The organism is Mycobacterium zoologicum (assembly GCF_020181635.2).
In the GTDB taxonomy this organism is placed as follows: domain Bacteria; phylum Actinomycetota; class Actinomycetes; order Mycobacteriales; family Mycobacteriaceae; genus Mycobacterium; species Mycobacterium zoologicum.
Genome location: NZ_JAYJJS010000001.1, coordinates 57,672 through 114,330 on the forward strand (window position 1 = coordinate 57,672; position 56,659 = coordinate 114,330).

Annotated in this window: 56 protein-coding genes and 3 pseudogenes (2 of these 59 only partly in view); 26 read left to right on the plus strand and 33 right to left on the minus strand. The window is 68.7% G+C overall.

Annotated features, from left to right (window positions below):
• Together K6T84_RS00245 and K6T84_RS00250 are read left to right on the plus strand one after the other, a co-directional pair.
• On the plus strand, positions 1-1,604 hold the final stretch of the coding sequence (locus K6T84_RS00245) for a multifunctional oxoglutarate decarboxylase/oxoglutarate dehydrogenase thiamine pyrophosphate-binding subunit/dihydrolipoyllysine-residue succinyltransferase subunit (protein WP_408066029.1). Its footprint begins 2,053 nt before the window's first position; 1,604 of the gene's 3,657 nt are visible here — the last part of the coding sequence; its start codon lies off the left edge, out of view; its stop codon occupies positions 1,602-1,604.
• A gap of 156 nt (positions 1,605-1,760) precedes the next feature.
• Positions 1,761-2,591, plus strand: coding sequence for an SDR family NAD(P)-dependent oxidoreductase (locus tag K6T84_RS00250; RefSeq protein WP_225401674.1), 831 nt, complete (start codon positions 1,761-1,763; stop codon positions 2,589-2,591).
• A gap of 11 nt (positions 2,592-2,602) precedes the next feature.
• Here K6T84_RS00250 and K6T84_RS00255 read toward each other — a convergent pair whose 3' ends face one another.
• Both K6T84_RS00255 and K6T84_RS00260 read right to left on the minus strand, forming a co-directional pair.
• Positions 2,603-3,457, minus strand: coding sequence for a glycine betaine ABC transporter substrate-binding protein (locus K6T84_RS00255; protein ID WP_224864976.1), 855 nt, complete (start codon positions 3,455-3,457; stop codon positions 2,603-2,605).
• Positions 3,458-3,465: 8 nt separating this feature from the next.
• Complete coding sequence (locus tag K6T84_RS00260) at positions 3,466-4,650, minus strand: NAD(P)-dependent malic enzyme (RefSeq protein ID WP_224864975.1); 1,185 nt, start codon at positions 4,648-4,650, stop codon at positions 3,466-3,468.
• 64 nt (positions 4,651-4,714) lie between these two features.
• Between K6T84_RS00260 and K6T84_RS00265 the strand changes: the two genes are divergently transcribed.
• Both K6T84_RS00265 and K6T84_RS00270 read left to right on the plus strand, forming a co-directional pair.
• Complete coding sequence (locus K6T84_RS00265; RefSeq protein WP_224864974.1) at positions 4,715-5,071, plus strand: DUF732 domain-containing protein; 357 nt, start codon at positions 4,715-4,717, stop codon at positions 5,069-5,071.
• Between the two features lie 77 nt (positions 5,072-5,148).
• Positions 5,149-8,460 (plus strand): helix-turn-helix transcriptional regulator, encoded by a 3,312-nt coding sequence (locus K6T84_RS00270; RefSeq protein WP_408066030.1) that lies wholly within the window; start codon positions 5,149-5,151, stop codon positions 8,458-8,460.
• Between the two features lie 5 nt (positions 8,461-8,465).
• On the opposite strand, the gene K6T84_RS00275 is transcribed toward K6T84_RS00270, so the two are convergent.
• Positions 8,466-9,455, minus strand: coding sequence for a malate dehydrogenase (locus K6T84_RS00275; RefSeq protein WP_224864972.1), 990 nt, complete (start codon positions 9,453-9,455; stop codon positions 8,466-8,468).
• Between the two features lie 152 nt (positions 9,456-9,607).
• Here K6T84_RS00275 and corA point away from each other — a divergent pair, with 152 nt between their 5' ends.
• The gene (gene corA, locus K6T84_RS00280; protein WP_408066031.1) at positions 9,608-10,642 is read left to right on the plus strand and encodes a magnesium/cobalt transporter CorA; all 1,035 of its coding nucleotides are present in this window, start codon (positions 9,608-9,610) and stop codon (positions 10,640-10,642) included.
• 93 nt (positions 10,643-10,735) lie between these two features.
• Here corA and K6T84_RS00285 read toward each other — a convergent pair whose 3' ends face one another.
• The 7 genes from K6T84_RS00285 to K6T84_RS00315 all read right to left on the minus strand — a co-directional run bounded on the left by K6T84_RS00285 (position 10,736) and on the right by K6T84_RS00315 (position 16,708).
• Complete coding sequence (locus K6T84_RS00285) at positions 10,736-11,149, minus strand: hypothetical protein (RefSeq protein WP_225401672.1); 414 nt, start codon at positions 11,147-11,149, stop codon at positions 10,736-10,738.
• Positions 11,150-11,264: 115 nt separating this feature from the next.
• Positions 11,265-11,873: a suppressor of fused domain protein gene (locus tag K6T84_RS00290; RefSeq protein WP_225401671.1), complete on the minus strand. Its 609-nt coding sequence runs from the start codon at positions 11,871-11,873 to the stop codon at positions 11,265-11,267.
• The gene (locus K6T84_RS00295) at positions 11,870-13,012 is read right to left on the minus strand and encodes an ABC transporter ATP-binding protein (protein ID WP_225401670.1); all 1,143 of its coding nucleotides are present in this window, start codon (positions 13,010-13,012) and stop codon (positions 11,870-11,872) included. Before K6T84_RS00295 ends, K6T84_RS00290 begins: the two co-directional genes overlap by 4 nt.
• 4 nt (positions 13,013-13,016) lie before the next feature.
• Positions 13,017-13,856, minus strand: coding sequence for a carbohydrate ABC transporter permease (locus tag K6T84_RS00300; RefSeq protein WP_225401669.1), 840 nt, complete (start codon positions 13,854-13,856; stop codon positions 13,017-13,019).
• On the minus strand, positions 13,853-14,737 hold the full coding sequence (locus K6T84_RS00305; protein WP_224864967.1) for a carbohydrate ABC transporter permease: 885 nt from the start codon (positions 14,735-14,737) through the stop codon (positions 13,853-13,855). The genes K6T84_RS00300 and K6T84_RS00305 overlap by 4 nt, the downstream gene beginning before the upstream one ends.
• On the minus strand, positions 14,734-16,155 hold the full coding sequence (locus K6T84_RS00310; RefSeq protein WP_225401668.1) for an extracellular solute-binding protein: 1,422 nt from the start codon (positions 16,153-16,155) through the stop codon (positions 14,734-14,736). The genes K6T84_RS00305 and K6T84_RS00310 overlap by 4 nt, the downstream gene beginning before the upstream one ends.
• Before the next feature lie 25 nt (positions 16,156-16,180).
• Positions 16,181-16,708 carry a YflT domain-containing protein gene (locus K6T84_RS00315; protein WP_224864965.1) on the minus strand — a complete coding sequence of 176 codons (528 nt, stop codon included), beginning with the start codon at positions 16,706-16,708 and terminating at the stop codon, positions 16,181-16,183.
• A 176-nt stretch (positions 16,709-16,884) separates the two neighbouring features.
• Here K6T84_RS00315 and K6T84_RS00320 point away from each other — a divergent pair, with 176 nt between their 5' ends.
• Positions 16,885-17,418 (plus strand): DUF4190 domain-containing protein, encoded by a 534-nt coding sequence (locus K6T84_RS00320; RefSeq protein WP_304621328.1) that lies wholly within the window; start codon positions 16,885-16,887, stop codon positions 17,416-17,418.
• A gap of 13 nt (positions 17,419-17,431) precedes the next feature.
• Here the strand turns inward: K6T84_RS00320 and K6T84_RS00325 are convergent, their stop codons facing one another.
• Positions 17,432-18,397, minus strand: a complete 966-nt coding sequence (locus tag K6T84_RS00325; RefSeq protein ID WP_225398951.1) for an HpcH/HpaI aldolase/citrate lyase family protein — start codon at positions 18,395-18,397, stop codon at positions 17,432-17,434.
• A 24-nt stretch (positions 18,398-18,421) separates the two neighbouring features.
• Between K6T84_RS00325 and K6T84_RS00330 the strand changes: the two are divergent.
• The 4 genes and pseudogenes from K6T84_RS00330 to K6T84_RS00345 form a co-directional block, all read left to right on the plus strand.
• Positions 18,422-19,718, plus strand: a pseudogene (locus K6T84_RS00330) (magnesium transporter MgtE N-terminal domain-containing protein); the annotation flags it as partial.
• Positions 19,717-20,247, plus strand: a complete 531-nt coding sequence (locus K6T84_RS00335) for a DUF1003 domain-containing protein (RefSeq protein WP_225398949.1) — start codon at positions 19,717-19,719, stop codon at positions 20,245-20,247. The pseudogene K6T84_RS00330 and the gene K6T84_RS00335, both read left to right, overlap by 2 nt.
• A 107-nt stretch (positions 20,248-20,354) precedes the next feature.
• On the plus strand, positions 20,355-21,707 hold the full coding sequence (locus K6T84_RS00340) for a lytic transglycosylase domain-containing protein (protein WP_408066032.1): 1,353 nt from the start codon (positions 20,355-20,357) through the stop codon (positions 21,705-21,707).
• Between the two features lie 49 nt (positions 21,708-21,756).
• Positions 21,757-22,908 carry an Mrp/NBP35 family ATP-binding protein gene (locus K6T84_RS00345; protein WP_225398948.1) on the plus strand — a complete coding sequence of 384 codons (1,152 nt, stop codon included), beginning with the start codon at positions 21,757-21,759 and terminating at the stop codon, positions 22,906-22,908.
• On the opposite strand, the gene tatB is transcribed toward K6T84_RS00345, so the two are convergent.
• The 4 genes from tatB to sigE form a co-directional block, all read right to left on the minus strand.
• Entirely contained in the window at positions 22,905-23,291 is a 387-nt protein-coding gene (tatB, locus tag K6T84_RS00350) for a Sec-independent protein translocase protein TatB (protein WP_225398947.1), read from the minus strand. The two genes, K6T84_RS00345 and tatB, sit on opposite strands and share 4 nt — an antisense overlap.
• Positions 23,292-24,791: a serine protease HtrA gene (htrA, locus tag K6T84_RS00355; protein ID WP_225398946.1), complete on the minus strand. Its 1,500-nt coding sequence runs from the start codon at positions 24,789-24,791 to the stop codon at positions 23,292-23,294.
• Positions 24,792-24,854: 63 nt separating this feature from the next.
• Complete coding sequence (gene rseA / locus K6T84_RS00360; protein WP_225398945.1) at positions 24,855-25,268, minus strand: anti-sigma E factor RseA; 414 nt, start codon at positions 25,266-25,268, stop codon at positions 24,855-24,857.
• 111 nt (positions 25,269-25,379) lie between these two features.
• Positions 25,380-26,162: an RNA polymerase sigma factor SigE gene (gene sigE, locus K6T84_RS00365; protein WP_225398944.1), complete on the minus strand. Its 783-nt coding sequence runs from the start codon at positions 26,160-26,162 to the stop codon at positions 25,380-25,382.
• A gap of 190 nt (positions 26,163-26,352) precedes the next feature.
• Between sigE and K6T84_RS00370 the strand changes: the two genes are divergently transcribed.
• The 6 genes from K6T84_RS00370 (at position 26,353) to K6T84_RS00395 (ending at position 31,414) form a co-directional block, all read left to right on the plus strand.
• Positions 26,353-27,015 carry an O-methyltransferase gene (locus tag K6T84_RS00370; RefSeq protein WP_225398943.1) on the plus strand — a complete coding sequence of 221 codons (663 nt, stop codon included), beginning with the start codon at positions 26,353-26,355 and terminating at the stop codon, positions 27,013-27,015.
• A 144-nt stretch (positions 27,016-27,159) separates the two neighbouring features.
• Entirely contained in the window at positions 27,160-27,792 is a 633-nt protein-coding gene (locus tag K6T84_RS00375; protein WP_225401667.1) for a TetR/AcrR family transcriptional regulator, read from the plus strand.
• Entirely contained in the window at positions 27,785-28,687 is a 903-nt protein-coding gene (locus tag K6T84_RS00380) for an ABC transporter ATP-binding protein (protein WP_225401666.1), read from the plus strand. The genes K6T84_RS00375 and K6T84_RS00380 overlap by 8 nt, the downstream gene beginning before the upstream one ends.
• Positions 28,684-30,318, plus strand: a complete 1,635-nt coding sequence (locus tag K6T84_RS00385) for an ABC transporter permease (RefSeq protein ID WP_225401665.1) — start codon at positions 28,684-28,686, stop codon at positions 30,316-30,318. Before K6T84_RS00380 ends, K6T84_RS00385 begins: the two co-directional genes overlap by 4 nt.
• Positions 30,319-30,328: 10 nt before the next feature.
• Complete coding sequence (locus K6T84_RS00390) at positions 30,329-31,003, plus strand: methyltransferase family protein (RefSeq protein WP_225401664.1); 675 nt, start codon at positions 30,329-30,331, stop codon at positions 31,001-31,003.
• A gap of 120 nt (positions 31,004-31,123) precedes the next feature.
• Entirely contained in the window at positions 31,124-31,414 is a 291-nt protein-coding gene (locus K6T84_RS00395; protein ID WP_225401663.1) for a methyltransferase family protein, read from the plus strand.
• A 19-nt stretch (positions 31,415-31,433) separates the two neighbouring features.
• On the opposite strand, the gene glgC is transcribed toward K6T84_RS00395, so the two are convergent.
• The gene (gene glgC, locus K6T84_RS00400) at positions 31,434-32,648 is read right to left on the minus strand and encodes a glucose-1-phosphate adenylyltransferase (protein WP_224864950.1); all 1,215 of its coding nucleotides are present in this window, start codon (positions 32,646-32,648) and stop codon (positions 31,434-31,436) included.
• Positions 32,649-32,906: 258 nt separating this feature from the next.
• Between glgC and K6T84_RS00405 the strand changes: the two are divergent.
• A pseudogene (locus K6T84_RS00405) lies at positions 32,907-33,256 on the plus strand (glycosyltransferase); the annotation flags it as partial.
• 13 nt (positions 33,257-33,269) lie between these two features.
• Here the strand turns inward: K6T84_RS00405 and K6T84_RS00410 are convergent.
• The 7 genes from K6T84_RS00410 to log all read right to left on the minus strand — a co-directional run bounded on the left by K6T84_RS00410 (position 33,270) and on the right by log (position 38,790).
• Positions 33,270-33,437 (minus strand): DUF3117 domain-containing protein, encoded by a 168-nt coding sequence (locus K6T84_RS00410; protein ID WP_003885506.1) that lies wholly within the window; start codon positions 33,435-33,437, stop codon positions 33,270-33,272.
• Between the two features lie 121 nt (positions 33,438-33,558).
• On the minus strand, positions 33,559-34,134 hold the full coding sequence (locus tag K6T84_RS00415) for a DNA-3-methyladenine glycosylase I (protein WP_224864949.1): 576 nt from the start codon (positions 34,132-34,134) through the stop codon (positions 33,559-33,561).
• Entirely contained in the window at positions 34,131-34,442 is a 312-nt protein-coding gene (locus K6T84_RS00420; RefSeq protein ID WP_224864948.1) for a DivIVA domain-containing protein, read from the minus strand. The genes K6T84_RS00415 and K6T84_RS00420 overlap by 4 nt, the downstream gene beginning before the upstream one ends.
• A 51-nt stretch (positions 34,443-34,493) precedes the next feature.
• Entirely contained in the window at positions 34,494-35,429 is a 936-nt protein-coding gene (locus K6T84_RS00425; protein ID WP_224864947.1) for a glucosyl-3-phosphoglycerate synthase, read from the minus strand.
• The gene (folP, locus tag K6T84_RS00430; RefSeq protein WP_408066033.1) at positions 35,426-36,301 is read right to left on the minus strand and encodes a dihydropteroate synthase; all 876 of its coding nucleotides are present in this window, start codon (positions 36,299-36,301) and stop codon (positions 35,426-35,428) included. The genes K6T84_RS00425 and folP overlap by 4 nt, the downstream gene beginning before the upstream one ends.
• 126 nt (positions 36,302-36,427) lie before the next feature.
• Positions 36,428-38,215 (minus strand): long-chain-acyl-CoA synthetase FadD6, encoded by a 1,788-nt coding sequence (gene fadD6 / locus K6T84_RS00435; RefSeq protein WP_224864946.1) that lies wholly within the window; start codon positions 38,213-38,215, stop codon positions 36,428-36,430.
• A gap of 11 nt (positions 38,216-38,226) precedes the next feature.
• Positions 38,227-38,790, minus strand: a complete 564-nt coding sequence (gene log / locus K6T84_RS00440) for a cytokinin riboside 5'-monophosphate phosphoribohydrolase (RefSeq protein WP_225401662.1) — start codon at positions 38,788-38,790, stop codon at positions 38,227-38,229.
• A gap of 47 nt (positions 38,791-38,837) precedes the next feature.
• On the opposite strand from log, the gene K6T84_RS00445 reads away from it, so the two are divergent.
• Positions 38,838-40,859 (plus strand): AAA family ATPase, encoded by a 2,022-nt coding sequence (locus K6T84_RS00445; RefSeq protein WP_225401661.1) that lies wholly within the window; start codon positions 38,838-38,840, stop codon positions 40,857-40,859.
• Here the strand turns inward: K6T84_RS00445 and dapE are convergent.
• Positions 40,856-41,929, minus strand: coding sequence for a succinyl-diaminopimelate desuccinylase (gene dapE, locus K6T84_RS00450; RefSeq protein WP_224864943.1), 1,074 nt, complete (start codon positions 41,927-41,929; stop codon positions 40,856-40,858). The genes K6T84_RS00445 and dapE overlap by 4 nt on opposite strands.
• Before the next feature lie 18 nt (positions 41,930-41,947).
• Here dapE and dapD point away from each other — a divergent pair, with 18 nt between their 5' ends.
• Positions 41,948-42,901, plus strand: a complete 954-nt coding sequence (dapD, locus tag K6T84_RS00455) for a 2,3,4,5-tetrahydropyridine-2,6-dicarboxylate N-succinyltransferase (protein ID WP_224864942.1) — start codon at positions 41,948-41,950, stop codon at positions 42,899-42,901.
• An 81-nt stretch (positions 42,902-42,982) separates the two neighbouring features.
• On the opposite strand, the gene K6T84_RS00460 is transcribed toward dapD, so the two are convergent.
• Positions 42,983-45,883 (minus strand): MMPL/RND family transporter, encoded by a 2,901-nt coding sequence (locus tag K6T84_RS00460; protein ID WP_225401660.1) that lies wholly within the window; start codon positions 45,881-45,883, stop codon positions 42,983-42,985.
• Complete coding sequence (locus tag K6T84_RS00465; protein ID WP_224864940.1) at positions 45,880-46,305, minus strand: MmpS family transport accessory protein; 426 nt, start codon at positions 46,303-46,305, stop codon at positions 45,880-45,882. The genes K6T84_RS00460 and K6T84_RS00465 overlap by 4 nt, the downstream gene beginning before the upstream one ends.
• 136 nt (positions 46,306-46,441) lie before the next feature.
• On the opposite strand from K6T84_RS00465, the gene K6T84_RS00470 reads away from it, so the two are divergent.
• The gene (locus tag K6T84_RS00470; RefSeq protein ID WP_225401984.1) at positions 46,442-47,137 is read left to right on the plus strand and encodes a TetR/AcrR family transcriptional regulator; all 696 of its coding nucleotides are present in this window, start codon (positions 46,442-46,444) and stop codon (positions 47,135-47,137) included.
• On the opposite strand, the gene K6T84_RS00475 is transcribed toward K6T84_RS00470, so the two are convergent.
• Positions 47,118-47,405, minus strand: coding sequence for a hypothetical protein (locus K6T84_RS00475; protein WP_224864939.1), 288 nt, complete (start codon positions 47,403-47,405; stop codon positions 47,118-47,120). The genes K6T84_RS00470 and K6T84_RS00475 overlap by 20 nt on opposite strands.
• A 44-nt stretch (positions 47,406-47,449) precedes the next feature.
• The gene (locus K6T84_RS00480; RefSeq protein WP_225401659.1) at positions 47,450-48,856 is read right to left on the minus strand and encodes an acyl-CoA synthetase; all 1,407 of its coding nucleotides are present in this window, start codon (positions 48,854-48,856) and stop codon (positions 47,450-47,452) included.
• Positions 48,857-48,992: 136 nt separating this feature from the next.
• Here K6T84_RS00480 and K6T84_RS00485 point away from each other — a divergent pair, with 136 nt between their 5' ends.
• On the plus strand, positions 48,993-49,673 hold the full coding sequence (locus K6T84_RS00485) for a helix-turn-helix transcriptional regulator (protein WP_224864937.1): 681 nt from the start codon (positions 48,993-48,995) through the stop codon (positions 49,671-49,673).
• A 10-nt stretch (positions 49,674-49,683) separates the two neighbouring features.
• Here the strand turns inward: K6T84_RS00485 and K6T84_RS00490 are convergent, their stop codons facing one another.
• The 3 genes and pseudogenes from K6T84_RS00490 to K6T84_RS00500 form a co-directional block, all read right to left on the minus strand.
• Complete coding sequence (locus tag K6T84_RS00490; RefSeq protein ID WP_224864936.1) at positions 49,684-50,139, minus strand: VOC family protein; 456 nt, start codon at positions 50,137-50,139, stop codon at positions 49,684-49,686.
• Entirely contained in the window at positions 50,120-51,829 is a 1,710-nt protein-coding gene (gene ctaD, locus K6T84_RS00495; RefSeq protein ID WP_225401658.1) for an aa3-type cytochrome oxidase subunit I, read from the minus strand. The genes K6T84_RS00490 and ctaD overlap by 20 nt, the downstream gene beginning before the upstream one ends.
• Positions 51,830-51,931: 102 nt before the next feature.
• A pseudogene (locus tag K6T84_RS00500) lies at positions 51,932-52,117 on the minus strand (hypothetical protein); the annotation flags it as partial.
• Between the two features lie 59 nt (positions 52,118-52,176).
• Between K6T84_RS00500 and K6T84_RS00505 the strand changes: the two are divergent.
• On the plus strand, positions 52,177-52,308 hold the full coding sequence (locus K6T84_RS00505; protein WP_255612439.1) for a hypothetical protein: 132 nt from the start codon (positions 52,177-52,179) through the stop codon (positions 52,306-52,308).
• Here K6T84_RS00505 and K6T84_RS00510 read toward each other — a convergent pair.
• Positions 52,305-53,210, minus strand: coding sequence for a pseudouridine-5'-phosphate glycosidase (locus tag K6T84_RS00510; protein WP_224864934.1), 906 nt, complete (start codon positions 53,208-53,210; stop codon positions 52,305-52,307). The genes K6T84_RS00505 and K6T84_RS00510 overlap by 4 nt on opposite strands.
• A 138-nt stretch (positions 53,211-53,348) precedes the next feature.
• On the opposite strand from K6T84_RS00510, the gene K6T84_RS00515 reads away from it, so the two are divergent.
• Complete coding sequence (locus K6T84_RS00515) at positions 53,349-54,191, plus strand: GmrSD restriction endonuclease domain-containing protein (RefSeq protein ID WP_408066038.1); 843 nt, start codon at positions 53,349-53,351, stop codon at positions 54,189-54,191.
• 6 nt (positions 54,192-54,197) lie between these two features.
• Here the strand turns inward: K6T84_RS00515 and K6T84_RS00520 are convergent, their stop codons facing one another.
• On the minus strand, positions 54,198-54,848 hold the full coding sequence (locus K6T84_RS00520; protein ID WP_225401657.1) for a TetR/AcrR family transcriptional regulator: 651 nt from the start codon (positions 54,846-54,848) through the stop codon (positions 54,198-54,200).
• Between the two features lie 90 nt (positions 54,849-54,938).
• Here K6T84_RS00520 and K6T84_RS00525 point away from each other — a divergent pair, with 90 nt between their 5' ends.
• The 3 genes in view from K6T84_RS00525 to K6T84_RS00535 are tightly spaced (each overlapping or abutting the next) and all read left to right on the plus strand, a layout consistent with a single transcriptional unit that may run on beyond the window.
• Positions 54,939-55,793, plus strand: coding sequence for an SDR family oxidoreductase (locus K6T84_RS00525; RefSeq protein ID WP_225401656.1), 855 nt, complete (start codon positions 54,939-54,941; stop codon positions 55,791-55,793).
• Positions 55,780-55,920 (plus strand): hypothetical protein, encoded by a 141-nt coding sequence (locus K6T84_RS00530; RefSeq protein ID WP_225401655.1) that lies wholly within the window; start codon positions 55,780-55,782, stop codon positions 55,918-55,920. The genes K6T84_RS00525 and K6T84_RS00530 overlap by 14 nt, the downstream gene beginning before the upstream one ends.
• A protein-coding gene (locus K6T84_RS00535; RefSeq protein WP_225401654.1) for an alpha/beta hydrolase crosses the window boundary here: on the plus strand, positions 55,917-56,659 show its 5' portion. Its footprint extends 223 nt past the window's final position; the window shows 743 of its 966 coding nt (coding positions 1-743); the start codon lies at positions 55,917-55,919; its stop codon lies beyond the right edge, outside the window. The genes K6T84_RS00530 and K6T84_RS00535 overlap by 4 nt, the downstream gene beginning before the upstream one ends.

Sequence of the window (56,659 nt, forward strand, 5' to 3'; positions counted from 1 at the left end):
ACTGCACCGACGTCGCCAAGATGATCGGTGCGCCGATCTTCCACGTCAACGGCGACGACCCGGAGGCGTGCGACTGGGTAGGTCGGCTGGCGGTGGACTTCCGGCAGAAGTTCCACAAGGACGTCGTCATCGACATGTTGTGCTACCGCCGCCGTGGGCACAACGAGGGCGACGACCCGTCGATGACCAATCCGTACATGTACGACGTGATCGGCGGCAAGCGTGGCGTGCGCAAGAGTTACACCGAAGACCTGATCGGCCGCGGCGACATCTCGATGAAGGAGGCCGAGGACGCGCTGCGCGACTACCACGGCCAACTCGAGCGGGTGTTCAACGAGATCCGCGAACTGGAGAAGCACGCCGCGCTGCCCAGCGAGTCGGTGGAATCCGAGCAGCAGGTGCCGCGCGGGCTCAACACCGCGGTGGACAAGGCGATGCTGGCCCGCATCGGGGATGCGTTCATGGCGATACCCGAGGGCTTCAGCGTGCATCCCCGGGTGCTGCCGGTGCTGGAGCGGCGCCGCGAGATGGCCTACGAGGGCAAGGTCGACTGGGCATTCGGTGAACTGCTGGCGCTGGGCTCGCTGGTGGCCGACGGCAAGCTGATCCGGCTGTCCGGGCAGGACACCCGCCGCGGCACGTTCTCGCAGCGCCATTCGGTGATCATCGACCAGGCCAACGGCGCCGAGTTCAGCCCGTTGCAGCTGCTGGCCACCAACCCCGACGGCACCCCGTCCGGCGGCAAATTCCTGGTCTACGACTCGCCGCTGTCCGAATACGCCGCAGTCGGTTTCGAATACGGCTACACCGTCGGCAACCCGGATGCGATGGTGCTGTGGGAGGCCCAGTTCGGCGACTTCGTCAACGGTGCCCAGTCGATCATCGACGAGTTCATCTCCTCCGGCGAGGCCAAGTGGGGCCAACTGTCCAACGTGGTGCTGCTGCTGCCGCACGGCCATGAGGGCCAGGGCCCCGACCACACCTCCGGGCGTATCGAGCGGTTCCTGCAACTGTGGGCGGAGGGTTCGATGACGATCGCGATGCCGTCGACCCCGTCGAACTACTTCCACCTGCTGCGCCGCCATGCCCTCGACGGGATCCAGCGGCCGCTGATCGTCTTCACGCCGAAGTCGATGCTGCGCAACAAGGCGGTGGTGAGCGATGTGAAGGACTTCACCGACGTGAAGTTCCGCTCGGTGCTCGAAGAGGCCACCTACGAGGACGGCACCGGCGACCGGGGCAAGGTCACCCGGGTCCTGTTGACCAGCGGCAAGCTCTACTACGAACTGGTCGCCCGCAAGATCAAGGACAACCGCGAAGATGTGGCGATCGTGCGGATCGAGCAGCTGGCGCCGCTGCCCAAGCGCCGCCTCAGCGAGACCCTGGACCGCTATCCGAACGCGCGGGAGTTCTTCTGGGTGCAGGAGGAGCCGGCCAACCAGGGTGCCTGGCCGCGGTTCGGCCTGGAGCTGCCGGAGTTGTTGCCGGACAAGCTGACCGGCGTCAAGCGGATCTCGCGCCGCGCCATGTCGGCGCCGTCGTCGGGGTCGTCGAAGGTGCATGCCGTCGAGCAGCAGGAGATCCTCGACCTCGCGTTCGGGTAGGCGCTCCCCTTCCCTGCCCCTTCCCGCGAGCGTGCGGAAACGTCCGCCAAAGTCCCAGGTGGGCCCGGACCTTTCTGCACGCTCGGCGGGTGGGGCCAGGCCAGTACCGGCGGTAACGGATAAACTCTGGGAGTCAACCGACCGCTGGGAGAGCACATGCAGGGATTCGCCGGGAAAGTCTGCGTCGTCACCGGCGCCGGCTCAGGGATCGGTCAGGCACTGGCCATCGAGTTGGCCCGCGCCGGCGCACAGCTGGCGATCAGCGACGTCGACACCGAAGGGCTCGCCCAGACCGAGCAGCGGTTGAAAGCACTCGGCGTGCAGCTCAAGGCCGACCGGCTCAACGTCACCGAGCGGGAGGCGTTCCTGGCCTACGCCGACGAGGTCAAGGAGCACTTCGGCAAGGTCAACCAGATCTACAACAACGCCGGGATCGCGTTCAGCGGCGACGTCGAAGTCACCCCGTTCAAGGACATCGAGCGGGTGATGGACGTGGACTTCTGGGGCGTGGTCAACGGCACGAAGGCCTTTCTGCCGCACCTGATCGCCTCCGGTGACGGGCACGTCATCAACATCTCCAGCCTGTTCGGTCTGCTGTCGATGCCCGGCCAGGCCGCCTACAACGCCGCCAAGTTCGCCGTCCGCGGTTTCACCGAGGCGCTGAACCAGGAGATGGCGATCAACAAGCACCCGGTCAAGGTCACCACGGTGCATCCGGGCGGCATCAAGACCGCGATCGCCCGAAACGCCACCGTTGCCGAGGGCATAGATCAGGCGGCGGCGGCCGACTTCTTCGACCGGAAACTGGCCTCGACCACCGCCGAGGAGGCCGCCCGGGTGATCCTCGAAGGGGTCAGCAAGAACCGGGCCCGGGTGCTGATCGGTAACGACGCCCGGGCACTGGATCTGCTGGTGCGTATCACCGGCTCGCGATACCAGAAGCTGTTCTCGTCCGTCCTCCCCAGGTTCCGCCCAAAGGGAGTCTGACGGGCAGTGACTCAGCGCCCCAGCGGGTGTTCGTCCAGGAAAGCGTCGGCCACGGCCTGCGGGTCGGCACCGCCGGTCACCCGCCGGGACATCTCGATCAGCGCCTCGGAGTCCAGTACGCCGGCCACCTGGTTGACCGCCAGCAGCTGGGCTTCGCTGAGCTCGTTGCGCCGGTACAACGGCACCACGTTCTCGGCGCGCACCAGCGCGGGCCGGCCGTCGCTGAGCACCACGGCGTCGCCGGGCACACCCACGTCAGCGGTGCTGGTCCACGCAGCGCTGACCTGACCGGCATTCAGCGCGGCGAACAACGCTGCAGCATCGGGGAATTCACGCACCTTGGGCAACGTGCACGACCCGACGACCGGCGGCGTCCGGGCATCCTTGACCGCGCCGACCGTCAGCCCAGAGCAATGCCGAACCAGCTTCGACAGGTCGGCGCCGCCCCAGGAGGTCGCGGTGGCGGTGCTCACGGCCAGCGCGGGCTTGTCGGTGGCCGTGATCGAGTAGTCGCCAAGCGCGAGCCCCTCCGGCAGCGCACCGGCCAGCGCAAAGTAGACCTGCCGATCCGAACGGGCCGGTGAGCTGGGGGCGAACACAGCCAGCAGCCGGCCGGTGAGACCGGGAACCAGGGTCAGCTCCCCGGAATCCAGCGCGGACACCGGATCTTGGACCGTGTCGATATGCACCGCGGCGCCGGTGCTGCGCAGCGCGTCGGCGTAGAGGTGGGCCAGTACCTGCGACTGCGGGTCCGGCGTGGCTCCCACGTTCAGCGGAGCGGGGCCCGGGTGAGTCGCACACCCGGCGGCGACAAGTACCGCCGCCCACCCCAGGCGCGGGCGCTGGTGCCCCGGCCGCTTCGACATCAGCGAGCTCAGGACACCGAGGCAGCCGTTGCGACCGCGGCCGCAACGGCGGGCTCGACGCGCGGGTCCAGCGGGCTGGGCACGATGCGGTCCGGCGCAAGGTCGTCGGCGACGACAGAGTAAATCGCTTCGGCAGCAGCCAGTTTCATCGCCTCGGTAATCCGGCGCGCGCCGGCGTCCAAGGCTCCGCGGAACACACCCGGGAAGGCCAGCACGTTGTTGATCTGGTTAGGGAAGTCGCTGCGGCCGGTCGCCACCACCGCCGCATACTTCGCGGCCAGATCGGGGTGGATCTCCGGATCGGGGTTGGACAGCGCGAACACCACCCCGCCGGGGGCCATCGACGCGATCAGCTCCTCGGGAACCACGCCGCCCGAGGCGCCCAGGAACACATCCGCGCCGTCCAGCGCCGCGGCCAGGCCACCGGTGAGGCCGGTCGGATTGGTGCGCTGCGCCAGCTCGGCTTTCACCTCATTCATGTCGGTGCGATCCTGATGCAGGATGCCCTGCGAGTCCAGCACGACCATCTGTGAGACGCCCATCGAGTGCAGGATGTTGGCACAGGCCACGCCTGCCGCACCGGCGCCCGAGACCACCACCCGCAGCGACGTGATGTCCCGGCCGAGTACCTTGGCCGCCCCCATCAGGGCCGCCAGTGCCACGATCGCGGTGCCGTGCTGGTCGTCGTGCATCACCGGGCAGTCCAGCGCCTCGATCACCCGGCGCTCGATCTCGAAACAGCGCGGGGCGGAGATGTCTTCGAGGTTGACCGCCCCGAACGACGGGCGCAGCCGCACCAGGGTCTCCACGATCTCGTCGGGATCCTTGGTGTCGAGCACGATCGGAATCGAGTCCAGCCCGGCGAAGGTCTTGAACAGCGCCGCCTTGCCCTCCATCACCGGCAGCGACGCCGACGGGCCGAGGTCACCCAGGCCCAGTACCGAAGTGCCGTCGCTGACCACGGCCACCAGCCGGTGCGCCCAGGTGTAGCGGGCCGCCAGCGTGTGGTCGGCGGCGATGGCGCGGCTGACCTGCGCCACACCTGGGGTGTAGGCGATCGACAGCGCGCGCTGGCTGTCCAGTGGGGCTTTGAGGTCGACCGAGATCTTTCCGCCCACGTGGGCTTCGAAGATTTCTTCGTCTCCGATGACGATCTGGGCACTATTCGCGGATTGCGGCACATTTTCGGACATCGCTCGCAAGGGTACTGTGCGGGTACTCGGGGTTGCGATTGCCGTAACGGAAGGGAGTCGGTCTGTGGTGATCCGGCTGGTCCGAATCCTTGCCGTCGTCGTCGCGGCCCTGGCCGTCGGAAGCGCGGTGGCGGTCGCCGACCCGGACCAGGATCAGCGGTTCCTGGCGCTGCTCGATCAGGAGCACGCTCCCGCCGTCGAGAACGTGCCGAGCATCATCGCCGCTGCTCACCGGGTCTGTGTCAGGTTCGACGACGGCACGTCGTTCGACGTACTGCGTGACGACATGGCGGAACGGTCGATGGCGGCGAATCCGGTTGAGCGGAGCACGCCCGACCGCGTCACTTTGGCGATGACCAGGGCCATTACCGCGGCGGTCGAGGTTTATTGCCCGGCCCACCGCGATTTGATCCCAGGCTGAGCCGCGGCCGGTCCGCACCGAGATCTACGCCCTTTCGCTGATGTTTTGCCGTATCCGCGCACCGCATGCTGGCTAGCATGAGCGAACGCACGGACACGCCGGCGGTGAACTGGGGTGAGTTGGGCGTGAGCGAGCTCCCGACTGGAACGGTGACGTTGCTGCTGGCCGACGTCGAGGGCTCCACGCAGCTCTGGGAGACCCAGCCCGAACAGATGACTGCCGCGATCGCGCAACTGGACCGTACCCTCGCCGAAGTCCTCTCAGCCCGGGGCGGGGTGCGGCCCGTCGAGCAGGGTGAGGGCGACAGCTTCGTGGCAGCGTTCGCCCGGGCCAGCGACGCCGTCGCCTGCGCCCTGGAGCTGCAGCGCGCACCGCTGGCACCGATTCGGCTGCGCATCGGCCTGCACAGCGGCGAGGTGCAGCTGCGCGGCCACACCAGTGAGGCGGGCAACTACATCGGGCCGACGATCAACCGCACCGCGCGCATCCGCGACCTGGCGCACGGTGGCCAAACCGTGCTCTCGGCGATCACCGAAGCCTTGGTCATCGACCGGCTTCCGGCCGACACCTGGCTCATCGATCTGGGCAGCTACCCACTGCGTGGGCTGCCGCGTCCCGAGAAGGTACTGCAGCTGTGCCATCCGGATCTGCGCAACGACTTCCCCCCGCTGCGGGCGTCCACCACCGTCGCGTCCACCCATCTCCCCCCTCAGCTGACCAGCTTCATCGGCCGTGGCGAGCAGATCGGTGACGTGCGGGCCTTGTTGGCGGACAACCGGTTGGTCACGTTGACCGGTTCCGGTGGCGCGGGCAAGACACGGCTGGCGGTGCAGGTCGCCGGCCTGCTGGCGGACCGATTCGCCGACGGCATCTGGTACGTCGATCTGGCGCCGATCACCGACCCGGAGCTGGTGCCGATGATCGCGGCCCGGGCATTGGGCCTGCCGGACCAGCCGGACCGCTCCGCGATGGACACCCTCATCCGCTGGATCGGCGAGCGGCAGATGCTGGTGGTGCTGGATAACTGCGAACACCTCCTCGACGCATCCGCAGCGCTGCTGCTCGGCCTGCTCGGCACCTGCCCACGGGTGACGTTCCTGGCCACCAGCCGGGAGCCGATCGCGGTGGACGGCGAAGTCGTCTGGCGGGTGCCGTCTCTGTCGCTGGCAGACGAGTCCGTCACGCTGTTCGCCGACCGTGCCCGCCACGCCCGTCCGGATTTCCATGTCACCGACGACAACGCCGGCGCGATCACCGAGATCTGCCGGCGACTGGACGGAATGCCGCTGGCGATAGAACTCGCCGCGGCGCGGGTGCGCGCGTTGTCGCTCGACGAGATCCTCGAGGGGTTGCATGACCGGTTCCGGCTGCTGACCGGCGGTTCGCGTCGCGCGGTACGTCGCCAGCAGACGTTGCACGCCTCGGTCGACTGGTCGCATGCCTTGCTCACCGATACCGAGCGGGTGTTGTTCCGGCGACTGGCCGCCTTCATGGATGGCTTCGATCTCGACGCCGCCCAGTTCGTCGCCGGATGCGGGGACATTGCGAGCCATCAGGTGCTCGATCAACTCACCCTGTTGGTCGACAAGTCGCTCGTGATCGCCGAAAACACCACCGGCCGAACGCGATACCGGATGCTGGAGATGGTGCGTCAATACGCACTGGAAAAGCTGGGCGAGTCCGGTGAAGCCGACGCCATCCGCGCCCGTCACCGCGACCACTACACCGCGATGGCGGCCGTGGTCGACTGCCCGCCCCATGACGGTCATGAAATGGTGCTGGCCAGAGCAGATGCCGAGATCGATAATCTCCGTGCCGCTTACGCATGGAGCCAGGAGAACGACGAGGCAGAGCAGGCATTGACCCTGGCCTCATCCCTTCTTCCGCTCTGGCTGGGACACGGCCGCATCGCCGAAGGGGTGGCTTGGTTCGACAACGTGCTGCGCGACAGCGCTGCGCGGGGCATCGAGCTCGCTCGACCGATACGGGCGCGGGCACTGGCCGATCACGCACTTCTCAACGCGTGGGGCCTGGCGTTGAACAGCCTGGACGAAGCGCAGGAAGCGGTCGCGATCGCACGGGAGCTCGACGATCAGGCGCTGTTGGCCCGGGCGCTGACAGCCTGTGTCAGCATTGCCGCCTACAAGGCGGAGGTGGCGGCACCGTACTTCGCCGAAGCGATCGAGCTCGCCCGCAAACTCGACGATCGGTGGCGGCTGAGCCAGATCCTCGGTTGGCAGACCTACGCAGCCGCGGTGACCGGTGACCTGAACGGCGCCCTCACGATCGGCCAACAGGGCCGCGAGCTGGCCGATTCCCTCGGCGACCAGTTCAACTCGCGCTACTGCCGAAACTGGCAGGGAATGGCGCGTTACATGCAGGGTGATCTGGCCGGGGAGATCACGCGTTGCCAGGAGATGATCGCCGAGGCGGACGGCGCCGGCGACCTGCTCAACCGGTTCCTGGGCTTGCAGAACCTGGCTCTGACGTTGGCTTTTCGGGGCGAGATCGACCCAGCCGAAGATGCACTGGAGGCGCTGATCGAAACCGGCTCTGAACTCAGCGGCGTGCACGAGGGCGTCGCCCATATGGCGGTGGGGCTGGTGGCGTTGGCCAGTGGCGACGCGGCGGCGGCGGCGAGCGCGCAAGAGCGGATGTGGCATCACATCGGCGTCTACAGCCAGATCGCCGCCATATTCCGCTGGTGCCGAGCCGAAACGGCGTTGGCACTCGGCGATCTGGCTGCCGCGGCGCGGTGGGCCGACGACGGTGTCGCTGCAACGACGGGGTGGTACCGGATCATGGGCCTGGTGCCGCGTGCTCGGGTTGCGATGGCGCTGGGCGAGCCTCAGCGGGCCGAGCGCGACCTGCATGAGGCACTTGTGATCGCCGCCGATACCGGAGCCCAGGTAGGGCTGCCGGAAGCCTTCGAATGCCTTGCGGCCGTGGCATTCAACGGCGAGAGCTATCACGAGGCGGCCCGACTCTTCGGCGCGGCAAAGGGCATCCGGCAGCGCACCGGCGCCGCCCGCTTCACGATCCACGACGCCGATTTCGACACCCGGGTGGCCGGCCTGCGGGAAGCGATGGGCGACAGTGACTTCGACATCGCCTGGGCCGACGGCGCCGCGCTGTCCACCGCGGAGGCGATCGCCTACGCCCAGCGTGGCCGTGGCGAGCGCAGACGGCCGCCTAACGGTTGGGGCTCACTGACCCCTACCGAGCTCGACGTCGCGCGACTGGTCAGCGCAGGACTGCCGAACAAAGACATCGCCGCTCGGCTCTTCGTCTCACCCCGCACCGTGCAGACGCATCTGACCCACGTCTACACCAAGCTCGGACTCACCTCCCGGGTGCAGCTCGCCCAGGAAGTCGCCCGCCGGGCCTAACGCCGTTAGATCAGGCCCAGCCCGGTGACGGCTTCGCGCTCCTCGGCCAGTTCTGCGGTCGAGGCGTCGATGCGCTTGCGGGAGAAGTCGTTGATCTCCAGGCCCTGCACGATGCTCCAGTCGCCGTTCTTGGTGGTGACCGGGAACGAGGAGATGAGGCCTTCGGGCACCCCGTAGGAGCCGTCGGAGACCACGGCCATCGAGACCCAGTCATCGGCCGGAGTGCCCTGCAGCCAGTCGCGGGCGGCGTTGACGGTCGCCGACGCGGCCGAGGCGGCCGAGGAGGCGCCGCGGGCGTCGATAATGGCCGCACCGCGCTTGGCGACGGTCGGGATGAAGTCTTTCTCGATCCAGGCCTCGTCGCCCACGACCTCGGCGGCGTTCTTCCCGTTGATCTGGGCGTGGAAGATGTCCGGGTACTGGCTGGCCGAGTGGTTACCCCAGATCGTCACCTTCGTGATGTCGGTGACCCTGGCACCGGTCTTCTTCGCCAGCTGCGAGATGGCCCGGTTGTGGTCCAGGCGGGTCAGGGCGGAGAACCGCTCCTTGGGGATGTCGGGGGCATTGCTCATCGCGATCAGCGCGTTGGTGTTGGCCGGGTTACCGGTCACACCGACGCGGACGTCGGAGGCGGCAACGGAGTTGAGTGCCTTGCCCTGTGCGGTGAAGATCGCGCCGTTGGCCTCGAGCAGATCACTGCGCTCCATGCCCGGACCGCGCGGGCGGGCGCCGACCAGCAGCGCCAGGTTCACGCCGTCGAAGATCTTGTCGGCGTCCGAGCCGATCTGCACGCCGGACAGCAGCGGGAACGCACAATCGTCCAGCTCCATCACGACGCCCTCGAGCGCCTTGAGGGCGGGCTCGATCTCCAGCAGACGCAGTTCGATCGGCCGGTCGGGGCCCAACAGCGAGCCGCTGGCAAGGCGGAACAGCAGGCTGTAGCCGATCTGGCCGGCGGCGCCGGTGACGGCCACCTTGAGTGGGGTTGTGCTCACGTCAAGTGCTCCTCGAACGGGTTCGATGTGGGAGAAGTCTCGGTCGGATCGAAACTAGCGCACCGCACCGCCACACCGAAACTCCGGACGGTCATGCGGGGGCCGGACGCGTAGCATTTGACCGGCATCTGCGCCGAGAGTGGAGGCTCGCCATGACAGCCCCGAGCGACCCGGCTCCGCGAGTTCTCGTCGATTGCGGCGTGTACTCCGATGGCGCGCGGGTTCCCGGCGAGTTCACCCCCGCCGGGGCCCTGGCCAAGGTGCGCCAGATCGAGGGGGCCGGCACGCAGGCTTTCGTCTGGATCGGCCTGCACGAGCCCGACGACCGCCAGATGCAGGCCGTGGCCGAAACGTTTGACCTGCACGAACTGTCAGTCGAGGACGCCGTGCACGCCCACCAGCGGCCCAAGCTCGAACGCTACGACGAGATCCTGGTCCTGGTGCTCAAGACCGTCAACTACGTCCCGCACGAATCGGTGGTGCTGGCCAGGCAGATCGTCGAAACCGGCGAGATCATGGTCCTCGTCGGCAAGAACTTCGTCGTCACCGTCCGGCACGGCGACCACAGCGGGCTGGCGCAGGTCCGCAAACAGATGGACACCGACCCCGACCACATGCGGCTGGGCCCCTACGCCGTGATGCACGCCATCGCCGACTACGTGGTTGACCGCTATGTCGAGGTGACCAATCTCATGGAGACCGACATCGACGCCATCGAGGAGGTGGCGTTCGCCCCCGGCACCCGCACCGACGTCGAACCGATCTACCAGATCAAGCGCGAAGTCGTCGAACTGCGGCGTGCCGTTGCACCACTTTCCGTGCCGTTTCAGCGGATGCAGACCGACTACAAGGATCTGATCTCCAAGGAGGTGCGACGCTACGTGCGCGACGTCGCCGATCACCACAGCCGCGCCGCCGACCAGATCGCCAGTTACGATGAGATGCTCAGCTCGCTGGTGCAGGCGGCACTGGCGCGAGTCGGTATGCAGCAGAACACCGACATGCGCAAGATGTCGGCCTGGGCGGGCATCATCGCCGTCCCCACCATGATCGCCGGGATCTACGGTATGAACTTCGACCACATGCCGGCGTTGCACTGGGCGTTCGGCTATCCGGCGGTGACGGCCGTCATGACGGGTATCTGCGTGGTGCTCTACCGCGCGTTCCGCCGCAACGGCTGGCTCTGAGCCCCGCCCCTTCGGGCGAGGGTGCGTGTCTGTACGCCGACACGCCGCAGATCTCGTACAACTGCGCACGGTGGCGATGCGGGGCGGCGCGCTTCAGCGTTGACGCCGGGAGCTGAGCTCCCTTGTGCCGTCAAGGAATACCGCGACGACGGCATCGGTGGCGTGTTCGGGTGTGACGGTGCCGGCCGCGGTCAGCGACAGCGCCCGCACGATGAGTGCGCTGAACATTTCGAAGAGCACTTCCGGGGGGAGATCACCGCGCAGGATGCCGTCTTTCATCCCGCGGGCGATCAAGCGGCGCAACGGTTGCCTCAGGACACGGTTCTTGGTCTCCGGGTCGACGTGGACGTCGTCCAGGCTGATCAACGCGGCGAATTCGGCGCCGGTGCGGACGAACATCGCGGTGACGTGCGCGATCGCGCGATCGATGGGCAGCGCGTCGAGTCGGGCGGCTGTCAGGGCGCGCCCCATCTCGGTGATGGCGTGCTCGGCCACACCGCGCAGCACGCCTCAACACCTTGTCAGCACGGCGCTGAGTCGGGTCCCGTCCGGCGCGAGCGTGCGCAGTGGTACGGGCCAAACCGGTGTGTCGGCGTACAGACACGCACGCTCGCGGCAGAAACTACGAGGGCTCGGAGGCCCGGCGGGCGGGGTCGAAGACGTCCACCCCGTCGGACCGCCAGGCCTCCCGCATGGCGTCGGCGCCCTTGAGCCGCACCCACGCGGCCTCGGTCGCGGTGATCGGGGTGGCCGAGAGGAACCGTACCGGCTCACGCGGCGGCTCCAACGCCGCCTCGGCGATATCACTGTCGCCCAACAGCATCGCGGTGAACGGAACCGCACCGGACTCGCCGGTCCACAGCGGCCCACCCAGGTCCATCAGCGCGTCGGGCACCAGCACCACACCCTCTACCACCGGCGCGGCCGCCACCGTGGCCAGGCTGCGGGCCAGTCCGGACGCCGAGCCGGAAACCCGCAGGCGCAACACAATTTCCGCGCGGGGTCCGTGCAACGGATCGGCGAGGATCTCGCCCGGGTCACCCATCGGATGCCGCGAACAGCCCACCGACACGTAGTGCACCAACCGGTCGGGCCCGGGCCCGAACCGCAGCACCTCGATGGGCTCGACACCCAGGAAGGTCAACCGGGCGACAGCGGGTTCGGCAGCGATGCCTCGGGCGGCGAAGTGCTCCCCCAGATGCTCGCGCACCCGGTCCAATTCGTCGCTCACTGCGCGGGCGGCGCGATGCTGAGGTTCACCCCGGACGCGGCGTCGAACACCACCACGTCGGCGGGGTCCAGCGCCAGCTCGATCGGCTGCCCGCCGGTCGCCTTCGACGCGGCCGGAACCCGGGCCACCAGCTCGTTCTCCGCCGATGTGTCGGCCGCTTCCTCCGGCGTGAAGTACAGGTACTTGTCGGCGCCCAGCGACTCGACCAGATCGACCCGTGCAGTGAACCTCACCGCCCGGTCACGCCCGTCGGCGTCGAGCAGGCCCGCGTCACCGAGATGCTCGGGCCGCAACCCGATCACCACGTCGCTGTGCGTCCCCGGGTGTTTGCCGATCGTGTCGCGGACCTGATCGGTCAGCGGCACCTCGCCGAACGACAGCCGGGCGCCGGTCGCGGTCAGCGTGCCGGGGAAGAAGTTCATCGCCGGTGAGCCGACGAATCCGGCGACGAACAGGTTGGCGGGCCGCTCGTAGAGCTCATCGGGCGTGCCGATCTGCTGAGCGATGCCGCCCTGCATCACCACCACCCGGTCGCCGAGCGTCATCGCCTCCGTCTGGTCATGGGTGACGTAGACGGTGGTGGTGCGAAGCCGCCTTTGCAGCCGGGCGATCTCGCTGCGCATCTGCACCCGCAGTTTGGCATCCAGGTTGGACAGCGGCTCATCCATCAGAAAAGCCTTGGGATGCCGCACGATCGCCCGCCCCATCGCGACCCGCTGGCGCTGCCCGCCGGAGAGCTGCGACGGCTTGCGATCCAGCAGGGCGGTCAGGTCCAGGATTTCGGCTACCTCCGCGACCTTCTCGGCGATCTGCGGCTTCTTCATCTTGGCCAGGGTCAGCGGGAACGCGATGTTGCCCCGCACCGTCATGTGCGGGTACAGGGCGTAGGACTGGAACACCATTGCGATGTCGCGGTCCTTGGGAGCGCGTTCGTTGACGCGCTGGCCACCGATCCGCAACTCCCCCGACGAGATCTCCTCCAGCCCGGCGATCATGTTCAGCGTGGTGGATTTACCGCAGCCGGACGGGCCCACCAGGATGATGAACTCGCCGTCGGCGATGGTCAACGACAGATCCTTCACCGCCACAGCACCATCGGGGTAACTCTTGGTGATGTGGAGGAGTTCGATCTCTGCCATCGGCCTATCCCTTCACCGCACCGGAGGTCAGCCCGGCCACGATTCGTCGTTGGAAGATTAGAACAAAGATGATGATGGGCACCGTGATCACCATCGCTCCGGCGGCGATGGATCCGGTGGGCTCCTCGAACTGCGAGCTGCCGGTGAAGTTCGCGATCGCCACCGGCGCGGTGATCGAGGCCTCGGTCGCGGTCAGCGACAGCGCCAGCAGCAGGTCGTTCCAGGCGAAGATGAACACCAGGATCGCCGCGGTAACGATTCCGGGTGCGGCCAGTGGCGCGATCACCTTGCGGAACGCCTGGCCCGGAGTGGCGCCGTCCATCTTGGCCGCCTTCTCCAGGTCCCAGGGGATCTCGGAGAAGAACGCCGACAGCGTGTAGATGGCCAGCGGCAGCGCAAAGGTGATGTAGGGGATGATCAGGCCTGGCCAGGTGTCGAACAGACCCGTTGCCCGCTCGATGTTGAAAAGCGGTGTCACCAAAGAGATCTGCGGGAACATCGCGATCAGCAGGGCGGCACCCACCAGCAGCTGCTTGCCTGCGAACTCCAGCCGTGCCACCGCGTAGGCGGCCATCGCTCCGATCACCACCGCGATCACCGTTGTGATCAGCCCGATACCCACCGAGTTGACCAGTGCGGACGCGAACGCCGACCCGGTGCGGCGACCGCTGAAGATCCCGCGGTAGTTGTCCAGGGTCACCGACGACGGAATCAGCTTGCCGTCCTTGACCGTTGACGTCGACTTCAGTGACAGCGACAGAATCCACAACACCGGCACCAGCGCATAGGCCACCACGGCCACGTTGATGATCAGCCACGCCGCGCGGCGGCGAACGTCTGTCATTTCTGGCCCGATCCCGGTGCCGCGGCACCGAACAACTTGACGAACACCACCGCGATCAGTGCCACGCAGACGAAGATCAGCACCGAGATCGCCGAACCCAGACCCACATCGAAGCCCTTGAACAGGTTGTCGTAGCCCAGGATCGACACCGATCCGGTGCCGTTGGAGCCGCCAGTGAGCACATAGATGTTGTCGAAGATCCGGAACGCGTCCAGCGTGCGGAACAACAGCGCCACCAAGATGGCGGGTTTCATGATCGGCAGGACCACCTTCACCAGTCGCCGCCAGGCGCCCGCGCCGTCGATCTGCGCCGCCTTGAGCAGGTCATCGGGCACCAGCGCCAATCCGGCCAGCAGCAGCAACGCCATGAACGGCGTCGTCTTCCAGACCTCGGCGGCCACGATGACGGCCAGCGACGGCAGCTGGTGGGTGAGCGGGGCGCTGCCGGCGGGCAACAGATTCGCCAGGTATCCGGTGCCGGGCGTCCAGGCGTAATACCAACTGTAGGCGGCGGCCACCGTGACGATGCCGTAGGGCACCAGCACCGCGGTACGCACCAGCCCCTTGGCGAACAGACTGCGGTGCATCACCAGTGCGAGCGCCAGCCCCAGCACGAATTCGATCGCCACCGAGACCACCGTGATTCCCAGCGTCACGCCGAACGCGGTCCACCAGTAGGAGTCGGTCAGCGTGGTCTGGTAGTTCGCCAGGCCGACGAACGCGGTGTCGCCGGGGTTGGCCAGGTTGTAGCGCTGCAGACTCAGCCAGATCGCGTAGCCGATCGGGTAGGCGGTCACGGCCAGCATCAGCAGTGCCGCGGGTGCGACCAACAGCACGGCCAGCCGCCGCTGCGAGGCGGCGTCGTCGGCGCGGGGGGTCACGGAATCAGCCCCTTGCCGTCGATGGCCTTTTGTACCTGGACGGCCAGCTCGTCTGCGGTGCGCTCCGGGTCGATCGCGGTGATGGGCGCCAGCGTCGCCGAGATCCGGGTCGACACCGCCTGATAGACCGGCGTCACCGGGCGCAGCGCGGCGTTGGTGAGCTGGTCGCGGATCATCTTGTGCTGCGGGTACTTCGCCTGGAACTGCGGGTCGGCGTAGACCGAGGCGCGCACTGCGGGCAGGCCGCCCTCGATGGCGACGTATTTCTGGTTGGCCGCACTGCGCAGGCAGCGCACCGCGTCGAAGGCCTGTGCGCGGTGCCGGGTGGTCCGCGCCACCGCCAGGTTCAGCCCGCCCAGCGTCACCTTGGCCGGGTACCCCTGCCGCACAGCCGGATACGGCGCGAATCCGAGCACGCTGCGGCTGGCGTCATAGGCGATCCGGTACTGGGAGTCGGTGGGCACGAACGCACCGACGTCGTCGACGCTGCCGGCCAGGTCCGGATTGTGCTGCAGCGGCAGGAATCCCACCCCGCCTTTGACCGCGTTCTCCAGCATCGACGGCAGCACGAACGGCCAATTGACCTCCAATGCCGCCTTGCCCTGCTCGAACGCCAACCGGGCGGTGCCCTCATCGGTCTGGGTGATCGACGGGTCGGCTCCCGGCGCGGTGGCCACCGCCTTCATGACTCGCAGTGCCGCGACGGTGGCGTCTCGGCGTTCGGCGGTGTCGGTCAAGGTGACGGTCTTGCCGTCCTCGGCGAGCACGCGTCCGCCGGCGCTTTCCAGCAGCGTGTTGAACCACACCACCAGGCCCTCATACTGCTTGGCCTGCACCGCGATCCAGCTCGGCTCGCCCGCGGCATGCAGTCGGGCGGCCTGGGTGACCAAGGCGTCCCAGGTGGTGGGCGCCGCGGTCATCAGGTCCGGCCGATACCACAGCAATTGGGTGTTGGTGATCGCCGGCGCGGCGTAGAGCCGCTGGTGCCATCGGGCGGTCGCCAGCGGCCCCGGCAGGGTATCGGCGACGGCGTCGGCCTCGGCGAGTCCGGCGGGATCGTCGGAGAGCGGCAACGCCCAGCCGGCCTCGGCGAACTCCGCCGTCCACACCACATCCAGGCCCATCACGTCGAGGGTCCGGTCATTGCCGGTGAGTCGGCGGGCCAACTGCAGACGCTGGTCGTCGGCGGCTCGCGGCAGGCTGACCTGGGCGACGCGGTAGCGGCCCGCAGCCTGTTGGCTGCAGCGCCGGGCGATCACGTCGAAGGTGGCGGCGTCGTTGGCCGGGGTGTACACGCTGATCACCGGGGCACCGGACGCCTGATCACCCGAGCCGCAAGCCGCTGCGGCGGTGGCGACGGTCAGACCGGTCAGCGTGACCGCTCCCAGCCGGCGTAGACAACCGCGCCGACTCGCCACGCCACGACTCCCTCCGCGAGAACTCTTAAAGAGTCAGCTTAGCCAAGAGGTCGCGGCCCTGCTCAGCGCTCTGCGGGTCGCACAGCACGTCGTAGCGGCCCGCGACCAGCTGCATGGTGGAGCTGAAATCCCTTGTGCCGCGTGCCATCGCATACGGCACCGAGGAGGTGATCAAGCCGAAGAACACCCCGGCGATCAGGCCGGTCACCAGCGCTTGAGTCAGGTTCTCACTGAAAATGCCCAGCACCAGGCCGATGAACAGGCCCAGCCACACCCCCGACAGCACACCGCCGCCGAGCACCTTGGGCCAGGTGAGCCGGCCGGTGACCCGCTCAACCTGCATCAGGTCGACGCCGACGATCGTCACCTGATGCACTGGAAACTGCTGATCGGACAGGTAATCCACCGCACGCTGCGCCTCGGCGTAGGTGGGGTAGGCACCGATCGGCCACCCCTTGGGCGGGGTGGGTAACCGGGCCACATCACGGTGTGCCGGGCCGGCCGCCGCACCGAGCGGATCAGGACCTTGTCCTGGCTGGAACGGGCTGGTCATGGGCTTGTACGCTCCTCACTCCGGGCGGCTTTCGGACCGGCGAGCATCAGGCAGCCCCCGGTGCATCCGCTAGGTTGAACAGCATGACAGCTCCCGGCGGAGATTCTGGCGAGAATCCACCAGGCAACCCCGACCAACCCTGGGCCGCCGGGACACCGAGACCCGAACCGGGCGGCGTGCCCTACCCTTCGGACTTCGATCCGTACCCCCCGGCGCCCGGCTATCCGCCCGCCGGCTTTCCGCCCGCCGAGTTCCCGGCGGCGGGTTTTCCGCCCGCCGGCTTTCCGCCCCCGGGTCCGCCGCCGCCCGGCTACGGCCCGCCCTCGGGCCCGCCACCCGGCTACGGCCCGCCCCCAGGCCCGCCCCCAGGCCCGCCACCCGGCTACGGTCCACCTCCGGGCCCGTCCTCGCCGTATGGCCCGCCCGGCTTCGGCGCCCCGCCCGGATACGGCGCACCGTATCCGGGCGGCTACTACAACCCCGGCCAGGCGCAGCGCACCAACGTCCTGGCGATCAGCTCGCTGGTGGCCTCGCTGCTGGGCCTGTTGTTCTGGCCGCTGGCGCTCGTCGGTGCCGTCCTGGGCGTGGTCGCGATAAGCCAGATCAAGCGGACCGGTGAAGCCGGGCACGGAATGGCGGTGGCCGGTACCGCAGTCGGCGGCGCGGCTGTGGTGCTGTCGTTCGTCCTGGCCATCGCCACACTGCACTGACCCGGCTCACCCCTTAGGTCGGAGGCTCAAACGGCGCCGTCTGCCGGCGCATCCCGGCCGCCCGGCCCTTGCCGGCCACCACCAGCGCCATCTTGCGGCTGGCCTCGTCGAGCATCTCGTCGCCGAGCATCACCGCGCCGCGCGCCCCGCCGGCCTGCGAGGTGTGCCACGCGTAGGCCTCCAGGATCAGCTCGGCGTGGTCGTACTCGGCCTGGCGTGGGCTGAAGATCTCATTGCCGGCGGCGATCTGGTCGGGGTGCAGCACCCATTTGCCGTCGAAGCCCAGCGCGGCCGACCGGCCGGCCACCCGGCGGAACGCCTCGACGTCGCGAACCTTCAGATACGGCCCGTCGACCGCGGCTATCCCGTGGGCGCGGGCGGCGACCAGGATCGTCATCAGCACGTGGTGGTAGGCGTCGCCCTCGGTGTAGCCCTCGGGCTGCTCGCCGACTTCCAGGGTGCGGGTGTTGAGGCTGGCCATCAGGTCGGCCGGGCCCAGGACCAGTGCCTGTACCCGCGGGGCTGCGGCGATCGCGTTGATGTTGGTCAGCCCGCGGGCGTCCTCGATCTGGGCGTCGATGCCGATCTGGCCGGCCGGCAGGCCGTGGACGGTCTCCAGTTGGGTGAGCAGCAGGTCGAGCGCCTGCACGTGGGAGGCCTCGGACACCTTGGGCAGCACCACGACGTCGAGGCGGGTCCCTGCGGCACCGACGGCTGAGACCACCTCGATCAGGTCGGCGTGAGTCCATGCGGTGGTCCAGTCGTTGACGCGCACCCCGATCAGCGGCGCGGACCAGCCCGGCGCCGCGAGCGCTTCGGCGACCCGGGCCCGCGCCTGCTCCTTGGCGGCCGGTGCGACGGCGTCCTCCAGATCGAGGAAGATCTCGTCGGCGGGCAGAGCCTTGGCCTTGTCGATCATCTTGCTGCTGCTGCCCGGTACCGACAGGCAGGTCCGGCGGGGCCGATATGCGTTGGTCACCCAATCACTCTTACCCTTTCAACCATGGCGTCGAACAACAGGGTTTATGCGGCGCGGCTGGCACGAATGTTGGTCCTGGGCGCTTCCGGCGAATCCGTCGGACGGGTTCGCGACGTCGTGATCAGCCTCAGCATCGTGCGTCAACAACCGCGAGTTCTCGGCCTCGTCGTCGAATTGCCCACGCGCCGAAGGATTTTCGTACCCATCCTGCGCGTCGCGGCGATCGAGCCGCATGCGGTCACACTGAACACCGGGACGGTGTCACTGCGCAAGTTCACCCAGCGGCCCGGCGAGGCGCTGGTGCTGGGCCAGGTGCTCGACACCAAGGTTCGCATCACTGACCCCGAACTTCCCGAGCTGGCCGGCGTCGACGTGACCGTCACCGATCTGGCCATCGAACAGAGCCGCACCCGCGACTGGCTGGTGACGCGCATCGCGGTGCGGCACTCGCGGCGGTTGGGCCGTCGTGCCGCCGTGCACACCGTGGACTGGCACAACGTGCAGGGCCTGACCCCGTCGGCGCTGGCCATGCCCGGCCAGGGTGTGGCCCAGCTGCTGCAGCAGTTCGAGGGCTGGCGGCCCATCGAAGTCGCCGACGCCATCCGTGAGCTGCCGCCCAAGCGGCGCTACGAGGTGATCAGCGCGATGGACAACGCGCGGCTGGCCGACATCCTCCAAGAGCTGCCGGAGGAACGCCAGGCGGCGGTGCTGGTCCAGCTGGGCACCGACCGCGCCGCCGACGTGCTCGAGGAGATGGACCCCGACGACGCCGCCGACCTGCTGGGTGCCATCAACCCCAGCGAAGCCGAGGCACTGCTGGCGCGGATGGACCCCGACGACTCCGATCCGGTGCGCCGGCTGCTGGAGCACTCCCCCGACACCGCCGGTGGCCTGATGACCTCCAACCCGGTGGTGCTGACCGCCGACACGTCGATCGCCGAGGCGCTGGCCCGGGTGCGCGACCCCGACCTCACCCCGGCGCTGTCGTCGCTGGTGTTCGTCACGCGCGCCCCCACCGCCACCCCGACCGGCCGCTACCTGGGCTGCGTCCCGTTGCAACGGCTGCTGCGCGAACCACCGGCCGACCTGATCGGCGGGATCGTCGACTCCGATCTGCCGGTGCTGAATCCGGAGGTTGCCCTGGCGGAGCTGACCCGCTATTTCGCCGCCTACAACCTGGTCTGCGGGCCGGTGCTCGACGAAGAGTTTCACCTGCTGGGCGCGGTCACCGTCGACGACGTGCTGGATCACCTGCTGCCGCATGACTGGCGTGAAACCCCCGAGCCCGACCTGGGGCCGAAACTTGCCGGGAGGCCCTCGTGACCGATCGCCCGGGATCGCAGCGGCTGTCCACACCGCGCACCTCGCGGCTGCCCGGCCTGCGGATGGACCCCGACGCGCTGGGCCGGTTCACCGAGTCGGTGGCGCGGTTCTTCGGCACCGGCCGTTACCTGGCGATCCAGACGGTGCTGGTGGTGGGCTGGATCTTGTTGAACATCTACGCGGTCAGCCTGAAGTGGGACCCCTACCCGTTCATCCTGCTCAACCTGGCTTTTTCCACCCAGGCCGCTTACGCGGCGCCACTGATCCTGCTGGCCCAGAATCGGCAGGAGAACCGCGACCGGGTCAGCCTGGACGAGGACCGGCGGCGGGCCGCCCAGACCAAGGCCGACACCGAATATCTGGCCCGGGAGCTGGCGTCACTGCGGCTGGCGGTCGGTGAGGTCCCCACCCGCGATTACCTGCACCACGAACTCGAGCGACTCCGCGAGGTGCTGGAGGCGTTTCGCCCGGAGCCCGAGATCGTCGATGACGAGCCGGCAGCGCCGCAATCCGGCAGACCAAACTGAGCATCCACTGGCGCGGATAGCCTCACCAGCGGTACCGGCGTTGGGTATGGTGACGTAGTTCACGAAGCCCGTGACGGGTTTCATCACCGCGAACGAGGGGCGAACGAGTGCCGACAGGGGGGACCGCAGCGGAGGGGCAGCTACCCCGCGCGGCCAAGTGGCGCAGGTCAGCGCGCGCTGCCCTGCGTCCGGCGTTCGGCCTGACCTTCATCACCCCGCTGGTGTTCGCCGGCGCGGTGGGCGCCACGCCCCGGTCTGTGACCGTCCTCCCGCTGCGTACCGCGGCGGTGACGCCGCTCGCGGCCTCGGTGAACACCGGCTCCACCGCCAAGAGCTCCCCTGGCCCGGCGGTGGTCGCGGTCCGCCGCCCCCCGCAGGCGAACCTGCACGTGGCCGCGGGGGCACTGTCGGTGCAACCGGCGGCGGTGGTCTTCTCGCCCGGCACGCTGGGCATCCCCAAGACCGCCCTGGCGGCCTACCGCAGCGCCGAACATCAGATGTCGGTGGCGGCGCCCGAATGTGGGATCAGCTGGAATCTGCTGGCCGGTATCGGCCGCATCGAATCCAGCCACGCCAACGGCGGAGCCACCGACGTGCACGGCACCGTACTGCAGCCGATCTACGGCCCGACGCTGGACGGCACCCTGCCGGGCAACGAGGTGATCGTCGCCAACACCGCCACCCCCGGACGGGTCGTCTACGCCCGTGCCATGGGCCCGATGCAATTCCTGCCCGGAACGTGGGCGCGCTACGCCGCCGACGGCGACGGTGACGGAAGGGCCGACCCGCAGAACGTCTTCGACGCGACGCTGGCCGCGGCGCGCTACCTGTGCAGCGGCGGGCTCAACCTGCGCGAGCACTCCCAGGTGCTGACCGCGATCCTGCGCTACAACAACTCGATGGCCTACGCGGAGAACGTGATGGGCTGGGCGGCTGCCTACGCCACCGGTGTGGCACCGGTGGATCTGCCGCCGATCGTCGGCCCGGCGCCGCCGATCGCCGACCTTCACCTGGAGCACCTGGAGAACCCCGAGGGCCTGGGACCGGGATCGCCGCTGAACCTGCACGGACTGTCCTCGGTCGATCCGACGGCCGGGTCGTCGGTGATCGACCTGGGCCAGTCCACCGCGGAGAACCCGCTCACCAACCAGCCGTGGGTGCCGCCGTGGATGACCCCCGCCGAGCCGGCGCGTCCGACGGTGGCCTGCCGCATGATCTGCTTGGAGCCGCAGGCCGGGACGGCGGCGCAGGCCGGTCCGGGACCGCAGGTTCCCGAGGCACCCCAGCCGTTCGCGCCCCCGGAGGCAGCCCCGGCCCCGGCAGCGCCAATGCCGGCGTATGCCGTGGCGCCCGCGCCGATCGCGACCCCGGACGAGCCGCCGGCCATGCCCGCTCAGGCTCAGGCCCCCGCGCCGAATGACGTTCCGCCGAACGGCCCGCAGGCCGGCCCGCCCGCTTGACCAAGATCACTCTCGGGGTCTGGCAAGCCCTGGCTTAGACTCATCTGTGATGGCAACTCAAGACGACACCGCCGCCCTGCACACCGCGGTCTATGCAGCACTGGGCACCGTGCTCGACCCCGACATCCGGCGTCCGCTCACCGAACTCGGCATGGTCAAGAGCATCGAGATCGCCGATGACCACAGCGTTCACGTCACCATCTACCTGACGATTTCCGGCTGTCCGATGAAATCGGAGATCACCAACATGGTGACCAACGCCGTCAACGACGTGCCCGGCACCGGACCGGTGAAGGTGACCCTGGACGTGTTCAGCGACGAGCAGCGCGCCGAATTGCGCAAACAGCTGCGCGGTGACGCCAAGGAACCCGTCATTCCGTTCGCCCAGCCCGGTTCGCTGACCAAGGTGTACGCCATCGCCTCAGGCAAGGGCGGGGTCGGCAAGTCCAGCGTGACGGTCAACCTGGCCGTGGCACTGGCCGAGCGCGGCCTGTCGGTCGGTGTGCTCGACGCCGACATCTACGGCCACTCGGTGCCGCGGATGATGGGCGTGACCGCGCTGCCCAGCCAGGTGGACTCGATGATCATGCCGCCGATCGGCTTTGGCGTGAAGGTCATCTCGATCGCGATGTTCACCAAGGGCAACACCCCGGTGGTGTGGCGCGGCCCGATGCTGCACCGGGCGTTGCAGCAGTTCCTCGCCGACGTCTACTGGGGCGACCTGGACATCTTGCTGCTGGACCTGCCGCCGGGCACCGGTGACATCGCCATCTCGGTGGCCCAGCTGGTGCCCAACGCGGAGATCCTGGTGGTCACCACCCCGCAGCAGGCGGCCGCCGAGGTGGCCGAGCGGGCCGGGGCGATCGCCCTGCAGACCCGTCAGCAAGTGGTGGGTGTGGTGGAGAACATGGCCGGGCTGGCCATGCCCGACGGGTCCACCATGCACCTGTTCGGCGAAGGCGGCGGCGAGCGGGTGGCCGAGCGGCTGACCCGGGCGATGGGCCGCGACGTGCCCCTGCTGGGTCAGGTGCCGATCGACACCGAGATGGTGACCGGCGGTGACTCGGGCGCGCCGGTGGTGCTGTCGCCGGATTCGCCGGCCGGCAAGGAGCTGCGCCGGATCGCCGAGCAGCTGTCCACCCGCAGCCGCGGCCTGGTCGGGATGTCACTCGGCCTGAACACCGGCAACACCCAGCGTTAGGTCGCGTCGGCGTCGAACGGGGCCGGCCCGCGCAGCTTGGGCGCCCCAGACGGCGCGGGAGCCGGCGCCGCGAACGGATTCTCGGCCAGTGAACCGACCGCGGTGAACACCGAGTCGTCGCCGTCGAGCAGATGCTTGGTCAGCGCGGCCCGCGGCGTCATACCGCGCAGTTTCTGCAGCTCGTTCAGCGGCGCCCGCAGGTCCTCGAACTCCGGGCCGATCTCCTCGCGCAGCTGATCGGTGGCCGTGGTGACGTAGTCGCGGGCCTGGCGCAGCGCGCCGGCGGTCCAGCGGATGGCGCCGGGCAGCCGCTCGGGGCCCAGGATCACCAGGCCGACCACCACCAGGACCAGCATCTCGCCCCAGCCGACGTTGGCGAACATCTATCCGTCGCCGGTGGGAGTCACGTTCAGCGTGACGTGGCGGCCTTCGCGGACCACCTCGACGGGCGCTTCCTTGCCGATGGTCAGCTGGCGCACCGCGACCACGAACTCGTTGGCGTCAGCGACGGTGCGGTCACCGATCTTGACCACCACGTCGTTCTCCTGGATGCCGCCCTTCTCCGCCGGGCCGCCGACCTTGACGTTGGCGATCTGCGCGCCGGAGGCGATGGCGTTGCTGACCGATCGGGCGCTGACCCCGAGGGTGGCGTGAACGATCTTGCCGTCCTTGATCAGCGCGTCGGCGACGGTCTTCATCTCGTTGACCGGAATGGCGAAGCCCAGCCCACTGGCGCTGTCGGACAAGGACTTTCCGGCGGTGTTGATGCCGATCAGCTGGGCGTCCATGTCGATCAGGGCGCCGCCGGAGTTGCCGTGGTTGATCGAGGCGTCGGTCTGGACGGCGTCGATGACGGTGTCGGTGTCGGACTCCTCGCCGGAGAGCGGCACCGGCCGGTGCACGGCGCTGACGATGCCGTGGGTGACGGTGCTGCGCAGGCCCAGCGGGGCGCCGGCGGCGATCACCTCGTCACCGACCCGGATCTTGTCGGAGTCACCGAGCCGGGCCACCGACAGGTTGTCGACGTTGTCGACCTTGAGCACGGCCAGGTCGGTCTTGGGGTCGCGGCCCACCAGGTTCGCCAGCACCTCTTTGCCGTCGTTGAACACCACGGTGGTCTTGAACTTGCTGGGGTTGCTGGCCGCTTCGGAGATGACGTGGTTGTTGGTGACGATGTAGCCCTTGCCGTCGATGACCACACCGGAACCCTGCATACCCGCGTCATCGCTGACCGATTCGATGGTCACCACCGAATTGGCGATGGCCTCGGCGACCTTGGCGAACCGGCCGGCCGGCTCCTCGGCGTTGCCCTTGGTCGACAGCGTGACCTTCGAGGTGGTGAACGCCTCGACGACCTGGGCGGTGGTGCGCCCGACCCAGCCCCCGACCATGCCGATCGCCAGCGCGATCGCGGCGAGCACCCCCAGCGTGCGGTAGGACACCCGGTCGCCGAACAGCACGTCGCGCACCCCGAGCCGGCCGCCCACGTCGCCCACCGCGCGCGGCGGCGGCGGAACCACGGCCGGTGCGCCCAGGCCGGCGCCGGCCGCCGGGTCACGCCACGGGTCCTCAGGCGCGGTGCGCCCGTTGCGCTTGCCGTTGCGTTCGAGCGCGCCGGCGTCGGCGGGATGGCGCTGCAAGGACGAGCCGGAGCCGAAGGGACGGCCGAAGGCCTCCTTGAGCACCGGGTCCGGCGGCAGATCACGCGGGGTGAACTCACCCTGATCCCGGTAGTGCTTGGGCCGCACATCACCGGGGATGAACGATCCGGGCACGCCGTCGGGACGGCCGAAGGCCTTCTTGGACGCGTTGTCCACGGGGGGCCGGTAGACAGGCCGCGGCGCCAGGCGGTTACCGCCGGCGTTGTCGTTGTTGGAGCTCACCTAATCCTCTTCCGGGTCCGCCCCTGGGTGGGCTGTCCAGGCGCCGAAGGCACTGGGTCCACCTTACCGACGTTTACGGCGATCTTCCGGTTTGCCGTCGGTGAACCGGGCCGGCATCGGGGTGGTCGGGTCCTCGGGAGGACATTCCGGAATCTGCGAGAGCAGGCCCAGCAGCGCCGACGGAATCCGGATCGGGTGCGAATCCCGCAATGCCGAACGCGCCCTGCCCTGATACTCCACTTCGGCCGCGCAGTCCGGGCACAGCGACAGGTGGTGGGCGGCACGCAGATGGGCGTTCATCCGCAGTTCGCCGTCGACGTAGGCGGCGATGGCCTCGCTGCACAGATGCTCGGTGGAGCCGAACTGACGCGGGGCCCCCACCGGCGCATCGCTCTGGGAGGCGAACTGGGAGGGCAACCAGGAGAACGCGCGACGGAAAACACCACCCCGGTCCGTCACACCGGACTCCTCTCCCATCACCAACCGCGCCGATCGGCAGCACCGAAATTTAAGACCTAATAAGAATGTAGCGCGATATCACGCGTCAACGCGTAAAGCAGTGCCCAGCGCGGGCCGATGCGGCGGGCCTCAGCCGGCGGCGATGCCGCCCAGCGCCGAACCGTCACGCTGACCGGGACGGTCGGCGAGGTAGTCGCGCAGGGCCTGGCGACCTCGGTGGATGCGGCTGCGCACGGTGCCCAGCTTCACCCCGAGGGTGGCCCCGACCTCTTCGTAGGACAGACCTTCGATGTCGCACAGCACGACCGCGGCCCGGAACTCCGGCGGCAGCGAGTCCAGCGCGGCCTGCAGGTCGGGGTCAAGCCGGGCGTCGTGATAGATCTGCTCGGGGTCGGGCTCGTCAGCCGGGACCCGGTCATAGTCCTCGGGCAGTGCCTCCATGCGGACGCGCCCCCGCTTGCGGACCATGTCCAGAAAGAGGTTCGTGGTGATGCGGTGCAGCCAGCCCTCGAAGGTTCCCGGCTGGTAGTTGTGCACCGACCGGAAGACCCGGATGAAGGTCTCCTGGGTCAGGTCCTCGGCGTCCTGCTGGCTGCCGGAGAGCCGGTAGGCCAGCCGGTACACCCGGTCGGCGTGCTGGCGGACCAGCTCATCCCAGGACGGCATGGCAGCCGAGTCGCCGGTGGCGTCGAACACCGCGGTGCCCTGCGGTTCCTCGGACGGCACCACCCAATCGTTGTCGCTGTAGCGCTCCGAGTGCGTGGTCGGGTGCGACATGGCGACCGGGGGCAGCAAGGTGGTTATGTCGAGTTCCTTCGCGTCAGGGCCGCCGTCGGGTGACGACAACGCATCATGTGGGCCAACGCCCGAACGGCCCGTCGTATTCCGAAGCCGGCTGCTACCTCGCTCCATGCCCGATACCGTTCCGTACCGCCGTATGCCCGCTCTGTGTTGCCACTGAACGCCGACTGTGAACTCACGTTCGAATATCCCGCGCACTGCGGTTATGGGCCTCGGTAACGGTTTGGACACGGCTTCGCGCCGGGCGTGTCGAGCCGGTGTCTGCGCGCCGCCGCGCGACGGTGTGTCCTAGGCTGCGGTCATGGCCAGCACCGATGACACCTCCGGCCCGACGGCCAGCCGGGCCGACGCCCTGTTGGCGCACGCCGAGGGCTCGATGTCCGAAGACGCGGTGCTGGCGGCCGCCCGGGACCGGGCCGGCGAGATCGGCGTGACGTCGGTCAGCGCGGCGGTGGGTGCGATGTTGAGCCTGCTGACCAAGCTCAGCGGCGGTAAGGCCGTGGTCGAGGTCGGGACCGGAGCCGGCGTCAGCGGGCTGTGGCTGCTGTCGGGAATGGGCGAGGACGGCGTGCTCACCACGATCGACATCGAGCCCGAACACCAGCGCACCGCCAAGCAGGCGTTCGGCGACGCCGGAATCGGGCCGTCGAGAACCCGGTTCATCAGCGGCCGCGCCCAGGAGGTGCTGACCCGCCTCGCCGACGAGTCCTACGACCTGGTGTTCGTCGACGCCGACCCGATCGATCAGCCCGAATACGTCCACGAGGCCGTGCGACTGCTGCGCCCGCGCGGCGTGGTCGTGGTGCATCGGGCCGCGTTGGGCGGCCGGGCCGGAGATCCCGCGGCCAACGACGCCGAGGTGGTCGCGGTACGCGAGGCGGCTCGGCTGATCGCCGAGGACGAGCGGCTGACCCCGGCACTGATCCCGCTGGGCGACGGCCTGCTGGCCGCGGTCCGCGACTGATTCCCCTTTCCCCCTTTCCCCGTTCTGCCGAGCGTGCAGAAACGTCCGCCAAAACCACAGGTGGTTCCGGACGTTTCTGCACGGTCGCGCCGGGGGGCCGGAGATACTTGACGCTGCACTGAACGTGTGTTTAATCTATTGAACATGCGTTCAGCCGACTTGACGGCCACCGCCCGCATCCGCGACGCGGCCATCGAACAGTTCGGGAAGCACGGCCTCGGCGTGGGGTTGCGCGCCATCGCCGAGGCCGCCGGGGTCAGCGCCGCGCTGGTGATCCACCACTTCGGGTCCAAGGACGGGCTGCGCAAGGCCTGCGACGCCTACGTCGCCGAGACCATCAGGATCGACAAGACCGAGGCGATGCGCTCGGCGGACCCGGCCACCTGGTTCGCGCAGTTGGCCGAGATCGAGACGTACGCACCACTGATGACCTACCTGGTCCGCAGCATGCAGGACGGCGGCGACCTGGCCCGCACCATGTGGCGGCAGATGATCGCCAACGCCGAGGAATACCTCGACGAAGGCGTGCGGGCCGGCACCCTGCGGCCCAGCCGCAACCCCAAGGCCCGCGCCAGATACCTGGCGATGGCCGGCGGCGGCGCCTTCCTGCTGTACCTGCAGATGCACGACAACCCGACCGATCTGCGGGCGGTGCTGCGCGACTACGCCGGCGAGATGGTGCTGCCCGCACTGGAGATCTACACCGAGGGCCTGCTGGCCGACCGGACCATGTACGACGCCTTCCTGGAAGCCGAACAAGGGGGAACAGATGACTGACAGTCGTTGGCCCGCAATCGAAATCCGCGGACTGGAGAAGAGCTTCGGCGCGGTGAAGGCACTCGACGGGCTGGACCTGACCGTGCACGCCGGTGAGGTGCACGGGTTCCTCGGGCCCAACGGCGCCGGAAAGTCCACCACGATCCGCATTTTGCTGGGCCTGGTCCGGGCCGACAGCGGGACAGTCCGCCTGCTCGGCGGGGACCCGTGGACCGACGCAGTCGACATTCATCGCGAGATCGCCTACGTACCAGGAGATGTCACCCTGTGGCCGTCCCTGACCGGTGGCGAGACCATCGATCTGCTGGCCCGGATGCGGGGCGGCATCGACGAGAAGCGCCGCCAGGAACTGGTGGAGCGCTTCGACCTGGACCCCAGCAAGAAGGCCCGCACCTACTCGAAGGGCAACCGTCAGAAGGTCTCCCTGATCTCCGCCTTCTCCTCACCCGCCCGGCTGCTACTGCTCGACGAGCCCAGCAGCGGGCTGGATCCGCTGATGGAGAACATCTTCCAGCAGTGCGTCGCCGAAGCGAGCCAACGCGGCGTCACCGTGCTGCTCTCCAGCCACATCCTGGCGGAGACCGAGCGACTGTGCCGCCGTGTGACGATCATCCGGGCCGGCCGCGTCATCGAAAGCGGCTCGCTGGACTCGCTGCGCCACCTGAGGCGCACCTCGATCGAGGCCGACCTGCTCAGCGACCCAGGCGATCTCACTCGCATCCCGGGTGTCGGCAACGTGCACTACAGCGGAACCGTGCTGCACGCGCAGGTCGACAGTGCCAGCCTCGGCGAGCTCATCCGGGCGCTCAGCGTCGCGGGTGTACGCAGCCTCACCAGCCAACCGCCCACGCTGGAAGAACTGTTCATGCGCCACTACGACACGGTGCAGGCGTGACCACCGTCGCGCTCGAACGCCCGCACCGGTCACCACAGCACCGGCCGGAGCTGGTGGGCACCGGCGCGATGCTGCGCCTGTATCTGCGGCGCGACCGGATCGTGTTGCCGCTGTGGGTGTTACTGCTGTCGTTGCCGCTGGCCAGCGTCTACATCGCCAGCATCAAGGCGATCTACCCCACCGCCGCCGACCGCGCCGGCCTGGCGGCCACGATCATGGCCAGCCCGGCCCAGCGCGCCGTGTACGGGCAGGTCTACAACGACACCCTCGGGGCGGTCGGCATCTGGAAGGCCGGAATCTTCCATCTGCTGATCGCGGTCGCGGTGATCCTGACCGTCATCCGGCACACTCGCGGCGACGAGGAGACCGGCCGTACCGAACTGATCTCCTCGACCGCGATCGGTCGCTACGCCGGGCTGACCGGCGCGCTGCTGCTGGCCGCAGCGGCGGCGGTAACGACCGGGGTGATCGGGACTCTCGGCCTGCTCACCACCGGCGTACCGGCGGCCGGATCGTTCGCATTCGGTGCGGCGCTGGCCGGCTCCGGGCTGGTGTTCGGCGCCGTGGCCGCAGTCGCCGCACAGCTGTCGGCGAGCGCACGTGTCGCCCGCGGCGCCGCCTTCGCCGTGCTGGGGGCCGCCTTCACCATTCGCGCGGTCGGCGACGCCGGATCCGGTGCGCTGTCGTGGCTCTCACCGCTGGGCTGGTCGCTGCAGGTCCGACCGTACGCCGGTGACCGGTGGTGGGTGCTGATCCTGCACCTGGTGACCGCGGCCGCGCTCACCTGGCTGGCCTACCAGTTCGCATCCCGCCGCGATGTCGGCGCAGGGTTGCTCGCCGACCGTCCGGGACCGCGCCGGGCGGCGCCGACGCTGGCCGGTGCCTTCGGCCTGGCGTGGCGGCTCGACCGCGGCGCCCTGGCGCTGTGGACCACCGGTCTGGTGTTCTACGGTCTGATGATCGGCAGCGTGGTGCACGGGATCGCCGACGAGGTCGGCAGCGACAGCGCGCGTGACGTGGTGACCCGGCTGGGCGGCAGCCAGGTGCTCGAGCAGGCGTTCGTCGCGGTGGCCTTCTCGATGCTGGGCATGGTGGGCGCGGCGTTCGCCGTCTCGCTGGTGCTGCGGCTGCACCACGAGGAGGCCACCGGGCGTGCCGAGACGCTGCTCGCCGGATCTGTCAGCAGAACCCGTTGGCTGGCAAGCCATCTGGTGATCGCACTGGGCGGCTCGGCTATGGCGATACTGGCCGGCGGCGTGGTGGCCGGGATCGTCTACGGGCAGGCGGCCGGCGACATCGGCGGGCACTTGGGCCAGGTGCTCGGCAGTGCCGCCGTGCAGCTGCCGGCGGTGTGGCTGCCACCGGCGGTCACGGTCGCGTTGTTCGGGCTCGCACCGAAGTACGCCCCCGCCGCCTGGGGGGTGTTGATCGGCTTCATCGCGCTGTACCTGCTCGGCACGTTGTCTGGGCTGCCGCAGTGGGTGCTCGACCTCGAGCCGTTCACCCACATCCCGTTGGTGGGCTCCGACGCCGGCTTCAATGCGCTTCCGCTGGTGGCGCTGTCGGCGATCGACGCCGCGCTGATCGGGCTGGGTCTCTGGGCATTCCGCCGCAGAGATCTGACATTGTGAGGAGGAAGCCATGAAAACCATTGGCAAGGGACTTCTTTCGGCGACCGTGGGCCTGATCGCCTTCGGGCTGTTGCTGTTCGTGCCGGCCGGAACGCTGCACTACTGGCAGGCCTGGGTGTTCCTCGCGGCATTCGCCGTGTCCACCTGGATTCCCAGCATGTACCTGATCCGCACCAATCCGGCCGCACTGGAGCGCCGGATGCGCGTCGGACCCGCGGCCGAGACGCGGCCGGCGCAGCGGATCATCATCGCCGTCATCTTCGTCTGTTTTCCGGCCATGTTCGCCTTAAGCGCCCTCGATCATCGACTCGGCTGGTCGACGGTGCCGACGCCGGTGTGCCTGCTGGGCGACGCCCTGGTAGCGGCCGGGCTGCTGCTCGCCATGGCGGTGGTGATCCAGAACGGTTATGCCGCAGCCAATGTCACGGTTGAGGCGGGCCAAACGCTGGTGTCGACGGGACTCTACGGCGTGGTGCGCCACCCGATGTACACCGGCAACGTCATCATGATGATCGGCGTCCCGCTCGCACTCGGCTCCTACTGGGGGCTGGTATTCCTGGCGCCGGGGCTGATCGTGCTGGTGCTGCGGATCCGCGACGAGGAAGAGCTGCTGAACCAGGAGCTGGCCGGATACCGCGACTACACCACGCGGGTGCGATACCGGCTGCTGCCCTACGTGTGGTGATCGAAGAGAGGCGCGCGTGAACGTGAAGGCAATCGCTCAGGGCGTGGCTTACGGGCTGACAGCTGCGGCCGTCTATGGCCTGCTGTTGTTCTGGCCGGCAGCCTGGGCATCCTGGCCGTCGTGCAGAACCACTACGCCGCGGCCAACATCACCGTCGAAGACGAGCAGCCGGTGATATCGACCGGGCTGTACGGCCTGGTCCGGCACCCGATGTACCTCTCCCTGCTGGTCACCATGGTGGGGCTTGCACCGGCGCTCGGTTCCTACTGGGGGCTGGCGGGCGCAATCGTCAGCGCGCCCATCCTGGTGGTGCGCATCCTCGACGAGGAGCGCCTGCTGAGCCGGCAGCTGGCCGGATACCTCGACTACACCCAGCAGATCCGCTACCGCCTGGTGCCCGGAATCTGGTGAGCCGGGCCTGCGCTCGCCGCTAGATCCACACGCCTTTGCCGACGGCCACCACACCGCCGGCGCTGATCGCGAACCGCTCCCGATCTTTCGTCAGGTCGACGCCGATCATCTCGCCGGGACCGACCACGACGTTCTTGTCCAGGATCGCGTGGCGCACCACCGCGCCGCGTCCCACCCGGACGCCGGGCATGAGGACGCTGCCCTCGACGATGGCGCCATCGCCGATCAGGACGTTCGACGACAGCACTGAATCCCGCACCGAACCGGCCGAGATGACGCTGCCGGCGCCCACCACCGACTCCTGCGCGGAGCCGCCGTTGACGAACTTCGCCGGTGCCAGGTTCTCGGTCGCGCCGTGGATCGGCCAGCGGGTGTTGTACAGGTTGAACACCGGGTGCGCCGACACCAGATCCATGTGCGCGTCGTAGAAGGCGTCGAGGGTCCCGACGTCGCGCCAATAGCCGTGGTCACGCTCGGTAGCGCCGGGTACCTCGTTGTCGGAGAAGTCATAAACCGCAGCCATCCCGTCGGCCACCAGGCGCGGCATGATGTCGCCGCCCATGTCGTGGTCGGAGTGATCGTCGTCGGCGTCGGCGCGGATCGCGTCGATCAGCACCTTGGTGGTGAAGATGTAATTGCCCATCGACACATAGGTGGTGTCCGGGTCATCGGGGGTTCCCGGCGGATTGGCCGGCTTCTCCATGAACCCCCGGATGCGTCCAGAATCGTCGGCGTCGATGCAGCCGAATGACGACGCCTCCGAGCGCGGCACCCGCACCCCGGCGACCGTCGCGCCGGCTCCGCTGGCGATGTGGAACCGCACCATCTGTTCGGGGTCCATCCGGTACACGTGGTCTGCGCCGAAAACCACTATGTAGTCAGGATCTTCGTCGTAGATCAGGTTCAGTGACTGGTAGATGGCATCGGCCGAGCCGGTGTACCAACGCGGCCCGAGCCGCTGCTGCGCCGGCACCGGGGTGATGTACTCCCCCGCCAACCCGCTCAGCCGCCAGTTCTGCGAGATATGCCGGTCCAGGGAATGCGACTTGTACTGCGTCAGAACACAAATCCGCAAGTAGCGCGCGTTGACCAGATTCGACAGGACGAAGTCGATCAACCGGTAGGCGCCGCCGAACGGGACCGCCGGCTTGGCCCGGTCCGCGGTGAGCGGGTGCAGTCGCTTGCCCTCGCCGCCGGCCAGGACGATGCCCAGCACGTGCGGCATTTCCCTCATGGCCCCAAACCTATCGGCCACGCCCGGGCCCTGCCACGCGACCCGGCGATTCTGACCGTTCTGTCAGACTGGCGCGTCGGCTACCTTGCGGGTTATGCGGGCGGCGATGCCGACTCGGAAATACCCCCCCCCCCCCCGCTGATCTACGACGGCGCCGGCACGACGTCCCCACGTGCTGACCGCGCATTCCCTGGAGCCGCTGCGACCCTGGGCTCGACAACGGCTACCGGGTGTCGTCCTGGGCCGAACGCGATGCCACCACGCGCGCACCTGGTGTTGTGCGCCGGCGCGCCCGACGCCCGCGATATCGCAGACGAGGTGCAGGACGCGGTGATCGAACTGGCGGCGACGCGGCGCGGCGTGTTTTCTGGATTCAGCAGGCCCATCCAGTGCGGCAGATCCGCGAATTATCCTCGGCGGCAACGGTATTCGTGTGCCCGTCGGCGTACGAACCGTTGAGGATCGTCAACCTCGAGGCGATGACCTGTGCCACCCCGGTGGCCTCCGACGTCGGCGGCATTCCTGAGGTGGTCAGCGACGACGTCACGGGGTCACTGGTGCGGGTGGCCGAGCAGACTCTGGCCGTCTATCGACGGGCCGGTGGCTGATGCGGGTGACGCCTCAGCTGGTGACGGCCTTGAGTTCGTCGCCGAGTGCGGCGGCCTCGTCGGGGGTCAACTCCACGACCAGCCGTCCGCCGCCCTCAAGTGGTACCCGCATAACGATGCCGCGCCCCTCTTTGGTTGCTTCCAGTGGACCGTCGCCGGTCCGGGGCTTCATCGCCGCCATCGAGTGCTCCCTCCAGGTGCCGGCCCGCGGACCGTGCCCTTGATCTGCAAATCTCTAGCCATTCTTCCCTATCGGTGGCGCTGAGCGCACAAGACCCGATTCCGTACTGCATTTTAAAGGATCAATCCGTGACCCGCGGGACCCAACAGGCCTGCACATGGTCGTCGACCATTCCAGTGGCCTGCATCAACGCATACGCCGTGGTAGGACCGACAAATCGGAAGCCGCGGCGCTTCAATTCGCGAGCCATCGCGGTTGATTCCGGAGTGACCGCCGGAATTTGCGACAGGTCCATCGGACGGGGCCGCGACGGTGGGGCGAAAGACCACAGCAGCTCGGCCAAATCGGTCGGTTCCAGGGCGAGGGTGGCCCGGGCGTTGGCGATCGTCGCCTCGATCTTGGCCCGGTTGCGCACGATGCCGGCGTCGTCGAGCAGTCGGGCAACGTCGGCATCGGTGAACCGCGCCACGGTCTCGACGTCGAAGTCGGCGAACGCACGCCGGAAGTTGTCCCGCTTACGCAGGATCACCAGCCAGGACAGCCCGCTCTGGAAGGCCTCCAGGCTGATCCGCTCGAACAGAGCCGTCGAGTCTCGCAGCGGACGGCCCCACTCCTGGTCGTGGTAGTCGCGGTAGAGCGCGGAGGCGTTGTCGACCCAGCCGCAACGCACCAGGCCGTCGTCGACCGCGCTGGTCAACCCCGCCTCACCGGGTCGGCCTGAGCGGCTTGGGCGGCGGCCAGTTCCCCGCGGAGCTGGTCGAGCTCGGCACCCAGCCGGTCCAGCACCCAGTCGACCTCGCCGGTGTTATAGCCACGCAGGACCTGCGAGAACTTGACCGCGTCGACATCGGCTCCGGTGACCCCGGAGGCCGGCAGCATGGTCGCGGTGGTGGCCCGCGGCAGTGGAGGCAGCTGTTCGCCACGGCCGAACAGCACGCTGGCCAGCCCGAACAGCAGCAGTGCGGTGAGGGCGAGGACGACGAGGTAGAGCAGCACCAGTGTCACGGCATCGATAGTGCCACCATCAGCGCCCGCCCCGGGGGCAGCCCGTCAGCGTCAGCGCAGCGTGTTCATCGGCGGCCGGTCGACCAGCGACAGCGGCGTGGTGCGCGGCAGGTAGTCCATCCCGTCCGGGCCACCGGCCACGAACTGGGTCAGGCCGACCCCGGAGTCGGGAACGCCGCACCGCGACAGCAGGGTCGCCACGACCTGGCGGCTCATCAGCGCCAACTCGGACAGCGGCCGATTGCGGTGCGCCCGCACACCCAGGTTGACCTGGGCGATCGCCTCAAGGCCCAGCCGGTCGTAAGTATCGATCAGCAGCCCGATCTCCACCCCGTAGCCGGGGGCGAAGGGCACCGACGCCAACAGTTCGCGGCTGCCCGCGTATTCACCGCCCAGCGGCTGCAGCACCGCACCCAGATCGGGGCGCAGTGCGGTCAGCAGGGGCCGGGCGACCAGCTCGGTGACACGGCCGCCGCCGGTGGCGTCCTCGGTGCCGTTGACCTTCAGCGGCCGCCGGTAGAAGCCCTTGACCAGGTGAATGCCGTCGCAGGTGAGCAGCGGGCCGACCAGGTTGGGGACGAACATCGGGTCGGGGTCGATCAGATCGGAGTCGATGAAGACCACGATGTCGCCGGTGGTCGCGGCCAGGGACCGCCACAGGGCCTCACCCTTGCCCGGCTGGGGGGCGACCTCTGGGACGGCCTGCTCACGGCTGACCACCCGGGCGCCGGCGGCGATCGAGCGGATCTCGGTGTCGTCGGTGGAGCCGGAGTCCAGCACGATCAGCTCGTCGACCAGGCCGTCCGCCAGGCCGGTGATGCTGTCGATGACCGTCGCTATGGTCTCGGCCTCGTCGAGGGCGGGCAGCACCACCGAGATGGTGCGGCCGGCCTTGGCGGCCACCAGCTCGGCGACCGTCCAGTCCGGACGGCTCCAGGTGCGCCCGGCCAGCCGGGTGTCACCCAGTCCCGCGACCAGGTCGGTCATGCAAGTCCCCTTATCGTGCTGGTCGGGGCCCGATCGCCCTGGATGGCTGCCACCATCTCCAGAACGCGCCGGGTGGGCCCGACCTCGTGTACCCGAAACATCCGGGCACCGGCGGCCGCCGCCAGCGCGGTGGCCGCCAATGTTCCTTCCAGGCGTTCGGTCAGACCCACTCCAAGAGTCTCCCCGATGAAGTCTTTGTTGGAGAGCGCCATCAGCACCGGCCATCCGGTACCGACCAATTTCTCCGTGTGTCGCAACAACGCTAACCCGTGGAAGGTGTTCTTGCCGAAATCATGGGTGGGATCGATCAGCACGCGATCCCGCGCGACCCCTGCCGCCACCGCCCGTTGCGCGGCCGCGGTGACCTCACCGATCACCGCGTCGACCACGCGATCGACGCTGGTGCCGTAGCTGACCCGGAACGGGCGGGTGCGGGGCTGGGCGCCCCCGGTGTGCGAGCAGACCAGGCCGGCGCCGAACTCCGCGGCCACCACCGGCAGATCGGCATCGACGCCGGCCCAGGTGTCGTTGATCAGGTCGGCTCCGGCCGCACAGGCCCGCTTGGCCACTTCGGAGCGCCAGGTGTCGACGCTGATCAGCTGGTCCGGGTAGGCGCCGCGCAGCCATTCGATGAACGGGACCACCCGGGCGGTCTCGGTGTCGGCGTCTACGGCCTCCCCCGGCCCGGCCTTGACCCCGCCGATGTCGATGACGTCGGCACCGTCGGCCACCGCGGCGTGCACCGCGGACTTGGCCGCCTCGTCGCTGAAGGTTGCGCCCGCGTCGTAGAACGAGTCCGGGGTGCGGTTGACGATCGCCATGATCAGCGCGCGATCAGCCGCCACCGGACGGCCACAGAAGAGGGACTGCACCGTTCCATGGTGCCTGGTCGATACGACGCCGCAGTGGCCAGCCCTGGTGCGCCGAGACCGACGTTCTGCAGAGAAAGTTCGAGTGGTGACCTGCAAACCGTCGGTTTGGGTGCAAAAGCGGAGAAGTCAGCCCCGCGGTCGCTTGCCGGCCGCCACTTCGCCGGGGTAGTCGGCGTAGTAGGGCACGTAGCCTTCGTCGCGGCCCGCCAGCACGTACAGCGGGTCGTCGATGACCGCGCCACCGCCGCCGTAGCCCTGCTCACGCAGCTCCACCTTGCGACTCTTGAACGTGGTGGTGTGCGCCATCGACTCCACCAGCCGCACGAACAGCGGCACCGCATAGGCGGGCAGCCGGTCGCAGACGACGGCGGCCAGTCCCCGCCCGTCGAACGTCGCGCCGTCGTGCAGCTTGACCGCGGCCATCCCGGCCCGGCCGCCGGTGTCGGGCACCTCCACCCCGTAGACGGCGCACTCCTCGACCGAGTCGTCGGCGTCTAGTGCGGCCTCGACCTGGGTGGTGGCGACGTTCTCGCCCTTCCACCGGAAGGTATCTCCAAGCCGGTCGGCGAACGCGGCGTGCCCCATGCCCTGTGGGCGCATCAGGTCGCCGGTGTTGAACCAGCAGTCGCCGTCCTTGAAGGCGTTGCGCACCAACTTCTTCTCGGTGGCCTCCGGGTCGGTGTAGCCGTCGAACGGCGACAGCTTGTTCACCGGGGACAGCAGCAGTCCGGGCTGGCCGGCCGGCACCCGGCGCACCCAGCCGGACTCGTCGCGCAGCGGGCCGCCGGTGTCGGGGTCGTACTCCACGTAGGCCAGCGGCATCGGGTAGACCCCGACGCTGCGCGGCACGTTGAACACGTTGAGGAAGGCGGTGTTGCCCTCGCTGGCGGCGTAGAACTCGCAGATCCGCTTGATGCCGAATCGTTGGGTGAACTCGTCCCAGATCTCGGGCCGCAGACCGTTGCCGCAAGCCACCCGCACCTTGTGGGCCCGGTCGGTGGGTTTGGGCGGCTGGTTGAGCAGGTAGCGACAGACCTCGCCGATGTAGACGAAGGCCGTCGCGTCGTAACGGATCACCTCATCCCAGAACCGCGACGCCGAGAACGAAGTGCCCAGCGCCAGCGTCGCACCGGCGTTGAGCACCGAGGACACCGCCACCGTCAGCGCGTTGTTGTGATAGAGCGGCAGGCAGCAGTACAGGGTGTCGCTGCCGCGCAGCCGCAGCCCGAGCCCGCCGAAGGCCGCCAGTGCCCGCAGCCAGCGGTAGTGGGTCATCACGCTGGCCTTGGGGTAGCCGGTGGTGCCGGAGGTGAAGATGTAGAACGCGGTGTCGCGGGCCAGCACCGCCGACACCGACTCCGGGTTGTCGGCGGGTGCGGTGGCGGCCAGGCGCTCCACTTCGCCGATGGTCACCGGCTCGTTGGGTGCGCCGCTGTCGTGCACCGCGGCCACCAGATCCGACTCCGAGACCAACAGCTTGGCGCCCAGCAGTCCGAGGCTGTGGGCGAGCACATCGCCGCGCTGGTGGTAGTTGAGCATCCCAGCGACCGCGCCGCATTTGGCGACGGCCAGCATCATCAGCACCGCATTCGGCGAGTTGCGCAGCATGATTCCGACGACGTCGCCGTGGCCGACACCGCGGCCGGCCAGCACCGCGGCGTAACGGTTGACCGTCGCGTTGGCCTCGCGGTAGGTCAGCCGTTGGTCGTCGAACCGGATGAAGGTCCGGTCGCCGAACTTCGCGGCGCGTTCCTGGAAGACCTTGCCGATCGAGGCCGTGGATGTCGGGCGGGCCAGCATGCCGGTCCGCACGCCGCTCAGGATCGACGGTGCGTCGGCCAGCAGCGCGGGCAGCCGGGTCGCGATGTCGGACAGCCGCACCCGAGTGACGGCACCGGAGTTGTGATCAGACACGACAGCAGAGCCTAATCGATACCGACGGTACCGGATGCGCAGGCGGCCAGCGCCTCCTCGATCTTGCCGAAGACCTGCAGCCGGTCCATCGCCCGCTGCGCCACGAAGCCGGTGTCCAACAGTCCGGACAGCCAGTTCCACAGCCCGTCGTAGTGCCCGTCCGGGTCCAGCAGCACCACCGGCTTGTCATGCAGGCCCAGGTACCGGCCGGTCCACGTCTCGAACAGCTCTTCCAGCGTGCCGATCCCGCCGGGCAGGGTCAGGAAGGCATCGGCGCGCTCATCCATGACCTGCTTACGTTCACGCATGGTGTCGGTGACGATCAGCTCGTCGGCGTCGACGTCGGCCACTTCGCGATGCAGCAGCGCCTTGGGGATGACCCCGACAGTCCGGCCGCCGTGCTCGCGGGCCGCCGACGCCAGCGCACCCATCGCCGAGACATTGCCGCCGCCCCACACCAGGGTCCAGCCCCGCTCGGCGATCGCGGCGCCGACCTTGGCGGCCAGCTCCAGCAGTTCAGGATCGGTGGGACCGGACGCGCAGTACACACAGACCGCCCAGGGATTCGTCGGCACAGTCGAAAGGCTAACCGGACGAGGGCGCAGACCGTAAAATCTTCGCGGTGCCGATCCGGTGGAACGTCCCCGAGCATTCGGCGGCGCTGCACCGGCTGATCGAAACGCTCGACGCCGGGGCGGACGGGGCCCGGGCCGGAGCGGTGGTGCTCGGTCCCGACGGCTGCGGTAAATCCACGTTGGCCCGGCTGGCCGCCGAAGACCACGCCCGCCGCCATCCGGACACCCTGCTGCGCTGGGTGATCGGCACTCCCGCGGAGGCAACGGTGCCGTTCGGCGCCGTGGGCCACCTGGTCCGGATCGCCGAGATCGGCAAGCCCGCCGCGCTGCTGCGGGCGGCACGAGCCTCGATCACCGGGGGCGAATCCGAGCTGCTGTTGATCGTCGACGACGCGCATCACCTCGACATCCTGTCCGCGACGCTGATCTACCAGCTGGCCTTGGCCGGCGAGGCCCGGATGATCGTCACCGGCCGGGCCGACGCGAATGCCCCGGCACCGGTGGCCGCCCTTTGGGGCGATGATCTGCTGACCCGCATCGATATCGCCACGGAACCCACCGGTGTCGCCCCCGACGTCGACGCCTTCCTGGCCGAACTGCCGCCGGCCGCGCGCGCGGCGCTGGACTACCTGGCCGTCCTAGAACCGCTGTCGCCGTCCGTCCTGAGTGCGCTGGCCGGCGACGACGCGGTGCACCTGGCCGAGGAGCTTGGCGCGGTGGAGACCCGCCACCGGGGCGGTGACGGACCCGACCCGGTGGTCTACACCGCTCACCCGCTGTTCGCCGAACGGGCGCTTGCGGCCCTGGGTCCCGCCGGTGCGCGGCGGCTGCGCACCGAACTGGTCGGGGTAGCCGGGCCAGCCGAGCACATCGGCGAGCAACTGCGGCTGGCGGCACTGGCCACCGAAAGCGATGCGCCGCAGCCGGTGGAGCAGGTGGTGGCCGCCGCCGCGCAGGCCCTGCGGCTGGGGGACGTGAACCTGGGCGAGCGACTGGCACGCAGCGCTCTGGACCGTGACGGTGGGCTGCCCGCTCGGCTGGCGCTGGCCCATGCACTGGGTTGGCAGGGCCGCGGGCGCGACGCCGACGCCGTGCTGTCCGAGGTGGATCCGGCCGGGCTCACCGAGGCGGAGCTGATGGCCTGGGCGCTACCGCGCGCCGCCAACCAGTTCTTCATGCTGGGCGAGCCCGAGCGCGCCACCGCGTTCCTTGCCACCACCCGCGGCCGGGTCGCGAGCCCGGCTCCGCGGATCACCCTGGACGCACTGGGCGCCACCTTCGCGATGAACGCCGGCAACATCGGCCGGGCCTCCGAGGCCGCTGCTGCCGTGCTGGGCGACCCGGCCGCCGACGACATGGCGGTGGCCTGGGCGGGCAGCGCCGCTGCCCTGTGCGCGGCCCGGGCCGGCCGGTTCGACGACGTCGACCCCTTGGCGCGCCGCGCCCTGGACGCCGAGCATCCCGGACTGCTGCGCTTCACCATCGGGCTGGCCGAGATCACCGTGATGCTGATGACCGACCGGCTCACCGAGGCCCGCGAACTCGCTTGGCAGTTCACCGATTTCGCCGAACTCCAGCAACCCGGACGAGCGATCGGCGAGGTGCTGGTGGCACACGTGTTGCTGGCCGCCGACGACTACGGCGGCGCGGCGCAGTTGCTGCGGCCGGCTTCGGCCACCCTGGAGCGCACCGGCTACTCCTGGGGCCCGCTGTCGCTGACGTTGCTGGCCACCGCGCTGGCCCGCCAAGCTGACATCGCCGGCGCGGCAAAGGCGTTGAGCCGGGCCGACTCCCGGCACGGGACCAAGTCCGCGCTATTCGCCCCGGAGTTGGGCATGGCCCGGGCCTGGCAGCTGGCGAGTGTGCGTGACCAGCACGGGGCGATCACCGCCGCACGCAACGCCGCGGCGATGGCCGAGCGCACCGGGCAATCGGCGGTGGCGCTGCAGGCCTGGGACACCGCGGCCCGGCTCGGCGATGCCCGGGCCGTGGACTCGCTGGCGAGGCTGTGCGGCGAGGTGGATTGCGCGTTCGGCCGGTCAGCGTTGGCCCGGGCCCGGGCGGGTTAAGCGGACAGGAAGCCGCGCAACAGCTCGGCGACGGCGGTGATCTGCTCGACCGGCACCCGCTCCTCGACGGTGTGGGCGAGGTTGGGGTCCCCCGGCCCGTAGTTGACCGCGGGAATGCCGCGGGCGGCGAAGCGGGACACGTCGGTCCAGCCGTACTTGGCCCGCACCCGGCCGTCGGCGGCCGCCACCAGTCCGGCCGCCGCCGGCGCGGTGAGTCCCGGCAGCGCGCCGGCGGCGCCGTCGGTCTGCTCGATCGTCACGTCGAGCCCGTCGAACACCTCGCGCACGTGCGTCAGCGCCTCGGCGAGGCTGCGGTCCGGCGCGAACCGGAAGTTCACCGTGACGCTTGCGGCGTCGGGAATGACGTTGCCGGCCACCCCGCCGTCGATCCGGACCGCCGACAGGCCCTCACGGTAGACGCAGCCGTCGATGTCGATGCTGCGCGGCTGGTAGGCAGCGAGCCGGTCGAGCACCGCCCCCAGTTTATGAATGGCGTTGTCCCCCAGCCAGGATCGCGCCGAGTGCGCCCGGGCGCCGGCCGCGGTGACCACGACGCGCAGGGTGCCCTGGCAGCCCGCCTCGATGTAGCCGCCGGTCGGCTCGCCGAGGACGGCGAGGTCGGCCGCCAGCCAGTCCGGCAGGTTGGCCTCGATACGGCCCAGGCCGTTGGCCGCCGCGTCGATCTCCTCGCAGTCGTAGAAGACCAGGGTGAGGTCGTGAGTGGGATCGGTGACGGTGGCGGCCAGATGCAGGAAGACGGCGTCGCCGGATTTCATGTCGACGGTGCCGCAGCCGTGCAACACGTCGCCGTCCCGTCTGCTGGGAACATTGCCGGCCGCCGGCACGGTGTCGAGGTGCCCGGCCAGCAGCACCCGGGTCGGCCGGCCCAATCGGGTGCGGGCCAGCACGGCGTCGCCGTCGCGGACGATCTCGAAGCCCAAAGCGGGAGGCAACTGGGCGCGCAGCGCGGCTTCCACCTCGTCGGCGATCCGCGCTTCGTGCCGCGATTCACTGGGGATGTCCACCAGCGCCGCGGTCAGTTCGATCGGGTCCCCGCGCAGATCCAGCACCCGCTCAGCCTAGTAGCGTTGAGCCCTATGACTGCAGCTTCGGGCATTGGGGTGGCGACACTGGCCGCCGACGGATCGGTTCTCGACACCTGGTTCCCGGCCCCTGAGCTGAGCAGCACCGCCGATTCCGGCACCACCCGGCTTTCCGCCGCCGATGTGCCCGCCGAGCTGGCCGGCCTGCTCGGTCGCGACGAGGACCGCGGCACCGAGGTGGTGGCGGTACGCACGGCGATCGGTTCGCTGGACGACCCGGCCGTCGATGCCTACGACGCCTACCTGCGGCTGCACCTGCTTTCGCACCGGCTGGTGGCTCCGCACGGGCTGAACGCGGGCGGCCTGTTCGGGGTGCTGAGCAATGTGGTGTGGACCAATCACGGGCCGTGCGCGGTCGAGGGCTTCGAGTCCACCCGTGCCCGGTTGCGCCGCCGCGGTCAGGTGACCGTCTACGGCGTGGACAAGTTCCCGCGCATGGTCGACTACGTGCTGCCCTCGGGCGTGCGCATCGCCGACGCCGACCGCGTTCGCCTGGGCGCGCACCTGGCCTCCGGCACCACGGTGATGCACGAGGGCTTCGTGAACTTCAACGCCGGGACGCTGGGCACCTCGATGGTGGAGGGCCGCATCTCAGCGGGCGTGGTGGTGGGCGACGGCTCCGACGTCGGCGGGGGCGCCTCCATCATGGGCACGCTGTCCGGCGGTGGGACCGAGGTGATCTCGATCGGCCAGCGGTGCCTACTCGGGGCCAACTCCGGGCTGGGCATCCCGTTGGGCGACGACTGCGTGGTCGAGGCCGGGCTCTACGTGACGGCCGGCACCAAGGTCGTCATGCCCGACGGCACCTCGGTCAAGGCGCGGGATCTGGCCGGCGGCAACAACCTGTTGTTCCGGCGCAATTCGACGACCGGGGCGGTCGAGGTCGTCGCCCGCGACGGGCAGGGCATCGCCCTCAACGAGGCCCTGCACGCCAACTAACCCCGCGACCGTGCACTAATGTCCGGCCCCACCTGGGGAAATGGCGGACGCTCCTGCACGCTCGCGCCAGAAAATAGCGCGTCAGACCAGGGCCGCCTGCTCCTCCGCGGGGGCGGGCCGACTCGGTTGCGGCCAGGGCTGCGGACGCGGGCGGGGCCGCACGATCTGCGGCCACCAGAACCAGCGCCCGAGCAGGGTGGCGATCGACGGTGTCATCAGGGACCGCACGATCAAGGTGTCGAAGAGCAGGCCCAACCCGATGGTCGTGCCGACCTGCCCGATCACGATCAGCGCGCTGACCGCCATCGAGGCCATGGTGAAGGCGAACACCAGACCCGCGGCGGTGACCACCGCGCCGGTGCCGACCATGGCCCGGATCAGCCCGGTGTGCAGGCCGGCGTGGATCTCCTCCTTGATGCGTGAGACCAGCAGCAGGTTGTAGTCCGCACCGACGGCGAGCAGCACGATGATGGACATCGGCAGCACCATCCAGTGCAGCGGGATGCCGACGATGTGCTGCCAGAGCATCACCGACAGGCCGAACGCGGAGGCAAGGCTGAGCACCACCGTGCCCACGATCACCGTTGCGGCGACCACGGCGCGGGTGAGCACCATCATGATGATGAAGATCAGCACCAGTGCTGCCGCCGCAACGATCAGCAAGTCGTAGTTGGCGCCCTGCTGCATGTCGTAGAACATCGCGGCGCTGCCACCGAGGTAGATCCTGGCGCCCTCGAACGGCGTTCCCTTGATCGCGTCGGCAGCGGCGACCTTGAGCGGCTGGATGCGTGAGATTCCCTCCGGCGTCAACGGGTCACCCTGGTGAATGATGGTGAACCGCACCGCATGTCCGTCAGGTGACATGAACAGCTTGATGCCGCGCTTGAAGTCGGCGGTCTCGAAGGCCTCCGGCGGAAGGTAGAACGAGTCGTCGTTCTTGGCCGTGTCGAAGGCCTCGCTCATCGCGGTGGAGTTCTGCTGCATCGCGATGTTCTGGTCCTGCTGCGCCTTCTGCACCTGGTACTGATTGAGCAGCGTCTGCTTCTGGTTCTTCATCGACTGGATCTGCGCCGGCATCACCGCGACCATCCGCGGCATCAGCTCGGCCATGCGTTGCATGTCGGGCACCAGGTCGTCGAAATCGCCGGACATGACATCGATGCCGTCCATCGTGTCGAAGATCGACCGCAACGCATGGCAGATCGGGATGTCGAAGCAGTGCGGCTCCCAATAGAAGTAGTTGCGGAACACCCGGAAGAAATCGTCGAAATCGGCCATGTGGTCCCGCATTTCGCCGATGTCCACCGCCGTGTTGGCCATCTTGTCGGCCATCCGCTGCGACACCGCGGCCAGATCCTGCTGGATGCTCATCATCTCGGTCATCGAGTCGATGCTGGCCTGCAGGTCGTCGGCCTGCTTGAGCAGGTTCTCCAGGTTGGTCTGCATGTAGTCGTTGTTCATCAGCTGGGCGGTGCCGCTCTGGCCGATGGTGTACGGAATCGTCGAATGCTTGATCGGATCCCCGTCCGGGCGGGTGATGGTCTGCACCTGGGCGATGCCGTGCACGTTCTTCAGCGCTTTGGCGATCCTGTCGATCACCAGGAAGTCCGTCGGGTTGCGCAGGTCGCGGTCGGTTTCGATCATCATCAGGTCCGGGTTCATCTTCGCCTGGGAGAAGTGCCGGAAGGCCGCCGAGTAGCCCACATTTGCCGCGACGTCATCGGGCAGATACGTGCGGTCGTTGTAGCTGGTGTGATAGCCGGGCAGCGCGAGCAGGCCGATCAGCGACGCCGCCACCGCGCCCACCAGGACCGCGCCCGGCCAGCGAACGGTGGTGGTACCGACCCGGTGCCACCCGGTCGACCGGGTGATGCGCTTGGGCTCGAGCACCCGGCCGAAGCGACCGACCAACGAGATGACCGCGGGACCCAGCGTCAGGGCCGCGGCGACCACGAGCACCATGCCGATCGACAGCGGGAAGCCCATCGTCTGGAAGTACGGCAGCCGGGTGAAGTGCAGGCAGAACGTGGCTCCGGCGATGGTCAGACCGGAGGCCAGCACCACATGGGCGGTGCCTCCGAACATGGTGTAGTACGCGGATTCTCGGTCTTCGCCAACCTTGCGAGCCTCCTGATATCGGCCGATCAGGAAGATCGCGTAATCGGTGGACGCGGCGATGGCCAGCGTCACCAACATGTTGGTTGCGAAGGTCGTCAGGCCGAACAGATTGTGGTATCCCAGGAATGCCACCAGTCCCCGGGCTCCGGAGAGCTCGAGCACGACCATCAGCAGCACGATCAGTGTGGTGATGACCGACCGGTACACGCCCAGCAGCATCACCGTGATGACGGCGAACGTGAGCAGTTCGATGGTCTCCATGCTCTTGTCGCCGACGTGGTTCTGGTCGGAACTCGTTGCCGCGGGGCCCGTCACGTAGGCCTTAACGCCGGCCGGCGCGGGGCCTTCGGATGCGATGTGGCGCACCGCGTCCACCGACTCGTTGGCCAGTGTCTCGCCCTGGTCGCCGGCGATGTAGACCTGCACGTAGGCGGCCTTGCCGTCGGCGCTCTGGGCGCCCTTGGCGGTCAGTGTGTCGCCCCAGAAGTCCTGCACGTGCTGCACGTGGGTGGTGTCGGCACGCAGATCGCGCACCATCTGGTCGTAGAACTCGTGCGCCTCGGCGCCCAGGGGCTGCTCGCCCTCCAGCACGATCATCACCGAGCTGGAAGTGTCGTACTCCTGGAACACTTTTCCGACGCGCTTGGTGGCGATCATCGACGGGGCGTCGTTAGGGCTCATCGAGACGGCGCGCAGCTTGCCGACCTCTTCGAGCTGCGGGACAACGGTATTCAGTACGAAGATCAGGCCGATCCACGCCAGCACGATCGGCACCGCGAAGGTCCGGATGAACCGCGGCAGCCATGGGCGGGCCGGCGCCACCGGGACGGCGTGCTTGGGCGCGTCGTACGTCGGCGCGCTCATGCTGCCTTCACGAAGCAGTAGGTCTCGGCGTTGAGGCCGGAGGCGGTGCGCTCCTGCTTGAGTTCGTCATCGACGGTGACCCGGCAGCCGATCTGATCGCCGTCGCCCTGGGCGAGGATGTTGGGCATCACCGAGGGCAGGGTGGTCTGCAGGGTCAACTTCCACGGCAGGGGCGCGCCCGCGACACGTTGCGGCCGGCCCTCGAGGTCCATGTAATTGATGACGGCGGTGCTGCCGGTGCCGAAGATCTCGTAGGTCACGAATTTCGGGTTGAAGTCCTCGGCGTTGTCCGAGGACAGGTCGGTCACCACCACCGGATGCGACCCGAAAACCGTCCGCAGTTGCGAGACCGCGATACCGCCCGCCGCGACCGCGATCACAACCAGGGCAGGCAGCCAAACCCGTCCGATCAGCCTTTTCATGGCCACCTTCCCCGTCGTCTTCGTCGTCGCCGAGCGGCGGCCGGCGTAGGCAATTCCAGGTAGCTAAGCTAACTACATAAGTGGATGAAGTCAATCCGGTTTACCTGTTGTTTGCATTACACTGGGCCGGGTGAGTGTGAGTGAGGACACTGCCCGCCCGTTGCGCAAGGACGCCGAGCGTAATCGCAAGCGGGTGTTGGAGGCCGCCCGCGAGCTGTTCGCCAACAAGGGCCTCGAACCCAACCTCAACGACGTCGCACACCATGCGGGTGTGGGCGTGGGAACCGTCTATCGCCGCTTCGCCAGCAAGGAGGAGTTGCTGGAGGCCATCTTCGAAGACGGCATGAACCAGCTCGCCGACCTGGCGGAATCGGCTCTGCAACAAGAAAATTCATGGCAAGGTTTCGCCACCTACGTCGAGCAGATGTGTGAGATCACCGCCACCGACCGGGGCCTGCGAGAGATCGCCTTCAGCAAGGGATACGGCGGCAATCGCGTGTCGGCCGTACAGGACCGGCTCGTCCCACTGCTGAAGCAGCTCGTCGATCGCGCCTGCGCCGACGGCCACATGCGTCCCGGTATGTCATCCACCGATATGCCGATCTTCGGGCTGCTGTCGGGAACGGTCAGCGAGTTCGCCGGTCACGTCGACGCCCAGCTGTGGCGCCGCTATGTGGCCCTGCTGCTCGACGGCATGCGCAACCGCGGTGACCAGTCCCCCCTGCCGGTGCCCGCCCTCGATGACGACGGCGTCGAGGCCGCGATGCGGCACTGGGAGCCGGCGGGACCCTGCTCGCAGGCGAGGACCAGCGCTACAGCATCGCCTCGCTGATCTTGCTGCTGTCTTTCCCGATGGTCTTGCAGAAGGCGCTGACCGCCACTCGTGTCGCGGAGAGCTCCAGGTTGGACGGCTCATTGCCGTTCTTGTCCTTGAGCATCTTGGAGACCGCGGACCGCTGCTTGTCGTCGCCCTCGCTGTTGAAGTCCTGACAGCTGGTGTCGCCGCCCTTGTTGATGGCCTTCTCCACCGTCGAGCAGCCACCGAGCGCAAGAGCCGCAGCAGCGAAGGCAGCGAGTACGGCGAGGCTGAATCGCGTCATGGACAGGGCCCACCCTTCTGGTTGCGAGTCACGCTGACGCGAGCCTACGTCAGCAATGCCTTCTTGAGGACCTTTCCCATCGCATTGCGCGGCAACGCATCCACGATCCGCACCTCACGCGGCCGCTTGTGCACCGAAAGCTGCTGCGCCACATAATCGATCAGCTCGTCGGGCCGCGTCCTGCCGCCCGCCCGGGCGACAACGAATGCCACGATGCGCTGCCCCAGATCCTCGTCGGGCAGACCGACGACCGCCACCTCGGCCACCCCGGGATGACCCAGCAACGCGGTCTCGATCTCGCCGGCGCCGACCCGGAAGCCGCCGGTCTTGATCAGATCGACCGATTCGCGCCCGACGATGCGGTGCATCCCGTCGGCGTCGATCACCGCGACGTCCCCGGTCCGGTACCAGCCGTCGGCGTCGAAGGCGTCCGCGGTGGCGTCCGGGCGGTTGAGATAGCCGTCGAACAGGGTCGGGCTCTGCACCATCAGGCGACCGATGGCGGCTCCGTCGTGCGGAACCGATTCGCCGTCCTCATCGACCAACCGGGTCCGCACGCCGCGCAGCGGCAGGCCCACCCAGCCGGGCCGTCGCTCACCGTCGGCCCTGGTGCTCACCGTGATCAGTGATTCGGTGCTGCCATACCGCTCGATGGGCGCGTGGCCGGTGAGCCCGACGATCCGGTCGAACACCGGAACCGGCAGCGCCGCACTGCCCGACACCAGCAGCCGTGCCGGCCGCAGCGCCTCGGCGGCGGCGGTGTCGGCCACCACCCGCGACCACACGGTGGGCACCCCGAAGTACATCGAACCCCCGGCCGCGGCGTAGGCCTCCGGGGTGGGTTTGCCGGTGTGCACGAAGCGGTTTCCGACCCGCAGCGACCCCAGCAGTCCCAGCACCAAACCGTGTACGTGATACAGCGGCAGGCCGTGAACCAGCACATCGTCGGCGGTCCACTGCCAGGCCTCGGCCAGCGCGTCCAGGTCGGCGGCCAGCGCCCGCCGGCTCAACAGGACGCCCTTGGGCGGGCCGGTAGTGCCGGAGGTGTAGATGATCAGTGCGGTGCCGTCTTCTGAACCCGCTGGTTCAGTGAGGCGCGACGACCCTTCGCCACCCCGCCGCACCGGCACGTGCGGCAGCCCGGCGAGGTCGTCGGGCCGCTCCCCCAGCCAGGCCTGCGCACCGGAGTCCGTCACGATGTGCTCGCGTTCGGCCGCGCCGACGTCGGCGGGGACCGGCACCACCGGAATCCCGGCCAACAGGCAGCCCGTGACGGCCAGCACTGTGGTCGCAGAAGGGCTGGCCAGCACCGCGACGCGCCGAGCGCCCCCGAGATCGGACGACACTGAAGCCGCCGAGGCGACTAGTTCACCTCTACTAAGTAGAGTGTCCTGAACGCGCACCGCGTCGGCGATATCGTCGGCGGCGGAGACCAGCGAAGACAGCAGCACCCGAGCGACGTTACCGGGTGGGCGTCCTAGGGGGTCGGTCACATCCAACTGAACAACGGCCCCGAGAATTTCGGGGCTGGCGCAAACAGATATCGGCCATTAATTTTGACGAATACCAGGGCCAGGAGGTGCGGCGATGCAAGACCAGCGACGTGGGATGCGCAGCCGGCGACTGCCCCGTAACCAGCAGCGCGAACGCGTGATGCGGCTGGTCGGCGAGGCCGACGGCCCCGTCGACGCCAGCGAGATCGCCGACCAGATGGGCCTGCACATCACCACCGTGCGGTTCCATCTCGACGCGCTGTGCGAAGACGGCTCGGTCGCGCGGACCCGGATCAAGCGCGACGGCGTCGGGCGCCCCCGCACCGGATACGTCGCCGTGCGCGACCGTCTGGACTACCGCAGCCTCGCGGAGGTCCTCGCGATGGAGCTCGGCGACACCGTCGCCGAACGCCGGGAACGCGCCGAGCGGGCCGGCCGCCGCTGGGCCGAGCGGATCCTGTCCAACGACGATGATCCAGACGAGCCGGGCGCGCACGGTGGTACTGAGGACGCCGCCGACCAGATCGCCGGGATCTTCGAGCGGATGGGCTTCGGCCCCGAACTGATCGAGAACACCGACGGCGACGGCCCGACCCAATGCACCATCCGGCTGTACGCATGCCCGGTTCGCGACCTGGCACGCACCCACCCGGAGGTCAGTTGCGGCATGCACCTGGGCCTGTTGCGCGGACTGCTGAACGGCAGCGGGGCCGACGCCACGCTGGAGCCGTTTGCCGAGCCGGAGATGTGCATCGCCAGGTTCGCCGGCAACTGACCGGCGCCGATCAGCCGCGCAGCGCAGGGGCGACGATCTGCCTCGGCAGGTGATCTGGACTGGGATAGGCGACGACGACCCGAGTCCGATCCGGATCGCAGCCCTCCACGAACGTCACACCGCTGTCGACGTGGATGAATACCGCGGGGTCGTGCTCGCGCAGGCGTTGCTCGATCGCCTCCAGTTCTTCTCGACTGTCGGTGGCCCACATCAGGAATTCGACCCCGATGGTCCCGCGATCATGTCTCCGGGACGGATCGATGGAGTTCAGGTAGAGCTGAAACCCACTCGGCGACAGCAGTAGGGCCACGTCGCTTTCCCGAAGCGTGACACGGAACCCGAAAACATCGCAGTAATACCGGAGCGAGCGGCCCAGGTTCGACACTCGGATCACTGCCGATGCCACCTTCACCCCGCCTCTGCCCTTGGGCTGCGGGAGTGGCTGGTCACTGCGTGGGGATGCCATCACGATGCCTCACGTGTATCTCGGCGCGCAGTCGCGGCACCATATGCGGGTAGTGCAGCTCGAAAGCCGGCCGCTCCGAACGGATCCGGGGCAATTCGGTGAAGTTGTGCCGCGGCGGCGGGCAGCTGGTGGCCCACTCCAGCGAGTTGCCGTAACCCCACGGGTCGTCGACCGTGACGACCTCGCCGTAGCGCCAGCTGCGGAATACGTTCCACACGAACGGCACCACCGAGGTGGCGAGGATGAATGCCCCTACCGTGGAGACGATGTTGGAGCTCTGGAAGCCGTCGCTCGGCAGGTAGTCGGCGTAGCGGCGCGGCATGCCCGTATTGCCCAGCCAGTGCTGCACCAGGAACGTGGTGTGAAACCCGATGAACGTCAGCCAGAAGTGCAGCTTGCCCAGCCGCTCGTTGAGCAGCCGCCCGGTCATCTTCGGGAACCAGAAGTAGATTCCGGCATAGGTGGCGAAGACGATCGTCCCGAACAGCACGTAGTGGAAGTGCGCCACCAGGAAATAGCTGTCGGTGACATGGAAGTCCAGAGGTGGGCTGGCCAGCATCACCCCGGTCAGACCACCCGCCAGGAACGTCACGGCGAAACCCACCGAGAACAGCATCGGCGTCTCAAATGTCAACTGGCCCTTCCACATCGTCCCGATCCAGTTGAAGAACTTGATGCCGGTCGGGATAGCGATCATGTAGCTCAGGATCGAGAAGAACGGCAGCAGTACAGCGCCGGTGGCGAACATGTGGTGCGCCCACACCGCCGTCGACAGGCCGGCAATGCTCATCGTCGCGTAGACCATCTGCGTGTAACCGAACGTGGGCTTGCGGGAGAACACCGGGAAGATCTCGGTGACGATGCCGAAGAACGGCAACGCGACGATATACACCTCGGGGTGCCCGAAATACCAGAACAGGTGCTGCCACAACAACACTCCGCCGTTCGAGGCGTCGTAGATGTGTGCGCCCAGGTGCCGGTCGACTGCCAGACCGAGCAGCGCCGCGGTCAGCAGCGGGAAGACGATCAGCACCATGATCGAGGTGATCAGGGTGTTCCAGGTGAAGATCGGCATCCGGAACATCGTCATCCCGGGGGCGCGCATGCAGACCACGGTGGTGATCATGTTGACCGCGCCCAGGATGGTGCCCAGGCCCGAGACCACCAGGCCCATGATCCACAGGTCACCGCCCGCACCGGCCGAATGGGCCGCGGTGCTCAGCGGCGTGTAGGCGGTCCAGCCGAAGTCCGCGGCGCCGCCCGGCGTCAGGAAACCGGCCAGGACGATCAGCCCGCCGAACAGATACAGCCAGTAGCTGAATGCGTTGAGTCGCGGGAACGCCACGTCGGGAGCACCGATCTGCAGCGGCAACACCAGGTTGGCGAAGCCGAAGACGATAGGCGTGGCGTAGAGCAGCAGCATGATGGTGCCGTGCATGGTGAACAGCTGGTTGTACTGCTCGGTGGACAGGAACTGCATGCCCGGCGCGGCCAGTTCGGTGCGCATCAGCAGCGCCATCAGGCCGCCGACCAAGAAGAACCCGAACGTCGTCACCATGTACAAGATGCCGATCAGTTTGTGATCGGTGGTGGTGATGAGCCGGTAGGCCAACGCCCCTCGCGGGCCGACTCTGGCCGGGTACGGCCGCGTCGGCAGTAGGTCATTGAGCGGAGGGGCCGCGATGCTCACGCGACGCCCCGGCCCGACGCAACGCCCATAGACCGCCTCCCGCCGTGGTCGTAGCCTGCCGGCGGGATGTGTCGGTCAGACCAGCGGTTATAAAGGTTCATGCTACGCGAAAATCCGTGCGGCGGGTAAGCGTTCACGCAAAGCCCGTCCGGGTGCGTCCATGTGTGGATAGGCGTGTTCGGTGGCCGGATCGAAGGTTTCCTTGATCAATCGGGCCGACGTCCAGCGCAACAGGTTCAGTATCGACCCGGCCTTGTCGTTGGTCCCCGAGCCGCGCGACCCGCCGAACATCGCGTCCATACCACCAGCATCCGCTGCGACGGCGCCCTACGCTCGGCCGATCCGGGGTGCCAATTGTCGCCGAACACTGCGACGCTCAACTCGGCACCGACACGAATGGCGACGTCATGACTGTCGTTGTCGTCGATGCGGGACCCGAGGCGACGCTGACCAAGCTGCGCGACCGTTACGCCCACTAAGTCGTGAAACGGTAGGCGACGGCGGTCTCCGCCGCCAGCCGGGCATTGGCCAGCACCAGTGCGACATTGGCGTTCACCGACGCACCGCGGGTGCCGTGGTGGAAGTGGTCGAGCAGGAACGGGGTGACGTCCTTGCCGCGCACCCCGGCCGCCTCGGCGGCGGCCAGCCCATCGGCCAGGACCCGATCGTGCAGCGCGCGATCCAGTTCGGCGCCGGCGGGGATCGGGTTGGCCAGCACCAGCCCGTAACCGCCGGCGCCGAGCCGGTCACGGGCCCGTAGCACCGCCGCGACCTGCCCCGGGGTGTCGACCCGCCAATCGACCGGGTGACCGGAATCGGCGAGGTAGAACGCCGGGAAGCGGTCGGTGCGGTAACCGATCACCCCCACCGACAGCGTCTCCAACCGCTCCAGCGTCGCACCGATGTCCAGAATCGATTTGACGCCCGAGCACACCACCAGCACCGGCGTGCGCGACAGCGTGGTCAGGTCGGCGGACTCGTCGTAGCTGTCCCGGGCGCCGCGGTGCACCCCGCCCAGCCCGCCGGTGGCGAACACCGTGATGCCGGCCGCGGCCGCCAGGTGCGCGGTCGCGGCGACGGTGGTCGCACCGTCGCCGCCCACCCCGGCCAGCATCGCGAGGTCGCGGACACTGACCTTGATCGCCGTGCCACCGGCGGCGATGCGGTGCAGCGCATTGTCGTCGAGTCCGATGTGCGGCCGGCCGTCGAGGATCGCGATGGTGGCCGGAACCGCTCCGCCGGCGCGCACCGCGTCCTCGATCTGGCGGGCGATGCGCAGATTGTCAGGGTGCGGCAGGCCGTGGCTGATGATCGTGCTCTCCAGCGCCACCACGGCCCGGCCGGCGGCCAGCGCATCGGCGACTTCGGGGTGGACCCGCATCGGCCCAGCCTACGTAGGTGGTGTCGACCGTTTGCTGGATTACGGTGTCGGAGCCCGCTGGTAACGTCCGCGCCAGCCCAGCAGAGAGGTAGTTCCGTGGTCTACCGGCGACGCCGCTTCCGGGGTTACGCCCTGCTGATGGCGGCCCTGCTGATGTTCACACCGGCCGTGGCCGCCGCCGAACCGCCGCCGGCCGATCCCGTCACCGCCGCTGCGCTGGCCAAGCTCGAGACCTTGGCGATCAAGGGCCGCGCACCCAAAACCGGTTATGAGCGTGCGGTGTTCGGCCCGGCGTGGAGTGACGACGTCACCGTGCCCGACGGCCACAACGGCTGCGACACCCGCAACGACATCCTGCGCCGCGACCTGGTCGACATCGAACTCAAGCCGGGCACAAACGATTGCGTCGTGCTCTCGGGAGTCTTGAACGATCCCTACACCCGTACCGCGATCCCCTTCCAGCGCGGCCGGGGCACCTCCCGGGCGGTGCAGATCGACCACATCGTGGCGCTGTCGGACGCCTGGCAGAAGGGCGCCCAGGGCTGGGATGAGCTCACCCGGCGCAACTTCGCCAACGACCCGGCCAACCTGCAGGCCACCGACGGGCCGATCAACGAGGAGAAGGGCGACGGGGATGCGGCAACGTGGTTGCCGCCCAACAAGTCCTACCGCTACACCTACGTCTCGCGGATCGTCGACGTCAAGGCCGCCTACGGGCTGTGGATCACTCAGGCCGAGCACGATGCGATCGCACGGATTCTCAGCGCCGGCTCCGGCGCGCCGGACGTGCCGCCACCGCCGGAGTCCGAGCCTGCCCCGGCGGAACCGGTGCCGTTTGCCGCCCCGATGCCACCGCCCGGCGAGATCGACTTCTCGAATTGCGCGGCCGCCCGGGCGGCCGGCGCCACCCCGATCCTGGCCGGCCAGCCGGGCTACCGCGGCGGCCTGGACCGCGACGGCGACGGCGTCGCCTGCGAGTAGCCCCGATCAGCCGGGTGGCCGTTCCAGCCGTTCCCGCGCCGCGGCGAACAGAGTGGCGCAGACCTCGGCGACCTCGGCCGGCGGCTGCCCCCCGCCGGTCATCAGCCAGTCGACCAGCAGGTGGTTGACCGCGCCGACCAGTGCTACCGCGGTCAACCGTTCGCGCGGGGTCAGCGGTTCGCCGCGGGATGCCGCCCAGACCGTGGCGATGATGTCGGCAAACTCGGCCAAGACGCCGTGTCGCCGCTGTTCCATCGCCGGCGACACCCCGACCACCTCGACCAACACCGTCTGCGCACGTCTCGGGTCATCGGTGAGGTAGCCGATGAAGGCATGGAGCCCGGCCGACGCGCTCGCATCGACATCCGAACCGGCAGATCCGACAGCCTCCAGCGTCGCCGCCCGCATCTGGTGAACGAGCTGGGCGTACACCTCGGCAAGACAGCCCTCGCGGTCAGTGAACGACTCATAGAAATACCGCTCGGTCAGACCGGCCGTCTCGCAGACCTTCTTCACCGAGCTGGCCGCGTAGCCCAGGGTGCCGAACACCTCCAGACCGGCCGCAACGATCGTGGCCCGGCGCCGGCTCCTGCGCTGCTCTAGCCCCAGCCCTTGATAGCTGCGGCCGACAAGAGGTGGCACTGACTGCTTCGCCATCACCTGCCCCTTGTTCGCCAGCCCGCCACACAGTACTCTATCCATTCTGACACGCCGTCATGTCAGTTAATCAAAAGGGGTCGAAGGCAATTGCGTGCACACGTTGCGGGTCGGGTCGTCGCAATAACCGGCGGGGCCCGCGGGATCGGTCGCGAGATCGCCCGCCAGCTCGCCGCGGCCGGCGCGCGGGTGGCCATCGGCGATTGTGACAGTGATGCCGTGGCGGCCACCGCCACCGAGTTGGGACCAGCCGTGTACGGCCTCCCGCTCGACGTGACCGACACCGTGTCCTTCCGCGACTTCCTGGCCGCGATCGAGGCCCAGTGCGGACCCGTCGACGTGCTGGTGAACAACGCCGGGGTGATGTGGGCGGGTCCGTTCGACACCGAACCGGAGTCGGCCACCCGGCGCATGCTCGAGGTCAACCTGCACGGGGTGATCCGCGGTGTGCAACTGGCCGCCCCGGCCATGGCCGCGCGCGGGCACGGTCACATCGTGACGATCGCCTCGGCCGCCGCGCGACTGTCCCCACCCGGCGAGTCGACGTATGCGGCCACCAAATACGGCGTACGCGGCTACCTGACCGGGGTGCGCGAAGAACTGCGCGGCAGCGGCGTGCGGCTGTCGATGATCATGCCGGCAGTTGTCGACACCGAGTTGGCGGCCGGCACCGCCACCGGCGCGGCCAAACTCCTGCAGCCCACAGACGTCGCCAGTGCCGCACTGCGGGTGATCACCCGGCCCCGGTTCGAAGTCACCGTCCCCGGCTACGTCGGCCCGCTGAGCCGCGTCGTCGACGTGGTCCCACAACGGGCACGCGATGTCGTCCTGCGTCGCCTGGTCCCCAATCAGGTTGCGGCAACGCAGGGGTCATCCGCCCGCTCGCGCTACCAGTCCCAGCTCCTCACCCCCACCGATACGGAGAACACCGATGACCACGATTGACCCCACCGTGCTGCGGCCCATCCCGGAATTCGAAGGGGTCCATCAGATCTGGCCCCGCGGGGATCGCCTGGCCCACGGCGGGCTGAACTACGGCACCATCGTGCCGGTCAACCGGGTGGGCGCGTGACCCGCACACCGATCGTCGAGCATCGGGAGCCGAGCCTGACCTCGACGGCGCTGTATTGGCTCGCAAGGATTTTCCTCAAACCGGTCTACCGGATCTGGCCACTGGGCGACCGCGGGATACGTGCTCTGCGCATGATCGACGCGACATTCGCGCGCCTGCCGAAACCGCGGCGGGTACGGCATGACGACGGCGCGCTCGGGGAGGTCGCGGTGCAGACCTGCATCCCGTTGCGGCCCGCCGACGACGCGTTGGCCGGTACCCATGTCCTGTTCCTGCACGGCGGCGCGTTCATCTTCTGCGGTACCGCAACGCATCTGCGGCTCTGCAGCGCCCTAGCCGAAACACTCGGCGTCCCCGTGCATTCGGCCCGCTATCGCCAGCTTCCCGAAGCCGGAGTGGGCACCTCGGTGCATGATGCCTACGCGGCCTACCGGGCGTTGACCCGGATGGCGGGCAAGGTCGTCGTCGCCGGGGATTCCGCCGGCGGCTTCCTGGCCGCCAAGATCTGCGAACTCGCCGATCGCGACGGGCTGCAGCGCCCCGCCGCATTCGTCGGTTACTCCCCGCAACTGAGCCTGGACGCCGACCAGCACGACCCCGCATTGCTCAAACATGATGCGTACCAACCCTTGAGCGCGGTGCGCCGGGCCAAGGCGCAGTGGCTGCGCGGCGACATCGAACTGCCCGGGTTGCGCACACCCATGAACGCACCCGTCGGCGCGTTCCCGCCGGTATTGCT

Bases quoted from the DNA above. Each gene is read 5' to 3' on its own strand.
- K6T84_RS00485 (WP_224864937.1), top strand. From the start codon at position 48,993: ATGCAAGACCAGCGACGTGGGATGCGCAGCCGGCGACTGCCCCGTAAC.
- K6T84_RS00295 (WP_225401670.1), bottom strand. From the start codon at position 13,012: ATGGCAGAGATCGAACTCCTCCACATCACCAAGAGTTACCCCGATGGT.
- K6T84_RS00520 (WP_225401657.1), bottom strand. From the start codon at position 54,848: ATGGCGAAGCAGTCAGTGCCACCTCTTGTCGGCCGCAGCTATCAAGGG.
- K6T84_RS00490 (WP_224864936.1), bottom strand. From the start codon at position 50,139: ATGGCATCCCCACGCAGTGACCAGCCACTCCCGCAGCCCAAGGGCAGA.
- tatB (WP_225398947.1), bottom strand. From the start codon at position 23,291: ATGTTCGCCAACGTCGGCTGGGGCGAGATGCTGGTCCTGGTGGTGGTC.
- K6T84_RS00510 (WP_224864934.1), bottom strand. From the start codon at position 53,210: ATGCGGGTCCACCCCGAAGTCGCCGATGCGCTGGCCGCCGGCCGGGCC.
- K6T84_RS00460 (WP_225401660.1), bottom strand. From the start codon at position 45,883: ATGAGCGCGCCGACGTACGACGCGCCCAAGCACGCCGTCCCGGTGGCG.
- K6T84_RS00255 (WP_224864976.1), bottom strand. From the start codon at position 3,457: ATGTCGAAGCGGCCGGGGCACCAGCGCCCGCGCCTGGGGTGGGCGGCG.
- sigE (WP_225398944.1), bottom strand. From the start codon at position 26,162: ATGGAGCGAGGTAGCAGCCGGCTTCGGAATACGACGGGCCGTTCGGGC.
- K6T84_RS00410 (WP_003885506.1), bottom strand. From the start codon at position 33,437: ATGGCGGCGATGAAGCCCCGGACCGGCGACGGTCCACTGGAAGCAACC.
- K6T84_RS00260 (WP_224864975.1), bottom strand. From the start codon at position 4,650: ATGTCCGAAAATGTGCCGCAATCCGCGAATAGTGCCCAGATCGTCATC.
- K6T84_RS00465 (WP_224864940.1), bottom strand. From the start codon at position 46,305: ATGAAAAGGCTGATCGGACGGGTTTGGCTGCCTGCCCTGGTTGTGATC.
- K6T84_RS00530 (WP_225401655.1), top strand. From the start codon at position 55,780: ATGACCACGATTGACCCCACCGTGCTGCGGCCCATCCCGGAATTCGAA.
- K6T84_RS00315 (WP_224864965.1), bottom strand. From the start codon at position 16,708: ATGACCAGCCCGTTCCAGCCAGGACAAGGTCCTGATCCGCTCGGTGCG.
- K6T84_RS00380 (WP_225401666.1), top strand. From the start codon at position 27,785: ATGACTGACAGTCGTTGGCCCGCAATCGAAATCCGCGGACTGGAGAAG.
- rseA (WP_225398945.1), bottom strand. From the start codon at position 25,268: ATGGGAGAGGAGTCCGGTGTGACGGACCGGGGTGGTGTTTTCCGTCGC.
- K6T84_RS00475 (WP_224864939.1), bottom strand. From the start codon at position 47,405: ATGACGCGATTCAGCCTCGCCGTACTCGCTGCCTTCGCTGCTGCGGCT.
- corA (WP_408066031.1), top strand. From the start codon at position 9,608: ATGACAGCCCCGAGCGACCCGGCTCCGCGAGTTCTCGTCGATTGCGGC.
- K6T84_RS00515 (WP_408066038.1), top strand. From the start codon at position 53,349: ATGGCGGCCCTGCTGATGTTCACACCGGCCGTGGCCGCCGCCGAACCG.
- K6T84_RS00270 (WP_408066030.1), top strand. From the start codon at position 5,149: ATGAGCGAACGCACGGACACGCCGGCGGTGAACTGGGGTGAGTTGGGC.
- K6T84_RS00390 (WP_225401664.1), top strand. From the start codon at position 30,329: ATGAAAACCATTGGCAAGGGACTTCTTTCGGCGACCGTGGGCCTGATC.
- glgC (WP_224864950.1), bottom strand. From the start codon at position 32,648: ATGAGGGAAATGCCGCACGTGCTGGGCATCGTCCTGGCCGGCGGCGAG.
- K6T84_RS00300 (WP_225401669.1), bottom strand. From the start codon at position 13,856: ATGACAGACGTTCGCCGCCGCGCGGCGTGGCTGATCATCAACGTGGCC.
- K6T84_RS00375 (WP_225401667.1), top strand. From the start codon at position 27,160: ATGCGTTCAGCCGACTTGACGGCCACCGCCCGCATCCGCGACGCGGCC.
- K6T84_RS00345 (WP_225398948.1), top strand. From the start codon at position 21,757: ATGGCAACTCAAGACGACACCGCCGCCCTGCACACCGCGGTCTATGCA.
- K6T84_RS00370 (WP_225398943.1), top strand. From the start codon at position 26,353: ATGGCCAGCACCGATGACACCTCCGGCCCGACGGCCAGCCGGGCCGAC.
- K6T84_RS00425 (WP_224864947.1), bottom strand. From the start codon at position 35,429: ATGACCGACCTGGTCGCGGGACTGGGTGACACCCGGCTGGCCGGGCGC.
- K6T84_RS00250 (WP_225401674.1), top strand. From the start codon at position 1,761: ATGCAGGGATTCGCCGGGAAAGTCTGCGTCGTCACCGGCGCCGGCTCA.